This window comes from Stenotrophomonas sp. ZAC14D1_NAIMI4_1 (assembly GCF_003086775.1).
Classification (GTDB): domain Bacteria; phylum Pseudomonadota; class Gammaproteobacteria; order Xanthomonadales; family Xanthomonadaceae; genus Stenotrophomonas.
In genome coordinates this window covers 4,353,593-4,411,263 of the sequence record NZ_CP026001.1, presented here as the reverse complement: position 1 = coordinate 4,411,263, position 57,671 = coordinate 4,353,593, and the positions used below count along the sequence as shown (strand labels likewise).

At 64.0% G+C, this 57,671-nt stretch carries 42 protein-coding genes (2 of these 42 running past the window's edge); 22 read left to right on the top strand and 20 right to left on the bottom strand.

The window, feature by feature from the left end:
* The 9 genes from C1927_RS19990 to C1927_RS19950 all read right to left on the bottom strand — a co-directional run.
* Nucleotides 1-1,103, bottom strand: the 5' portion of a protein-coding gene (locus tag C1927_RS19990; RefSeq protein ID WP_108747602.1) for a polysaccharide pyruvyl transferase family protein. It extends 34 nt beyond the left edge of the window; only the first 1,103 of its 1,137 coding nucleotides appear in the window; its start codon is at nt 1,101-1,103; its stop codon lies off the left edge, out of view.
* Nucleotides 1,100-2,038, bottom strand: coding sequence for a nitroreductase family protein (locus tag C1927_RS19985; protein ID WP_159095397.1), 939 nt, complete (start codon nt 2,036-2,038; stop codon nt 1,100-1,102). The genes C1927_RS19990 and C1927_RS19985 overlap by 4 nt, the downstream gene beginning before the upstream one ends.
* 49 nt (nt 2,039-2,087) lie before the next feature.
* A complete protein-coding gene (locus C1927_RS19980; protein WP_108747600.1) occupies nt 2,088-3,617 on the bottom strand; it encodes a hypothetical protein in 1,530 nt (509 codons plus the stop codon).
* Nucleotides 3,618-3,671: 54 nt separating this feature from the next.
* Nucleotides 3,672-4,847: an O-antigen ligase family protein gene (locus tag C1927_RS19975; RefSeq protein WP_159095396.1), complete on the bottom strand. Its 1,176-nt coding sequence runs from the start codon at nt 4,845-4,847 to the stop codon at nt 3,672-3,674.
* 326 nt (nt 4,848-5,173) lie between these two features.
* The gene (locus tag C1927_RS19970; RefSeq protein WP_159095395.1) at nt 5,174-7,333 is read right to left on the bottom strand and encodes an acyltransferase family protein; all 2,160 of its coding nucleotides are present in this window, start codon (nt 7,331-7,333) and stop codon (nt 5,174-5,176) included.
* Between the two features lie 26 nt (nt 7,334-7,359).
* Nucleotides 7,360-8,286, bottom strand: coding sequence for a glycosyltransferase (locus tag C1927_RS19965; protein ID WP_159095394.1), 927 nt, complete (start codon nt 8,284-8,286; stop codon nt 7,360-7,362).
* A complete protein-coding gene (locus tag C1927_RS19960; RefSeq protein WP_254051511.1) occupies nt 8,286-8,996 on the bottom strand; it encodes a WecB/TagA/CpsF family glycosyltransferase in 711 nt (236 codons plus the stop codon). Before C1927_RS19960 ends, C1927_RS19965 begins: the two co-directional genes overlap by 1 nt.
* 98 nt (nt 8,997-9,094) lie before the next feature.
* Nucleotides 9,095-10,147 carry a polysaccharide pyruvyl transferase family protein gene (locus tag C1927_RS19955; RefSeq protein ID WP_159095393.1) on the bottom strand — a complete coding sequence of 351 codons (1,053 nt, stop codon included), beginning with the start codon at nt 10,145-10,147 and terminating at the stop codon, nt 9,095-9,097.
* 44 nt (nt 10,148-10,191) lie between these two features.
* Nucleotides 10,192-11,358, bottom strand: a complete 1,167-nt coding sequence (locus C1927_RS19950) for a nucleotide sugar dehydrogenase (protein ID WP_108747594.1) — start codon at nt 11,356-11,358, stop codon at nt 10,192-10,194.
* Nucleotides 11,359-11,971: 613 nt separating this feature from the next.
* On the opposite strand from C1927_RS19950, the gene C1927_RS19945 reads away from it, so the two are divergent.
* From C1927_RS19945 to C1927_RS19935, 3 genes are all read left to right on the top strand, one after another.
* Complete coding sequence (locus tag C1927_RS19945; RefSeq protein ID WP_108747593.1) at nt 11,972-14,197, top strand: polysaccharide biosynthesis tyrosine autokinase; 2,226 nt, start codon at nt 11,972-11,974, stop codon at nt 14,195-14,197.
* A 107-nt stretch (nt 14,198-14,304) separates the two neighbouring features.
* Nucleotides 14,305-15,198, top strand: coding sequence for a 4-hydroxybenzoate octaprenyltransferase (gene ubiA, locus C1927_RS19940; RefSeq protein ID WP_079224031.1), 894 nt, complete (start codon nt 14,305-14,307; stop codon nt 15,196-15,198).
* A 657-nt stretch (nt 15,199-15,855) separates the two neighbouring features.
* Nucleotides 15,856-17,280 carry a TIGR00366 family protein gene (locus C1927_RS19935; RefSeq protein WP_174208707.1) on the top strand — a complete coding sequence of 475 codons (1,425 nt, stop codon included), beginning with the start codon at nt 15,856-15,858 and terminating at the stop codon, nt 17,278-17,280.
* Nucleotides 17,281-17,356: 76 nt separating this feature from the next.
* On the opposite strand, the gene C1927_RS19930 is transcribed toward C1927_RS19935, so the two are convergent.
* Nucleotides 17,357-19,021, bottom strand: a complete 1,665-nt coding sequence (locus C1927_RS19930) for an AMP-binding protein (RefSeq protein ID WP_108747592.1) — start codon at nt 19,019-19,021, stop codon at nt 17,357-17,359.
* Nucleotides 19,022-19,327: 306 nt separating this feature from the next.
* Here C1927_RS19930 and C1927_RS21555 point away from each other — a divergent pair, with 306 nt between their 5' ends.
* Entirely contained in the window at nt 19,328-19,477 is a 150-nt protein-coding gene (locus C1927_RS21555) for a hypothetical protein (protein WP_174208706.1), read from the top strand.
* Nucleotides 19,478-19,548: 71 nt separating this feature from the next.
* On the opposite strand, the gene C1927_RS19925 is transcribed toward C1927_RS21555, so the two are convergent.
* Nucleotides 19,549-20,172, bottom strand: coding sequence for a YiiX/YebB-like N1pC/P60 family cysteine hydrolase (locus C1927_RS19925; protein ID WP_108747591.1), 624 nt, complete (start codon nt 20,170-20,172; stop codon nt 19,549-19,551).
* A 147-nt stretch (nt 20,173-20,319) separates the two neighbouring features.
* On the opposite strand from C1927_RS19925, the gene C1927_RS19920 reads away from it, so the two are divergent.
* Both C1927_RS19920 and C1927_RS19915 read left to right on the top strand, forming a co-directional pair.
* Nucleotides 20,320-22,143, top strand: a complete 1,824-nt coding sequence (locus tag C1927_RS19920; protein WP_254051599.1) for a M3 family metallopeptidase — start codon at nt 20,320-20,322, stop codon at nt 22,141-22,143.
* A 47-nt stretch (nt 22,144-22,190) separates the two neighbouring features.
* Nucleotides 22,191-23,546, top strand: a complete 1,356-nt coding sequence (locus C1927_RS19915) for a TPM domain-containing protein (protein ID WP_108747589.1) — start codon at nt 22,191-22,193, stop codon at nt 23,544-23,546.
* A gap of 98 nt (nt 23,547-23,644) precedes the next feature.
* Here the strand turns inward: C1927_RS19915 and C1927_RS19910 are convergent, their stop codons facing one another.
* Nucleotides 23,645-24,313, bottom strand: coding sequence for a VOC family protein (locus tag C1927_RS19910; protein WP_108747588.1), 669 nt, complete (start codon nt 24,311-24,313; stop codon nt 23,645-23,647).
* A gap of 189 nt (nt 24,314-24,502) precedes the next feature.
* Here C1927_RS19910 and C1927_RS19905 point away from each other — a divergent pair, with 189 nt between their 5' ends.
* Together C1927_RS19905 and C1927_RS19900 are read left to right on the top strand one after the other, a co-directional pair.
* Nucleotides 24,503-26,911, top strand: coding sequence for a TonB-dependent receptor (locus tag C1927_RS19905; protein WP_108747587.1), 2,409 nt, complete (start codon nt 24,503-24,505; stop codon nt 26,909-26,911).
* Nucleotides 26,911-28,209 carry an aminotransferase class V-fold PLP-dependent enzyme gene (locus C1927_RS19900; RefSeq protein WP_108747586.1) on the top strand — a complete coding sequence of 433 codons (1,299 nt, stop codon included), beginning with the start codon at nt 26,911-26,913 and terminating at the stop codon, nt 28,207-28,209. Before C1927_RS19905 ends, C1927_RS19900 begins: the two co-directional genes overlap by 1 nt.
* Nucleotides 28,210-28,433: 224 nt before the next feature.
* Here C1927_RS19900 and C1927_RS19895 read toward each other — a convergent pair whose 3' ends face one another.
* Nucleotides 28,434-28,997, bottom strand: coding sequence for a DNA breaking-rejoining protein (locus C1927_RS19895; protein WP_108747585.1), 564 nt, complete (start codon nt 28,995-28,997; stop codon nt 28,434-28,436).
* Nucleotides 28,997-30,763 (bottom strand): S8 family serine peptidase, encoded by a 1,767-nt coding sequence (locus tag C1927_RS19890; protein WP_108747584.1) that lies wholly within the window; start codon nt 30,761-30,763, stop codon nt 28,997-28,999. Before C1927_RS19890 ends, C1927_RS19895 begins: the two co-directional genes overlap by 1 nt.
* A gap of 370 nt (nt 30,764-31,133) precedes the next feature.
* Here C1927_RS19890 and C1927_RS19885 point away from each other — a divergent pair, with 370 nt between their 5' ends.
* The 4 genes from C1927_RS19885 to C1927_RS19870 all read left to right on the top strand — a co-directional run bounded on the left by C1927_RS19885 (nt 31,134) and on the right by C1927_RS19870 (nt 33,879).
* Nucleotides 31,134-31,493 (top strand): hypothetical protein, encoded by a 360-nt coding sequence (locus tag C1927_RS19885; protein ID WP_108747583.1) that lies wholly within the window; start codon nt 31,134-31,136, stop codon nt 31,491-31,493.
* A 187-nt stretch (nt 31,494-31,680) separates the two neighbouring features.
* A complete protein-coding gene (locus C1927_RS19880; protein ID WP_079224014.1) occupies nt 31,681-32,121 on the top strand; it encodes a DUF2231 domain-containing protein in 441 nt (146 codons plus the stop codon).
* Nucleotides 32,114-33,424, top strand: coding sequence for a sorbosone dehydrogenase family protein (locus tag C1927_RS19875; RefSeq protein ID WP_079224012.1), 1,311 nt, complete (start codon nt 32,114-32,116; stop codon nt 33,422-33,424). Before C1927_RS19880 ends, C1927_RS19875 begins: the two co-directional genes overlap by 8 nt.
* 47 nt (nt 33,425-33,471) lie before the next feature.
* Nucleotides 33,472-33,879, top strand: coding sequence for a hypothetical protein (locus tag C1927_RS19870; protein WP_108747582.1), 408 nt, complete (start codon nt 33,472-33,474; stop codon nt 33,877-33,879).
* 63 nt (nt 33,880-33,942) lie between these two features.
* On the opposite strand, the gene C1927_RS19865 is transcribed toward C1927_RS19870, so the two are convergent.
* Nucleotides 33,943-34,605, bottom strand: a complete 663-nt coding sequence (locus C1927_RS19865) for an exopolysaccharide biosynthesis protein (RefSeq protein ID WP_108747581.1) — start codon at nt 34,603-34,605, stop codon at nt 33,943-33,945.
* A 169-nt stretch (nt 34,606-34,774) separates the two neighbouring features.
* Here C1927_RS19865 and yidA point away from each other — a divergent pair, with 169 nt between their 5' ends.
* Nucleotides 34,775-35,608 (top strand): sugar-phosphatase, encoded by an 834-nt coding sequence (gene yidA / locus C1927_RS19860; RefSeq protein WP_108747580.1) that lies wholly within the window; start codon nt 34,775-34,777, stop codon nt 35,606-35,608.
* A gap of 54 nt (nt 35,609-35,662) precedes the next feature.
* Here yidA and C1927_RS19855 read toward each other — a convergent pair whose 3' ends face one another.
* Both C1927_RS19855 and C1927_RS19850 read right to left on the bottom strand, forming a co-directional pair.
* The gene (locus C1927_RS19855) at nt 35,663-36,259 is read right to left on the bottom strand and encodes a hypothetical protein (protein WP_254051509.1); all 597 of its coding nucleotides are present in this window, start codon (nt 36,257-36,259) and stop codon (nt 35,663-35,665) included.
* A 137-nt stretch (nt 36,260-36,396) separates the two neighbouring features.
* Nucleotides 36,397-36,927, bottom strand: coding sequence for a hypothetical protein (locus C1927_RS19850; RefSeq protein WP_254051508.1), 531 nt, complete (start codon nt 36,925-36,927; stop codon nt 36,397-36,399).
* Between the two features lie 298 nt (nt 36,928-37,225).
* Between C1927_RS19850 and C1927_RS19845 the strand changes: the two genes are divergently transcribed.
* Nucleotides 37,226-39,532: a TonB-dependent receptor gene (locus tag C1927_RS19845; RefSeq protein ID WP_108747578.1), complete on the top strand. Its 2,307-nt coding sequence runs from the start codon at nt 37,226-37,228 to the stop codon at nt 39,530-39,532.
* Nucleotides 39,533-39,727: 195 nt separating this feature from the next.
* A complete protein-coding gene (locus C1927_RS19840) occupies nt 39,728-40,093 on the top strand; it encodes a hypothetical protein (protein WP_254051507.1) in 366 nt (121 codons plus the stop codon).
* Between the two features lie 25 nt (nt 40,094-40,118).
* On the opposite strand, the gene C1927_RS19835 is transcribed toward C1927_RS19840, so the two are convergent.
* Both C1927_RS19835 and C1927_RS19830 read right to left on the bottom strand, forming a co-directional pair.
* Nucleotides 40,119-41,045 (bottom strand): helix-turn-helix domain-containing GNAT family N-acetyltransferase, encoded by a 927-nt coding sequence (locus tag C1927_RS19835; RefSeq protein WP_108747577.1) that lies wholly within the window; start codon nt 41,043-41,045, stop codon nt 40,119-40,121.
* 119 nt (nt 41,046-41,164) lie between these two features.
* Nucleotides 41,165-41,512 carry a hypothetical protein gene (locus C1927_RS19830; RefSeq protein ID WP_108747576.1) on the bottom strand — a complete coding sequence of 116 codons (348 nt, stop codon included), beginning with the start codon at nt 41,510-41,512 and terminating at the stop codon, nt 41,165-41,167.
* A 2,437-nt stretch (nt 41,513-43,949) separates the two neighbouring features.
* Here C1927_RS19830 and C1927_RS19815 point away from each other — a divergent pair.
* The 3 genes from C1927_RS19815 to C1927_RS19805 all read left to right on the top strand — a co-directional run bounded on the left by C1927_RS19815 (nt 43,950) and on the right by C1927_RS19805 (nt 53,609).
* Nucleotides 43,950-44,474: a DUF6622 family protein gene (locus tag C1927_RS19815; protein WP_108747573.1), complete on the top strand. Its 525-nt coding sequence runs from the start codon at nt 43,950-43,952 to the stop codon at nt 44,472-44,474.
* A 517-nt stretch (nt 44,475-44,991) separates the two neighbouring features.
* Nucleotides 44,992-49,641 carry a hypothetical protein gene (locus C1927_RS19810; RefSeq protein WP_108747572.1) on the top strand — a complete coding sequence of 1,550 codons (4,650 nt, stop codon included), beginning with the start codon at nt 44,992-44,994 and terminating at the stop codon, nt 49,639-49,641.
* A gap of 161 nt (nt 49,642-49,802) precedes the next feature.
* Nucleotides 49,803-53,609, top strand: coding sequence for a CHAT domain-containing protein (locus C1927_RS19805; RefSeq protein ID WP_108747571.1), 3,807 nt, complete (start codon nt 49,803-49,805; stop codon nt 53,607-53,609).
* 223 nt (nt 53,610-53,832) lie between these two features.
* Here the strand turns inward: C1927_RS19805 and C1927_RS19800 are convergent, their stop codons facing one another.
* Complete coding sequence (locus tag C1927_RS19800; RefSeq protein WP_108747570.1) at nt 53,833-55,050, bottom strand: alpha/beta fold hydrolase; 1,218 nt, start codon at nt 55,048-55,050, stop codon at nt 53,833-53,835.
* 75 nt (nt 55,051-55,125) lie between these two features.
* Between C1927_RS19800 and C1927_RS19795 the strand changes: the two genes are divergently transcribed.
* The 4 genes from C1927_RS19795 to C1927_RS19780 form a co-directional block, all read left to right on the top strand.
* The gene (locus C1927_RS19795; protein WP_108747569.1) at nt 55,126-55,773 is read left to right on the top strand and encodes a TetR/AcrR family transcriptional regulator; all 648 of its coding nucleotides are present in this window, start codon (nt 55,126-55,128) and stop codon (nt 55,771-55,773) included.
* 178 nt (nt 55,774-55,951) lie between these two features.
* Nucleotides 55,952-56,869 (top strand): alpha/beta hydrolase, encoded by a 918-nt coding sequence (locus tag C1927_RS19790; RefSeq protein WP_108747568.1) that lies wholly within the window; start codon nt 55,952-55,954, stop codon nt 56,867-56,869.
* Entirely contained in the window at nt 56,866-57,333 is a 468-nt protein-coding gene (locus tag C1927_RS19785; RefSeq protein ID WP_216821159.1) for a cupin domain-containing protein, read from the top strand. The genes C1927_RS19790 and C1927_RS19785 overlap by 4 nt, the downstream gene beginning before the upstream one ends.
* A gap of 140 nt (nt 57,334-57,473) precedes the next feature.
* Nucleotides 57,474-57,671, top strand: the start of a protein-coding gene (locus C1927_RS19780; RefSeq protein ID WP_159095391.1) for a sensor histidine kinase. Its footprint extends 2,823 nt past the window's final position; only the first 198 of its 3,021 coding nucleotides appear in the window; it begins with the start codon at nt 57,474-57,476; its stop codon lies off the right edge, out of view.

The following is a 57,671-nucleotide window of genomic DNA, read 5'->3' as shown; positions in this document are numbered from 1 at the left end:
TTCGCTCTCTCGCTGTCCACCTTGCGGTTCACCTCATTCCATTCAATGGGGCGGTTTGCGAGGTCACCGAGTTCATCCGCTCCGGATACCAAGCGTTCAAGGAGCCCGAACATGCCAAGCAGGGAACTGAAGCGTGCCATGCCACGAGTGGCATTGCCGTATGCGATGAATGGCTTGTTGAACAGGATGGCAAACACCGTTCCGTGGAAGGAGTCGGTGATGACGAATGCAGCGTCCCGGAAACCGCGTAGCCAGTCTTCAACCGGGGGCGCAACGCGTCCATTGATGGATGCATCGTTCTTTTCAGGCCTTGCATTGACAAAGAACACTGGAAGGCCAAGTTGCAAGGCGACCTGATCCACAATCTTCTGCTTTTCGGCAGTCAAGTCCAGTATGTAAACCAAGATCCCCTCTGACCTGCGCTCCGGTTCGTTAATCAGCTGGGTGTAACGATCTGCCGTAAGCAGCATCGTAGGATCCACGACATGTTCCGCAGATACGCCGAATTTTTCACGGCATTGGTCGACACCCGTGTCTTCACGAACAGAGATGGCGTGAAAGCGCTTTGCCAGAGCGGCGCATCGCTGCGTCTCCTCGGGTGAATACTCCCATTCAGCCGTTCCGAAAGACGCTGCGTAAGATATGCGGCGCGTGCGAAGGTCTGACTCGGGGATGAATCCGCAGAAATAGTCGGTCAGGTTTGACTTGACGAATCTCTGGCGCCACACCTGATCGCTACCGACAATAACAGCGTCGAATCCAAGGCCAGGCATGTGCTGACTGAGAGCAGTGCTGCTCAAGTACTCATCTGTCTGTGGCTGGATCCGCTCAGCAATGAAGCGCCGCGAATGCTGCGCCACGATAGCGCGCTCCTTCTGGTCGAGCAGGCCATCGCGAATCTTGACTCTCCGCCCGAGCACATAACGCTTCAACAGCCGTTTGGTAAGCATGGGCGGGACCTTCCAGAAGGGGACCTTATGGCGTTCACGGTTGAGGAACCATGCGTCGTGGCCGAGGTCTTTCAGCGCCGTAAGCAGCGCGTAGGCTTGTAGATTCCCACCATAGTTGGCGTAGAGCGAAAGGGTAAGGACGGCAACTTTCATACGATCTTCATGACCTCAGACAGTTGGCGGCGGGCAGAGCGCGCCACATGGTAGTCACTTTTGAGCGCACCGATTGCGATGAGCATGATGATTGTCTCCGACGCAGGAAGGAACGAGAGGGCTTTTCGGATCTGCCGATCCTTTGCCACCGACGATGACCAGTTCAATGGGCATGCACCGTAGCCCTGGGCATGTAGACCCAGTAGGAAATTCTGCGCAAACATTCCACCATCAATCCAATGCTGGTAACGCTCCGTCGGCTCAAGCATCTCCGCTTGGTCGACAGTTACTACAGCGATGACGGATGCGGTGTGACCAAATCCCCGATTGCCATTCTGGTGCGCCAAAGCGGTTTTCCTTGCTGCCTCGTCTCTCAGCAAGTGGATTCGGCCGGACTGTCGATTGCAGACACAGGGTGCGTGCTGTGCCGCAAGAACTGCCTGTTCAAGCACTGCATCAGGAACGTACGCGTCCGAGAAGTCACGTACGGACGTCCTCCCTACAATCATATCCAGACCAGGATTGCCTGTAGGAAGTGACGGATGAGTCGCAGCCGGCCTGACCGGCGTTCCTGTGACGGCTATGCCGGAATCGACTGCAAGCTTGATAGTTGCATCGAGCCACGGGAAAGGCGCAATTCCATGACTGAGATTGAAGTCCCGATAGCCGACCAAAGCGTCGACTGCGAGCGTAATCTCGGGCCTGCATGTCTTCTTCCGCAGTCCTTCCTGTATGAGCATGCACAATTCATGTATTCCACTTTCCCCAAATCCGGCGCGCGGCTGGGGAAGTGCGAGCCCCTTCTCGATGCGGTGGTACTGCTTCGTGATGAGGGCGGCCATTGATGGAGGGTGCTTCGACTTGCGCAGCAGGCCGGAATGGCGAACAAAACGTTGCGCATCGTAGGTTATGACTTTGGCCAGATCCGCCCACATGCGGAGGCGCTTGCGGAGTGGGCGCACGATGGACTCCCTGGACGATGGACTATTTGCCATTTTTATTCTTCCGACTCTTGATTTTATTTACGATGTAAATCCGCTCATCTTTGCCAAGCCCGACGAACACAGAGGCAGCTGCCATAGGCAGGGCCAGCAGCATTCCATGCAATGCGACATCGAAGAAGGTGAGGGGAGGGCCAAGCCAGGCATCTGCTGCCAGGAGCAGTCCACCGGCAATGCCAAGCAGCAGCAACAACGGGAGAGCTACCGTCTTGATGTAGGCGACGGCATCAAAATCCATCATTCGCTTCAGGAACCATATGCGCAAGCAGAACGTAACGACCTGGAGCACCAGCGCTATGCAGAGAAAGCTCTCAGGTCTGGAATGCAGTGCGAAGGCCAGCCAGGTCAAGGGAAGGTTGAGCAGGATGACGCCGCCCACAACGAGTTGGTAGTTTCGTATGCGCCCTGTTGCCGACGCCGCAGTCATAAGGGGTTGTGAGACCGTCTCGAGCAGGATATTGACCAGCATCCACTTAATGAATGTTGCCGAGTGCGGTGGCGGAGTCTTCAACCAGATGAAAAGCAGGTAGTCGATACAGTGGATCGCGGGTAGGAACAAGATCCCCAGAAGAATGAAGTTCAGCTTGGAGCCCATGGTCACAAGGGATTGCAGGCGCTTACGTTCGCCCTGCGCATAGCTCTGATAGATCTCAGGACTGAGCGCCAAGTGGAAGCTGCTCGCAAACTGCGTCGCTGCACTCTGTGCCTGGGTCATTACACCATGCGCGGCGTTCAAAGCCGGGCCAAAGAACACGTTAAGCAGAGTGTTGGAGCCCTGGGTCCGGAAAACGTTCGATAAGCTGCCGATGAAACTCCAGCTGATGAAGGATGCCAATGCGGCATAGATCTTCCACTCTCGATGCGGCGCAAACCGTGATTCGGAGAAGTGCATCTGGCAGAAAAGCAAATAGCAGCCGAGCATCAACCAGGATACGCAGCATACCAGCGCAGCATACAGAACAAGCCGGTCGAGGCCTGTGTGCGAAATCATGAAGGCGATCGCGAGCTTCATCAACGCCTCTATGACGCTAGTGGCTGAAAAGAACCACATTTTCTGTCTTGAAATGATTAGAGCATTGAACGGCGTGCGGAGGATCAATGCAACGGATGCCGCTACAGATAGGTGGAGCACCATAACGGCAGCGGCCAGTCGGCCCTGTGGAATGTCCAATGCGCTTCGCAGAAGCCACATGCCGAGCGTTTCACCGAGAACAACGACGCCAGCAGCGATAGCCACGTGTGCAACGAAGGTTGCATTGAACGTCTTTCCAAGGGCCACTTGGTCGCCCTTGCCGATATCGATGCCCATAAAGCGCTGCGCAGCTGCGGACATGGTGTTATTGAGGAATGAGAAGATGGCGACAATCCCACCAGCCACGCTATAGATGCCGAAATCATCGACCCCCAGTGCCTGCAAGACCACGCGCACGGTATACAGACTTGTGGCAAGGACCAGCAGCATCCTCAAGTAGAGGTAGGCTGAGTTCTTGGCGATCTTTAGAGAACGGGACATCGGGACCTGGAGGCGGCGGGCCGGAGGGATGAAACGGAGAAGCTGGTCATGGCGTCAGGACGAGCGCCATGCTCGGCTTGGTGCAGCAAAAGCAGATGCAAGCGCGAGCAGCGTCCAGAGACCAACTGGGAGCCCATGATTGGTGAAGACCGGTGCGGTGAACGCAGATATCAGCATCAGAACAAAGAGCAGAATGGTAGGCCGGGCAATCCACTGATTCCCTGCCTTGGATGCTCTTCGAAGCGTCGTCCACATAAGAAAGAATACCGCGAGAAACCCGATGAAACCGATGACGCCGAAGGTCATCAGTAGGTTGAACCACTGTGATTCCGGCGAGCTCCAGGCCATCTGGTAGGGGTAGGTTCGCTTGGTATCCGGGCTCGAGATTGCCGCTTCGTAGACGCTGGTGCCCCAGCCAGTCAGCGGTCGATCCTTGATCATTGGGATGGTCTCAGTTACCCAGATGTTGTAGCGATAAGCCAGAGTCGAAGGAACCCAGGTACTGGCGCCGTCGCTACTTGCCTCACGGCTAGTGGCGAACTGCTGTTCAAAGCGTTCGGCGAACAGGGAGCCAAGCGACGCGGCTGCTACGACAGCGACAAGCAAAACCATGGGAGCAGCCCGGCCTACCGCGCGTGCAGTCTTCAACCCCCCGACAAAGATGAAGAAAGCCGTGACGATGGGAGCCAAAGTCAAGGTGGTCAGCACGCCGATGCCTGAAATGGCGAGCAAGCCCCAAGCTATCCATTCCTTCCCGAGCTTGTAGATGCGTGACAACGTGAGCAGTGCCATTGATGCCGCCACGACCGTGCAAAGGTACGATCCGAACGATGTCCAGTGCTGGACCAATGCCGTAGCGCGGATCAGCCTTCCGTCCTCCAGCCGTGCAATAAAGCCGCCGCTGTCAGGGGACAGCCGAACGATCAGCTGCTGGACTGCATCAACGCCCAGAATCTGGGCAAAACCCAATGCGACGGATGGAACCGCTGGCAGTGCGAACCAGAACAGCAGGCGCCTTGCATCTTCCAATGAGCTGACGGAAAGTCGTGCAGCCCAGTAGATCATCAACCAGATCATGGGGCGTGCTACAAACATGTAGTCCGGTGCGTAGTTCAGGTAAACGGCATTGGAAGCTTCGATGATCGCCGTAATGATCGTCAGGAGCAGAACGACTATGTCCAGCTTGGGGACAGAAGCATTCGAAGTTCGCAGTGAGCCAGCTCGGCTCAATAGGGCCAAACCAAACGCGGCAAGGATGAATGCGTGCCAAGGACGGAGAGGCAGACCCGCAATCGGGGAGACCAATCCAGGTGTTGCCGCTGCGAGCCCGAGTAGTAGACCTACTACTCGGGCAGGTCGCTTGGATGGATGCGTCAGGCAGGGCGCAGCATCAGTATGGGTTGAATCGGGCACGTTCTGGGGCTCGGAAATGGACGGCCCGGCTGGTTGCCGGACCATGGCCCCCGGACTGGGGGCGCGTTGAAAGTGGCGTGAAGGGACTGGGCCGCAGATAGCTTGCCGACATTGGGCCCACCAACGCAATCATCGCCCGTGACCTATCTGTCGTCGGGAGTTGCTTCCACCCATGACTTGACCAGCGGCGCCAGGAACTCCCCATACTCATAGGTGAGGTGCCGCTCATCCCGGCGCACGATGTAGTCTCCAATCACAGCAGGGCAGTATCCATTGCGGTTGCAGTACCAGAGTCCTGTGTCGATATAGGTCCTGCCTGCAGAAGCTGCCGCATCACGACTTGCGGCATTGATGTGCAGCCATCTACCGGAAACGGACCCTGAGCAGTCAGAAGGCCGGTTGAAAGGCCTAGAGCAGAACACGAGGTCCTGCCCCGCTGGCGGTGGCGCAACTATCAGAATCCGGGGGACTGCAGACAGCTGACTCAGCGAATCCTCCACGCCGTGTCTCCACATGTCTTCCAGTTGCGCCTCTGACGAGCTCGATGTGCGACTCGGAATCGCAGAGGTCGTCCACACGATATCCGGCTTGTCCTCCCTGATCTTGGCGAGCGCCCATTTCCTGAATGCAGTGCATTCGTGGTAAGGCGAGCCGTCGGGCGCGGGCTGATCTATGTTGGCAAACGCACAGCCAAGCTTTGCGTACACGATCATCTTCCATTCGGGATTCTGGCGCACGAACGCGTTTACGGAGAACGCGGCATTCATGGCAATTGAATCTCCCAGTACCACGATCGTATGGGGCGCCTGAGGGTTTCCACGCACACAACTGCGCGGTTCGTCACGCTGCCCCGTCCAGCACTCCTTGGTCAGCTCTGTGCCATATGCGCTGATGTCCGAAATCGCCGGTTTCAGACCGCTCCAGTCGCTCTTTACGTCCGAAGTGGCAATGAGGCCTTGAATCTCTTCGACGTACTTCAACGCGGATATCGGCTGCGGTTGCAACTGAAGGGTGCCGGCCGGCGTGCTTGCCACTCGCGATGAGGACATCCTGCGCACAGCAGCGTCGCCGGCAGCTATGGTGGCTCCAACCAGGACAATCGCTGAAATCATGACACCCGCATTGCGCAAGAACGTGTCGCGGCCTTGAGGCTGCCGGTGGAAAGCGCCCTCCGCCGGCTGCGTCCGCACAGCGGGGAGGAGCCATTTTGAGCGCAGGACACCTTGCTCTACGAACCGGTAAGAGATGATGGAAAGCACGCCGGTAAGCGCAAGCGCGGCAGGCACCACAACTATGTCGCGCGGTATCAGGGCACTCAGGAAAACAATTACCGGCCAGTGCCACAGATACAGTGAGTACGAAATGTCACCAAGGTAGGTCATCGGCCGCGTGCGAAGAGGCCAAAATGCGATCTGACGGGTGGTTCCTGTTCCTGCTGCTATGAATAGTCCAGCCCCCAATGCAGGCAGCAATCCCATAGGACCTGGGAAACCGGTTGAGGGGTCCACCAACCATACGGAGGCGATGATCATCGCCAAGCCAAATCCACTGAGCCACGGACGCAGAGAGTGGCCCAGGCTCGCAAGTCGCGGGGTGGTCAAAGCGACTATCGCACCGATGGCAAACTGGAACCCCCTCGATAAGGTGGAGAAATAGGCGCTGGCAGGGGACGATCTCGTTTCCAGGCAAGCCCAGATTAACGACGCACAGCCCACAAAAAGTGCGATCCAGAACAGTCTTCGCTGCAGCACTTTGCCGCGTGTACCACCCAAGGCAGCGGCCGCTATGAGCACCGGCCAAACGAGATAGAACTGCTCTTCAACTGATAACGACCAGTAGTGCTGGAACACTGAAACGTGATCCGCCGCGAAGTAATCAACGCCGCGAAGTGCAAATGCAATGTTCGAAACAAAAAGAGCAGCCCAGAGCCCATCCAGCGCAGACGATGCGGTCTGCCACGGCCAGAAGACCAGCCAGGACGCAACGAGCGTTGTTGCAATCACCAGCAATGCCATCGGCAGGATTCTGCGCAATCGTCGGCGATAGAAGTCGCGAAACGAGACGCTCCCGGTGGAAGCCACTTCCTTGGCTAGATGCTGCGTAATCAGGAATCCGGATATGACGAAAAAGACATCAACTCCAATAAACCCACCCAAAGGATGGCCTGGCAGCTTCTGGATAAGGACCAGATGATCGAGGATCACCAACAGGACAGCGATTGCCCGCAATGCCTGAATGTCGATGCGCAGAATGGATTTGGGCGGCGCCGGTCGGCTGCCTGCCACTGTGCTCGATAGCGTCATGCTCGGGGCTCTATGTACTTGGTTCGTCAGCGTGAGGAAGAAAGCGTCAAGTCGGCGACCTTCCTGTACAGGCGGGTCGGTAGGAAGATCTGCAGCGCAATCCGAACAGCCAGCTTCGCGTTGTAGCATCCTCCGACAACCGCGCGCAGATACAGGGACGCTGCCCGAATACGGTGGCCACGCTTGAACATTGCCTTTGCAACGTACCACCCCTGGTCGCCCTTCTTGGCCCTGGCGGTCATCTGCTCGCTGCGCCTCGCAAGCCAGTCCAGGCGGGGGAAGGGGTCGAGCGCGTTTGAAACCCGCCCTGGAGCTGAATGATCGGTCCAGATTGCTTGCGGCTCGACCAGCATCTCGAACCTCGCTCCGGCGGCGGCGAGCCGGATTGCGAAGTCAGTGTCCTGCCCAAACCGAAGTGAAGTGTCGTACCGCGTGCGCTGGGCGAGAGCCTTGGAAAGGACCACGGTTGATGTCTGCACGAAACCTTGATCGCAAAGCAGGTACTCCGACATGGGTTCGTCTGGACGGATGGCTCTGGGGGGCTTCAGGAACGTCTTGTTCTGCCCTCTATCGACCAAGATCCGTCCATACACCGCTGCTGGCTCGGGCATTTCGCTAAGGCGATGAAGGGACTGGGACAGGTGGCCTGGAAGGAACATGTCGTCGGAGTCGAGGAACGCTACGTATTCACCGCGCGCGGCATCAATTCCCGCATTCCGCGCCGAACAAGCACCGGCATTCTGTTGCTGGATAATGCGGAGGCGGGGGTCAGTAATTTCGCGACGGATCAACGCAATCGAATCATCGGTAGACCCGTCGTCAACAACGATGAGTTCGAGTTCCACACCATCCTGGGACAGAACAGAGTTGATGGCTCTGATGATCGAATCCCCACGATTGAAAAGGGGGATGATCACCGAGACAAGGGCGCGGTGAATCTGGCCATTGCTCATCATGGAGTCGCACCGCTCTTGAGGCGCAGTACTCTGCTCCACTCGGTATATCGGATCAGCCGGTAGAACGCATAAGGATTGGTCGCGAGGTATCGGAGGCCCAACCTGCTCGGCTCATTCAGGGCCCTGTACAGCCACTCAAGTCCGAGCGCTTGCATCCACTGCGGTGCTCTAGGCGCGTCCCCGGCGAGAAACGCGTAAAGGCCTCCGCATGTCTTGATCCAGCCCACGCCTTTCAGCTTATGGCGATTGCGGATGGACCAGTACTCCTGCTTCGGCTTGCCTAGGGCAACCCACAGGACGTCCGCTCCGCTTGCGCGGATTTCTGCACAGACGGCCTCATCTTCCACCTCGTCGAAGTATCCATTCCTTCTGCCTGCGATCTTCAGCTGCGGATACAGGCGTTGGATCTGAACGACAGCTTGCTCATTCTGACTTTCACTCGCACCCAAGATGAAGAATGAGAGGCCATTCTCGGATGCTGTCTTTGCTGCGTCGTGGAAGAAATCGGTAGTGGCGATTCGCTCGGGCAGTGGATGCCGTGTCAAGCGACTGGCAAACACCACAGGCATGCCGTCAGCATGAATGATGTCTGCTCTCTCCATGGCGCGCATGAAGGTTGGGTCGGAGCCGGCAAGTGCGACACCTTGGCCATTTGAAGACAGCACGACCTTCGGCAACCAATCATGCCGGTTCAGGCGGGCTTTCATGCAGTCCTCCAGCATCTTCCGGGCAAGTCCGGACCTGGAGATCGATGCGGTGGCCAGACCACCCACGCGCACGTTTCGAATTTCACTACTCATCGGAATCAGGGAGTACTCAATTGGCGATCAAAGTAGCGCTGCAGCTCTCTGTACGGCGCGTGCATGCTTTCAATATCGAACGGGACGGGGGCGCCGAACTCTTGCGTGGGCTCGTCCACGCACAGAACCCGCTCGCTGATGCCCAGATCCTGGAATATGCCATCGATCTTCGGCTGGGCGCCTCGCGAGACCAGAGCATACGGGGACGCTCCAGCATGGGCCGCGAGAAGCAGAGCGTGCAGGCGGTTGGAATAGATGGCAATGCAACTCGAGTAAAGCAGGGTCAGGTCATCAATGCTGCTGTCGCAGATGACGAGGCGCATGCTCGCCTGATGGCCATCGAGTGCCTTGATCAACCTCCGCGTTCCTGGTTCATCGCGAGCCACCTGTACGACGAATAGATACTCGTTGGAGGAGCCGAGTGCCTCCATTATTCGTCTTACAGTCTGCTGCACTTCCTTTTCGTCAGCCTTGCCATCGAATCGAAAGCTGAAGGCAACAGCACGGCGCAGGGCAACGGAGGGCGCAGGGTTCTGATATAGGTTGAATGACAGGTCCGGTACGACTTCGTCGACGGGCACGCCAATCGAATGCAGATAGCTCTCGCTGATGCGATCGCGCACCGCGAACGAGTAAAGAAGGCGTCTCCGCCATCCGGCTACGATTCTCTCAGGCCAATCCATGGCATCAAATGACATGCCGACATGACAGATACGGACGCCTGCGAGATAAAGTGCGGAGAGGATTACGTTATATAGAGATGCGGCCAGAAGGCTCTTTCGTGACTTCTTTCTTCCGCCTAGACCGCCCGGGTTCAAAAAAAATACGCACCTATCACCCTGCAGTCGGTGTCGGACCATCAGTTGTAACAGCTGCGCGAAGCCGCGCTTGCGAAGGCTGACGACGTTCTGCTGGCCATCAACCCGCATCGAGGATTCAAAGCTCTGCGGAGCTCTGGAAAAATCGACATAGGTAAGGGTCCTTCTGGCGGCGAGCCGGCAGAGTTCGCGGTTGATAAGCGCGTCGCCCAGATTGTCAAACTGGGTCTTGATGCTCATGAATGAGACTGTTTTGGTGGAATGCATGTTCATCCGGTGCTTGATCAATCAGCACCGAAGAGGTCGCGCGTATAGACCTTATCCTCGACATCTGCAATTTCCGCAGAAATGCGATTGGCGAGAATAACATCTGCTTGTTCTTTGAACGCCGCGAGGTCGTTGACGACGCGTGATCTGTAGAAGTCGCTGGTAGTGAGTACCGGCTCGTAAACGATGACTTCGATACCCTTGGCCTTGATCCGCTTCATTACGCCTTGGATCGCGGATGCGCGGAAGTTGTCGGAGCCGGATTTCATTACAAGGCGATAGATGCCAACGACTTTTGGGCAGCGACGAATGACTTCATCGGCAATGAAGTCCTTTCGCGTTCGATTTGCTTCGACAACGGCATGGATCAGGTTTTGGGGGACGTTGCTGTAATTGGCAAGGAGCTGCTTTGTATCCTTGGGCAGGCAGTAGCCCCCGTAGCCAAACGAAGGATTGTTGTAGTGTGCGCCGATACGGGGATCCAGGCTGACGCCCTCGATGATCTGGCGGGTATCCAGCCCATGAGCAGCTGCATACGTATCAAGTTCGTTGAAATACGCCACGCGCATCGCCAAGTACGTATTGGCAAACAGCTTGATGGCCTCAGCCTCGGTCGCATCGGTGAAGAGCGTTGGTACATCCTTGCGGATTGCACCTTGTTTCAGCAGATTGGCAAAAGCAGTCGCGCGATCGGACATCTCACCGACGATGATGCGGCTCGGATGCAGGTTGTCGTAGAGAGCTTTGCCCTCCCTGAGGAACTCTGGCGAAAAAATGATGTTGTCGGTGCCGAAGCGCCTGCGCAGCTCCTCCGTGCACCCTACTGGCACGGTCGACTTGATCACCATCACTGCCTGGCGATTTACTTCCAGTACGTCCTGAATGACGGACTCTACCGACTTCGTATTGAAGTAGTTTGTCTGGGGATCGTAATCGGTTGGTGTTGCGATAATAACGAAGGCAGCGCCTTCGTATGCTTCTCGACAATCTAGCGTTGCAGTAAGGTCGAGAGGCTTGTTGGCAAGGAAGTCTGCAATCTCGACATCCTCGATCGGAGCCTTTCGAGAATTGATGAGATCCACCCGATCAGGGTTGATATCCAGCGCAACGACTTGGTGATGCTGCGCAAGCAATACTGCGTTGGACAGGCCGACGTATCCAGTGCCGGCCACGGCAATCTTCATTTCAAGTTCCTTTTGCATGCAGCACTTCAGGCTGGCGGGGCGGGGCAACAGGAAGTGCCGTCGCGCTCCCCCAAGCACAGGCCGCAATCCATGACGTGTGGGGTCGCGATCGCGGCCCAATTCCCAAGCCCATCATGTGAAGACGGCCCTGCGGAACTTCAGGGATCGTACTACAAGCGTCAAATTCATGGCAGTATTCGGCGGCCCTGTTCACGGTCCGTCCGGGTGGTGACGTCATATCTGGGCGACCTCTCGACCCATTCTGAACAGCGGTGCGCGCGACATGGCTGCCTGTGGTCGCGCGAGCGACTTCAACCGTCAGGCCAAGCTGGCTGAGGCAATGAGCTCACCCAGATGCGCCCGGGCACGGCGATTGTCCATCTCAGATCGCCCGTCTCAGAGTCGGGCGCGACCCCGCGCGCCTCTTCCAACATAGGGTAAACTACTGAGCTGGGTGCAACTTTCCTGGCGCAGACGCGACGTGGCAGATGGTCCGAGCCCTGCTCAGCCTTTCGCAAAGGGCTGACCGGGTCGCTTCCGTCAGGCACTATTTGTGAAACGGCTTGCCGGCGGGGGCTGGCTCCGTTTCTGATTCTGAAATCATGTGGAAGCGATGACAAAACAAACGGAATCACGAGTGACCAAGGATGATGAGCTCGACCTGCGCGAGCTGGCTGGCATCTTCATCGACCGCAAGTGGTGGATCATCTGCACGACGGCTGTGTTCGCCGTTGTTGGCGTGCTGTATGCGATTCTTTCGACGCCGGTCTACCAGGCGCAGGCCATGGTGCAGGTAGAGTCAAAGGTACCTTCGATCCCTGGCCTGTCCGACCTGAATTCGTTGACCGGTGGCGGTAGCACCGCGGCAACGACTGAGGTGGCCCTGCTCACCTCGCGGACCGTCGTTGGCAGTGCCGTCGACGATTTGCAGTTGGACATCCAAGTCGCGCCGTCTCGCTTCCCCCTGATCGGTGAATTCCTGGCCCGGCGCTTCCAGCCAGAGTCCGTGGGTCAGGTAGCGGCGCCTCGGTTTGGCATGAGTCGTTATGGCTGGGGTGGTGAGGATCTTGCTGTCCACCGGCTTGACGTACCTCCCTTCCTCGTTTCAGTGCCATTGACCTTGGAAGCTGGCGAGAAGGCCGGCACGTTCAGCGTTTCCGATTCAGATGGCAACCTTCTTCTGAAGGGGCAGGTGGGGCAACCGGCGGTTGGGCGTGGCGTGACACTTGAAGTGGCAGCGCTTCACGCTAACCCAGGTACTCGTTTCCTGGTTACAAAACTGCGTCGACTTGATGTGATATCTGCGCTGCAGGATGGCGTTCGTGCCTCAGAGCTCGGGAAGGAGTCCGGGATTCTGCAGGTTCGATTCGAGGACTCGAATCCGGATCGTGCGCAGGCTGTGGTGCAGCGGGTCATCGAATCGTATGTGCGGCAGAACGTCGACCGGAGTTCCGCTGAGGCAGCGTCGCAGCTTCAGTTCGTCAAAGAACAGTTGCCGACCATCCGCCGTCAAGTGGAGCAGGCGCAGGCGGAGATGAGCGCATACCAGTCGCGTTCAAACTCCGTCGACATCACCATGCAGACAAAGGGACTGCTGGAACAGGAAGTTGCCGTAGAGGCCAGCATCCAGCAGCTGCGGCTGAGACAGGCGGAGATGGATCGCAGTTTCACCCGCGAGCATCCTGCCTACCGGGCATTGCTGAAGCAAATTAGCGACTTGGAAGGGCGAAAAGCCGGTTTTCAGCGGCAGGTTGGACAGTTGCCTGATACCCAGCAGGAGTTGCTTCGTCTGACCCGCGATCTGCAGGTCAGCAATGAGCTTTACACCGCACTATTGAATCAGGCGCAGCAGTTGGATGTTGCCCGCGCCGGCGCCGTCGGCAACGTTCGAATCGTGGATCCAGCGGTGGTTGACATCGTCAACCCGGTCAAGCCGCAGAAGAAGATCATTGTCATCATTGCAACGCTTCTTGGCATGCTCCTGTCTGCGGGTGCCGTCTTCCTCCAGCGCATGCTCAACCCGGGCATCGAAGACCCGGCGGACATCGAAGCCCTGGGCCTGCCGGTCTACGCCGCGATCCCGCTCAGCGTGTCCAACACCCTGCCCAAGCTGCGCAAGGGCAAGCACGGTACGCGCGTGGTGGCCGACGGTCGCCAGCACCTGCTGGCGGTGACCGCCCCGGCGGACCCGACCGTGGAAGCGCTGCGCAGCCTGCGTACCAGCCTGCACTTCGCCATGCTGGAAGCGAAGAACAACATCCTGACCATCTCGGGCCCGCGCCCGGGCGTGGGCAAGACCTTCGTGTCCACCAACTTGGCCGCGGTCATCGCGCAGGCGGGCCAGCGCGTGCTGGTTATCGACGCCGACATGCGCAAGGGCACCCTGCACAAGATCCTGGGTGTGTCGCACCAGAAGGGCCTGTCGGACGTGCTGGGTGGCAAGCTCAGCGTCGACGACGTGATCCATCCGGTAGCCGGCCTGGACAACATGCACTACATGGTGCGTGGTGACATTCCGCCGAACCCGGCCGAGCTGCTGATGCACCCGCGCTTCGCGCAGCTGCTGCAGGACATGTCCGGCAAGTACGACTTGGTGATCGTCGATACGCCGCCGATCCTGGCCGTGACCGATCCGGCGCTGGTCGCCACCCACGCTGGCTCGAGCCTGCTGGTCACCCGTTTCGGCGTGAACCAGGCCAAGGAAATCGAGCTGACGCTGCAGCGCTTCGAGCAGAACGGCGTGCAGATCAAGGGTGCGATCTTCAACGCGGTCGAGAAGCGTGCCACGGGCTATTACAGCTACGGCTACTACGAGTACAAGTCCGACGAAAAGGCCTGATCCTTTCGCAGGGCAGGACACCGGGGCCCGGTGCGCGCAGGCGCATCGGGCTCTGTCTTTTCCAGGCCCCCGCCGCCGTCCCTTCAGCGCAGGAGTATCCTATCGCCATGGCTGACACCCCTCTTTCCGCGCCGCATCCGGCGCCGACGCCGCGCTGGCGTCACTACTGGTCCCTGATGCGCGCCGATCGCCCGATCGGCACCCTGCTGCTGCTGTGGCCCACCTGGTGGGCGCTGTGGCTGGCCGCTGGCGGCCTGCCGCCGCTGTGGACCCTGTTCGTGTTCACCGCAGGCGTCTGGCTCACCCGTTCTGCCGGCTGCGTCATCAACGATTACGCCGACCGCTGGCTGGACCCGCACGTGGAGCGCACCAAGGCGCGCCCGCTGGCCACCGGGGCGATCAGCGGCCGTGCGGCGCTGGCGCTGTTCGCCGTGCTGATGCTGGTGGCCTTCGGCCTGGTGCTCACCCTGAACGGGCTGACGATCGGCCTGAGCTTCATCGGCGTGTTCCTGGCCGCCAGCTACCCCTACCTGAAGCGCTACACGCACCTGCCGCAGGTCTACCTGGGCATGTCCTTCGGCTGGGGCATCCCGATGGCCTTCGCCGCCGTGCAGGGTGAAGTGCCGATGCTGGGCTGGCTGCTGTACGCCGGCAACATCCTGTGGTCCACCGCGTATGACACCTGGTACGCCATGGTCGACCGCGAAGACGACCTGAAGATGGGCTCGCACTCCACCGCCATCCTGTTTGGTGAGCTGGACCTGGTCATCCAGGGCGTGCTGTACGCCCTGTTCCTGGCCACGATGGCCTTGGTGGGCGTGCGTGGCGGGCTGGGTGGCTACTACCTCGCTGGCGTGGCGGTGGCCACGGTGCTGGTGGTGTACGAATTCTGGATCTGCCGCAACCGCGAGCGCGGGCCGTGCTTCAAGGCGTTCCTGCACAACAACTGGGTAGGCGCGGCGCTGTTCGCCGGCATCGCCGTGGACCTGGCGCTGCGCTGACCCCCGGGTCTGGTAGAGCCGGCCGCTGGCCGGCTGCGCACGTGCGCGATCGCGGGGTTGCCGGCGAGCGGCCGGCACTACCTCCTTCCGCGACGTGCGACCCATAGATGGTAGAGCCGGCCGCTGGCCGGCTGCGCGCGTGCGCGATCGCGGGGTTGCCGGCCAGCGGCCGGCACTACCCCCTTCCGCGACGTGCGACCCATGGATGGTAGAGCCGGCCGCTGGCCGGCTGCGCGCGTGCGCGATCGCGGGGTTGCCGGCCAGCGGCCGGCACTACCTCCTTCCGCGTCGTGCGACCCATGGATGGTAGAGCCGGCCGCTGGCCGGCTGCGCGCGTGCGCGATCGCGGGGTTGCCGGCCAGCGGCCGGCACTACCTCCTTCCGCGACGTGTGACCCATGGATGGTAGAGCCGGCCGCTGGCCGGCTGCGCGCGTGCGCGATCGCGCGATTGCCGGCCAGCGGCCGGCACTACCTCCTTCCGCGACGTGCGACCCATGGATGGTAGAGCCGGCCGCTGGCCGGCTGCGCGCGTGCGCGATCGCGCGATTGCCGGCCAGCGGCCGGCACTACCCCCTCTGCCACCTACGACCAATAGGTGGCTGACAGCCCGCACCTCACCGCCCAGAATCGGCCCATCGAACCTGGGAGGGTAGGCGATGGCCTCGACGGCAGCAGTACAGGATGGCTGGATGGCGCGCGCGGCGCTGCGTTCGGCCGCCTGGGCGGAAAAGTGGTTCCCCGATGCGTACGTGTTCGCGGTGCTGGGCGTGGTCATCGTCGCGGTGGCGGCGATGGGCTTCGGCTCGACCCCGCAGGCCACGGCCAGCGCCTTCGGCGACGGCTTCTGGAGCCTGATCCCCTTCACCATGCAGATGGCCTTCGTGGTCATCGGCGGCTATGCGCTGGCCACGGCGCCGGTGGTGGCGCGCTTCATCGATTTCCTCGCGCGGGTGCCGCGCACCGGTCGCGGTGCCGTGGTCTACGTGGGCTTGGTCAGCATGTTGGCCTCCCTGCTCAGCTGGGGCTTCTCGCTGGTGTTCGGCGGCCTGCTGGTGCGCGCACTCGCACGCCGCACCGAGCTGCGCATGGATTACCGCGCCGCCGGTGCCTCGGCCTACCTGGGGCTGGGCGCGGTGTGGGCGATGGGCCTGAGTTCGTCGGCCGCGCAGCTGCAGGCCAACCCGGCCAGCATGCCGCCCGGCCTGGTGGAGATCACCGGCGTGCTGCCTTTCACCGAGACCATCTTCCTGTGGCAGTCGATCGCGCTGACCGCGGTGCTGATCCTGGTCTCGCTGCTGATTGCCTGGCTGACCGCGCCGGCCGCTGGCAGTGCACGTACCGCCGAGGATTTCCCCGGTGCCGCGCAGGCCGAGCCGGAGCCGCTGCAGCAGCGCACGCGCCCGGGTGAATGGCTGGAGTACAGCCCGCTGCTGACCGTGCTGCTCTCGCTGCTGGCCTTCGGCTGGCTGTTCAACGAGTTCGCCAACAAGCCGGTGGTCACCGCCATCGCCAACCTCAACACCTACAATTTCCTGTTCATTTCGCTCGGCCTGCTGCTGCACTGGCGCCCGCGCAGCTTCCTCAACGCAGTGGCCAAGGCGGTGCCCAGCACCACCGGCGTGCTCATCCAGTTCCCGCTGTACGGCGGCATCGCGATGATCCTCACCCACGCGGCCGGCGGCGACGGGCAGACCCTGGCGCATCGCCTGTCCAGCCTGTTCGTGCACGTGGCCAGCACCGATACCTTCGCCCTGGTGATGGGCGTCTACTCGGCGGTGCTGGGCTTCTTCGTGCCCTCTGGCGGTGGCAAGTGGATCATCGAAGCGCCGTACGTGATGCAGGCGGCCAACGAACTGAAGGCGCACCTGGGCTGGGCGGTGCAGGTCTACAACGCGGCCGAGGCCCTGCCGAACCTGATCAACCCGTTCTGGATGCTGCCGCTGCTGGGCGTGCTGGGACTGAAGGCCCGCGACATCGTCGGCTTCACCTTCATCCAGCTGCTGGTGCACATTCCGCTGGTGCTGGGCCTGCTGTGGCTGCTGGGCATGACCCTGACCTATGTGCCGCCGGTGATGCCTTAATCCAGTAGAGCCGAGCCCACGCTCGGCTGCCTGCAACGGCCAGCCGAGCATAGGCTCGGCTCTACAGGAACCAACATCAGCCGGCTGCGGCCTGCTTCTCGATCTCCGCCTTGCGCAGCAGGAACCGCTGCACCTTGCCGCTGGGCGTCTTCGGCACCTGCACCACGAACTCCACCTGGCGCGGGTAGGCATGCGCGGACAGGCGATGGCGCACATGCTGCTGCAGCTCGTGCGCCAGCGCGTCGCTGCCTTCGAACCCGTCGCGCAGGATCACGAACGCTTTGACGATCTCGGTCCGCTCCGGGTCGGGCACGCCGATCACCGCCACTTCGGCCACGGACGGATGCTCCATCAGCGCGCTCTCCACGTCGAATGGCCCGATGCGGTAACCGGACGAGGTGATCAGATCATCGGAGCGACCGATGAAACTGATCGAACCGTCGTCCTCGCATTCCACCGAGTCGCCGGTGCGGTAGTAGTCATCGGCGATGGCCGGGGTCTCCGCCCGGTAGTAGCCGGTAAACCACATGATCGGTGACTGCTTCAGGTCCACCGCGAGAATGCCGGGCGTGCGCGGTGGCAGTTCATGGCCCTGTTCATCCAGCACGGCCACGCGGTAACCCGGCATCGCAAAGCCCGATGACCCCGGGCGCACGCGGTGGGCCAGCGCATGGTGGTTGTTCACCACCATGCCGGTCTCGGTCTGCCCGTAGTGGTCCAGCACGGTGGTCTGCAGGTGCTCGGCAAACCAGCGGGCAATCTCCGGATTCAGCGGTTCGCCGGCACTGCTGACCACGCGCAGCTGGCCCTTGATGCCGGCACTGGCCTGGGGGCCGGCGGCGATGATCTGCCGGTACGCGGTGGGCGAGCCGGCCAGGTTGGTCACTCCCAGCTGGCCGATGATGGTGTTCAGGCCATGCACGCTGAAGCCGGCTTCGCTGAAGGTAGTGGCGTGGCCCAGCAGCAGCGGGCCGATCACCGCGTAGTACAGGCCATAGGCCCAGCCAGGGTCGGCGATGTTCCAGAACACGTCGTCCGCGCGCAGGTCGACGGCCAGTTCCATGTAGCTGGCAAACGCCATCATCGCGCGCAGCGGCACGGGCACGCCCTTGGGGCTGCCGGTGGTGCCGGAGGTCGACAGCAGGGCCATCAGCGCATCGCCGGGCAGCAGCACCGGCTCCAGCAGTGGCGCGGCCGCCGTCGTGGCGGCACGCCAGTCGATGTCACCGTCGCGCAGTGCGTGGCCGGGGGCGAGCACCGTGGCCACCGGCGGGCAGGCATCGAGTTCGTCCAGCCTGCTGCGGTGTGCGCTGTCGGTCACCAGCAGGCGGGTGCTGCCGGTCTTCAGTCGGCTTTCAATGGCTTTGGGGCCGAACGCGGTGAACAGCGGCTGGTATACCGCGCCCAGGCGCCAGGTGCCGAGGATGGTGGCCAGCAGGTCCGGCGTGCGCGGCAACAGGCCGGCCACCACATCGCCCGGGCCGACGCCGGCGGCACGCAGCACCTGTGCGGCGCGGGCGGCGGCATCGCGCAGGTCGTCGAAGGTGTACAGATGCAGGGCGCCCTGCGCATCGATCCAGCGCAGGGCCAGCCGATCGCTTCCGCAGTATCGATCGCAGCATTCCACGCAGGCGTTGATGCCCTGGTCCAGGCGCCCCTGGAAGCGGTCCTGCCACTGCGCGATATCGAAGCCGTCGCGGGCTTGCTCGTAGGAAAGGCGTACTGCGGTCTGCGGGGCCATGCGCGTCTCCGGCGGGTGTCCGCCTGACCATAGCGGTGCCGCGCGCGGCTGCAAATGGGACCATGGGTGTAGGCCGTCATGCGCGCGTCACACGGGCCAAGGCCGCTGAATACGGCTGGTGCCGGGCCGGCATGAGCACATGCACACGTCGCATGAATCCTTCAGGGGCTTGTGCCGCAAGGGGCGCGCGGTCTTTTGTGGGGCGCCTGCACGCCAGCCTAGCTGCGTTGCAACGCATGGTTAACCTTCGGCTGCAGAGGATGGCCCCGTCCACCGCATTCCGCGCGTGGCTTCGGAGACACGGACATGGCACAGCAGAACCAGCAGAACCAGAAGGGTCAGCAGAACCAGCAGGATCAGCAGCAGGGTCGCGGTCGTGACCAGCAGCAGCAACAGCAGCAGGACCAGCAGCAGAAGCGCAACCAGCAGCAGGGCAGCCAAGACGAAGAAGAATGACCCTGGCCCCCGCCAGGTCTGAATACTGAAGCCCCGCCACGTGCGGGGCTTCGCTTTTCAAAGCACGCCGATCAGAGCGCGCCGACCCGTTCCAGCACCGCGCTGGCGGCCATGTCGTTGGGGTTGGTGCCCGGCAGGCCCTGCGGCACGTCCATGCCCATGCCGCGGTACAGGTCCACCCAATGCTGGGCGATCTCCCCGGTCTGCGGGTTGCGGAAATTCATCGGCTGCAGTGCGAACACATGGTGCGCGCGGAAGGCACGCTCGATGAAATCCGAACAGTAGTAGCTGTCCTCGTTCAGCACGTAGGCCGTGTTGTACGGCTTGCCCAGCATCGTGCGCGCTTTGGCGACTGCATCGGTGATCGCACCGGCCGGCGCCGCACGCAGCCGGTACACAACGATCTGCCGCTGCTTGCTGCGGGCGTCGCGCTGGAAGTCGAGCAGGGCCTGCTGCCGCGAGCCCTTCTCATCGGCATGCAGCACCTGCCAGCCGTGCGCGCCGGCAGCCACCAGGGCCACGTGGTCGAAGCTGGTCGCGCCCTGCGTGGCGGTGGCATCGTCGATGGCCGCACTCAGTCCGCTGTGCCCGGCGGTGACGAACAACAGGTCGCCCTCGCGCACCTGTACGCCTGCGGCCAGCGCGGTCGAAAGCGGGGCGAGCAGCAGGCCGATGACCAGCAGGAAAGTGCGCATGTGAAGGCCAGACAGGCGGGGAACGGGCTAGTCTACCCCCGCTGCGGTCTGCCCATGGCGTAGAGTCGAGCTTGCTCGACTGCTTCTGCCAGGCGCAGTCGAGCATGGCTCGACTCTACAAAGGACGTTGTCATGAACATCCGCAGGATGCGATGCATCACCGCCGCCACCGTGCTGCTGCTTGCCGCCGGCACCGCCAGCGCGCAGGCGCTGCACGCCGACGACCGCAGCTGGTTCGCCGATGCGGCGGCCGAACAGGACGCACGCGCGAAACTTGCCACTGCCATCGCGACGCTGCGCGATGCCGGACCCGAGGATCCGGCCGCGCGCGTGCAGCAGGCTGACCGGCTGTTCGGCCAATGCCTGCGCCACCATGGCTATCTGCACCTGCAGGCCGCACGCAATGCGCGTGATGCGCGCCTGGCGCAGGCACAGGAAGGCATCGCGGACCTGTGTGGCGACGCCGCGCGCATCGCACGCAAGGCGCTGGCCAGTGCGCCGGCCGATGCGGGCTGGGTGGCCCCCTATGCCTGGCTGCGCACGCGTGCGCTGGGCACCACCGGCGGCTCCACGGCGCCGCGCGCCGCAGGCCTGGACGATGCCGTGGACGAAGTGGCCAGCCCGGCGCTGGATGCATTCGCACGCCTGCAACGGCAGCTGCTGCAGCACGCCAGCTACCCGCGCTTCGAGCGCGATGGGCGCACGCTGGACAGCAGGAAGGACAGTACGGCCCTGGCCCAGCACCCGGATCGCGCGCTGCGCGAGGCCGGCTGGAAGGGCTACTGGCAGGGCGTGGCCTCACAGCGCGAAGCCATGGCCAGCACGCTGCTGGCGCTGGTGCAGGTCAACGATCGTGCCTCGCAGCTGCAGGGCGATGGCAGCGCGCCCGAGCGCAGCTACCGGCACATGGGCCTGGACACGCCCGCGGTGCTGGCCACGCTGGCCGCTGTACAGCGCCATGCGCCGCAGCGCCGCGCCTACCAGCAGGTGCTGCTGCAGCATGCCGAACGCATGGGCCTGGCCGACCCGCAGATCTGGGACATCAGCCTGCCCGACGCAGGCTTCGTGCCGCCGGTCCTCAGCCTCGAACAGGTGCGCGACACCGCCACCGGGGCGATGCAGGGGCTGGGTCCCGACTACGCCGCTGAAGTGCGCGCGCTGCTCGACCCCGCGCAGCAGCGCATGGACCTGGCGCAGGCGCTGGGCCCGCGCACGGCCGATGCCTTTGCAGTGACAGCGCCGGGCGCGCCCGCGCTGCTGTTCGTCGGCGAGCGCCGGGGCACCCTGGAAAGCGACGTGGAAGCGGTGCACGAAGCCGGGCACGCGGCACACGGCCAATGGATGCAGCGCGGGCACGTCTCGGCGTTCTACCGCAACGGCACCTCGTGGTTGAACGAGGCCTACGCGATCTTCAACGAACTGGAGTTCCGCGACCAGCTGTACCAGCAGGCGCAGGACCCGCGCGCCAAAGCTTACTACCTGAAGTCGCTGCTGGATGACATCGTGCTGCAGCTGTTCATCGCTTCGGAGGAAGCGCAGCTGGAGCAGTCGATCTACCAGGGCGTGGCCGCCGGCACGCTGGGTACGGCCGATGACCTCGATGCGCTGACACTGAAGGTGCTGTCCGGCTACGGGATGATGGCCGAGCGCTACCCGGCACTGGGTGCCACCTGGGAAACCAAGCGGCTGATGTACGAAGACCCGCTGTACCTGGCCAACTACCTGTTCGCCGGCCTGGTGGCGGTGCAGCTGTACGTGCAGGAACAACAGGATCCGCAGGGCTTCCGCCAGCGCTACCTGGCCGTGCTGTCCGAAGGGTTCGACCGCGCCCCGCAGGAACAGGTGGCGCAGTTGCTGGGCCACGCACCGGACTGGGCGGAACTGGTCGACGCCGACCTGCAGGTGTTCGATGAACAGGTGGCGCGCCTGCAGGCGCTGCATGCGCAGATCGAGCAGGGCGAGGGCGCATGAGCAGGCCGCGGAGGGCAACGCGGAGCCGGGCCCCGGCATGGCTGTTGATGCTGTTGTGCCTGCTGCCGATGGTGGTGATGGCTGCTGCTGCGGTACCTGCACTGGATGATCCGGTGGTGGATGCTGCGGGTGCCTTGTCGGCGGATACCCGCGCCACCCTGCGCGCACAGGCACTGCAGTTGCAGGCACGTACCGGCGCGCAACTGCAGGTACTGGTGGTCGACCATGTTGGCGATGAGGGCATCGAGGCCTACGCCCAGCGGGTGTTCGATCAGTGGCAGCTGGGCCGCGAAGGCGTCGATGATGGTGTGCTGCTGCTGGTGGCCGTGCAGGACCGCCGCGTGCGCATCCAGACCGGCTATGGCCTGGAGGGTGCAATTCCGGATGCGTATGCTGCGCGCATCATCGACAAGGCGATCGTGCCACGCTTCCGCGATGGCGACCTCGACCAGGGGTTGCTGGATGGAACGAAGATCATGGTTGCGCTGATCGACGGCGAAGATCTGCCGGCCTGGGAAGACCCGACGGCACGCAGCGTGCTGCCGCCGGACTGGCGCAGTGCGGATTCAGTGGTCGCCCTGGCGCTGCTGGCCGGCTTCCTCGCCGGCGTGTGGCGCTCGCCACCAGCGTCCAGCGCGGCGAAGACACCGGACGACTTCGCACGCAGGCATCGCGAGCGCCAGCGCGGACAGTCGCGTGCGGGTGCCAAGCAACGGGCGCGACCGAAGCGATTGCCGGCCTGGGGCCGCCCGATGCTGGTGACGGCCGTCGTGGCTGGCGGGATGCTGGCGGCGGTCGTGTGGGCACCGCGCTCTGCACTGGCGGCGCTCTGCATCGTGTTGGCGTTGTGCGTACCCGTGGCGAGCCTGCTCGGCTGGTGCTGGCGCCGCAGCCGGGGCCTGCGCATCGTGTTGCTGGGCATGCTCGGGGTCAGTGCGGGCTTCTTCGTGGTGATGCTGCTGCGTGGCCAGTTGCCGCCCAGCCTGGCCCTGCACACGCTGCTGGATCTGGCCGTGGGCATTGCCGCGATGCTGGTGTTCTTCCTCATACAGGCCTGCCGTGCACGCTGGCATAAGGACCGCAGCAGTTTCGGGGTGCGGTTCGCAGTGCTGGTGCTGCTGACCGCTGGCTACGCGATCTTTGCCCTGCTGGCCATTGATCGGGTCGACCCGGCAGCGCGCCTTGCGGCGACGATCGGGTGGAGTGCCGGTACGCTCGTGCTGTACTTCGCCTGGATCTTCACCATGCTGCCAGGTGAGAAAGCACGCGGCAGCGGCGGTTCATCCAGCGGCTATCGCAGCTCTTCCGGCACCTCGTCGTCAAGTTCATCCTCAAGCAGCTCCAGCAGCTGGTCCGGGGGCGGTGGCCGCAGCGGTGGTGGTGGCGCGTCGGGCAGCTGGTAGGTGTCAACCTTGGTTGACACATCTCTCCGCGCCGGGAAAGCGTCCGCCGGGCATGGCCCGGCGCTACCGTAGGCCATTCATCCACGCATGGCGTGGATCTACTGGATCACGCGCCACCCCTGCGCGGTATCGGCAATCTCGCCGCTGCCCTGCACATCGCCCACGCGCAGCAGCAGGCCCTGCGCGTTGGGGAGGTCCTTCTGCTCGGGGAACCACCGACGGTCGGCGGCGACCACGATCAACAGTCCTTCGTCATCGCCCATCGGCGCGAACTGCGGCGAGGGCGTGCTGAGCGGCTGCAGCCCGAAGCGCGCGCTGGCCTCGGCGCGTACCGCATCCACGTCCGCGCTGGGCAGGCCCACTTCGCTCAGGCAGGTCAGCTCGCTGCCGTGGAACGCGCCGCTGCGTGCGCTGGCCGGTAGGCGCTTGCGGCCGATCAGCTCCAGGATCAGGCCATCGGGCCCGGTGAAGTACACCGACTGCGACTGCCAGGTGCTCTCCAGCGCGAAGTAGTCAATGCCTTCGGGATTGCGTTGCAGCGGCACGCGCTCGCGCAGCCACGTAATGGCCTCGTTGAAGCGGTTGTCCGGCACGTTGAAGGCCAGGTGCACGCCGCCCAGCGGCTGGCCATCGGCCGGTTGCAGCTCGATGGTGCTCCAGCCGATGTGCACGTGGTGGCCGACCACGCGCAGCTGCAGCACGTCGTGGAACCAGGCGGCGACGGTACCCACATCGGACACCGGCAGGGTGAGGTGTAGCAGGCGCATGATGCGGTCTCCTTGCGTGCGCGATGCTTCGATTCTATTACGCGCGTGATGATGGCGCCGCCCTCCGCGACTTCCTCCTGTCGCGTTCACGTAACGCCCGCTTCACACATCGCGCCGAGACTGCGCGACTTGTCCAGGCCGCCTGTACAGGCGCGCCTGACCCTGTCGTGCAGTCCCGGAGTCCCCGTCGTGCAGAGCTCGTTGTTGTCGCGTTCCATCCTCCTCGCCCTTTCCATGGTCAGCGCAGGAGGCGCGATCGCAGCAGATGCCAGTACGGCAGACACCCCCGGTGGTGGCACCACCCACGCCGCGCCGACCCAGCTGGACGCCATGCTGGTCACCGGCACCCGCGCCTCCAACCGCACCCAGTTCGAAACGCTGGCGCCGGTGGATGTGTTCACCAAGGAAGACATCACGTCGGTCGATTCCACCGACCTGAAGGACGTGCTGGCACAGCTGGTGCCGTCGTTCGTGGTGCAGCGCCTGCCGATGGCCGATGGCCAGGTGTTCGTGCGGCCCGCCACCCTGCGTGGCCTGTCGCCGGACCAGACCCTGGTGCTGGTCAACGGCCGCCGCTTCCACCGCAGCGCGCTGCTGGGCAACCGTGGCGCACAGGCCGCCGACCTGGCGCAGATCCCGACCAGCGCCATCAAGCGCATCGAAGTGCTGCGCGACGGTGCCTCGGCGCAGTATGGTTCGGACGCCATCGCCGGCGTCATCAACATCATTCTTGAAGACAGCCCGGGCACCGAGATTACTGCGGGCTACTCGCAGTACGCGCAGGGCGATGGTGCCTCGCGTGATTTCAGCGCCCGCACCGGCTGGGCGCTGGGCGACTACGGCAGCCTGGCGCTGTTCGCCGAGTCGTCGAACTCCGATGCCACCTCGCGCACCCGCCAGCGCCCCGATGCCATTGCCTTCCAGGCCGCGCACCCCGATCTGGACGTGCCCAACCCCGTGCAGCGCTGGGGCCAGCCGGAACTGGAAAGCCGCCGCGTGGGCTTCAACCTGAAGGCCAATGCCAGCGATACGCTGGAGGTCTACGCCTTCGGCCTGTACAGCCACAGCGATGGCGTCAGCGATTTCAACTGGCGCAACCCGGACACCACCACCGGCGCCTACCGCACCACCAGCATCTTCCCCGGCTGGGATCTGCGTTCGCTCTATCCGGTGGGCTTCAGCCCGCAGTACGGCAACGTGCAGAACGACCTGCAGCTGGTGGGTGGCCTGCGTGGTGAGATCACGCCCAAGCTGCGCTGGGATGCCAGCGCGTCGTATGGCCGCAATGCCATCGACTACAGCCTGGACAATTCCATCAATGCCTCGCTTGGCCCGGACAGCCCGACCTCGTTCGACCTCGGCCGCCTGACCCAGACCGAGAAGAACGCCAACGTCGATTTCAACTACGAATGGGACGTGGCCGCGCTGGCCAAGCCGGTCAACGTTGCCTTCGGTGCCGAGTTCCGCCAGGAAACCTATGAAGTGCGCGCCGGCGACCCGGCCTCGTACGCGGTCGGCCCCGGCGCAGTAGCCGGCCTGGAAGCCAACTCCAACGGCGCGCCGGGCTTCTCGGCCAGCCAGGCGGGCAAGTGGGACCAGCGCAGCCATGCTGCCTATGTCGATATGGAAGTGCCGCTGGGCGAACGCTGGAGCATCGGTGCCGCCGGCCGCTATGAAGACTTCTCCAGCTTCGGCAATACCGTGGACGGCAAGCTGTCGGCGCGCTTTGCCATCACCCCGGACGTGGCCCTGCGCGGCACGTTCTCCACCGGCTTCCGCGCGCCCACCCCGGCGCAGTTGAACACCACCAGCACCAGCCAGGGCCTGGATACGCGCACCCTGCAGATCTTCACCAGCGGCCGCCTGTCGCCGAACGATCCGCTGGCACAGCTGCTCGGTGCCAAGCCGCTCACCCCGGAAGAATCGCGCACCGCCTCGCTCGGCCTGACCTGGCGCACCGACATGGGCCTGTCCGGTTCGGTGGATGTGTACCGCATCAAGCTCACCGACCGCTTCAGCCAGTCGGCCAGCTTCGCCATTCCCGCCGGCACGCCCAATCCGCTGGGCTACACCTCGGTCAACTATTTCACCAACGATTTCGACACCACCACCAGCGGCGTGGACGTGGTCGGCAACTACCTGCGCGACCTCGGCGCCGGCCGCATGACGCTGACCCTGGCCTACAACTTCAACCGCACCCGCGTGGACAACGGCAGCACTTCGGTGGCGACCAACGAAACCCAGCGCGTGCTGTTCGAAGATCGCCTGCCGGAGCACAAGGGCAGCTTCACCGGCAGTTGGGATGTCGGGGCGTGGTCGCTGATGGCGCGCGTGCGCTACTACGGCGCGTGGACCGATTCGACCGGCAACGCGGCCGGCGACATCTACCAGCGCTTCGGTGACATGACCTTCCTCGACCTGGCCGTGGGCTACCGCATCAACGAGCACCACAGCCTGCGCGTGGGCGTGGACAACGTGTTCGACCGCTACCCGGACGAGGCGACCTTCCAGGCCAGCCGCGGGCTGATCTACTCGCGCAACGCACCCTACGACACCGACGGTGCCAACGTGTATGCACAGTACCGGCTGACCTTCTGATGGACAGCCGCCGCCGTAACCTGCTGCGCGCCGGCACGCTGCTGCCGGCCGCCGCAGCGCTGTCTTCACTGCCTGCCATGGCCGCCGCGCGTTACGCTGCGCCCATGCAGATTCCCGCAACGACCGTGGCGCCGGACGTGCTGGCCCGCGATGAAGGCTACTGGGCCGCCGTGGCGAGCCACTTCGACATCACCGATGAAGTGAACCACCTGGAAAACGGCTACTGGGGCGCGATGGGGCGCGAGACCCTGGCCAGCTACCAGCGGCACACCGCCGAGGTGAACCGTGGCAATGCCTGGTACGGGCGGCACACCTTCCCCGCCGAGTACATGGCCGTGCACCGCCAGGTGGCCGACATGCTGGGCGTGGGGGCCGATGAGATCGCGCTGACCCGTGGCGCCACCGAGGCGATGCTGGCCCTGATCGGCGGCTACAACCGCCTCGCGCCCGGCGACCAGGTGCTGTACGCCGACGTGGACTACGACAGCATGATCGGCGCCATGCGCTGGCTGCAGCAGCGCCGTGGCGTGCAGGTGGAGCGCATCGCCCTGCCGGCCGTGCCCGACCACGCGCAGATCCTGCAGGCCTACGATGCCGCCTTCGCGCGGCTGCCCAAGCTGAAGCTGGTGCTGCTGACACAGGTCAGCCACCGCCATGGCCTGGTGCTGCCGGTGGCCGAGATCGCCGAACGTGCGCGTGCGCGCGGTATCGATGTGATCGTGGATGCCGCCCATGGTTTCGGCCAGATCGCCTACGCCGTGCCGGACCTGAAGGCCGATTTCGTGGGCATCAACCTGCACAAGTGGATCGGCGCACCGGTGGGCGTGGGTGCGATGTATGTCCGCAAGGGCCGCGTGGCCGACCTCGATCCGTACATGGGCGAGGCGGACGATGGCCGCGTCGGCAGCCGCGTGCACACCGGCACGGTGAACTTTGCGGCGTACCTGGCGCTGCCCGAAGCCATTGCCCTGCACCAGCGCATCGGTGCGGCCAACAAGCAGGCGCGCCTGCGCTACCTGCGCGAGCGCTGGACGGTGCCCGCCCGGCAGATGGCGCATCTGGAAGTGCTGTCCTCGCCTGACCCGGCACTGGCCAGCGCGCTGGCCAGCTTCCGCCTGCGCGGGCGCACCAGCGTGGCCGACAACATGGCGCTGCAGAAGCGCCTGCTGGATGAGCACCGGGTGTTCACCACGCATCGTGATGGCCTGGAATCCGGCGCCTGCGTGCGGGTCACGCCTTCAGTGTTCACCCGGCCGCAGCAGATGGATGCGTTGGTGGAAGCGCTGGCCGGCATGTAGTTCTGGTAGGTGCCGACCGTTGGTCGGCATGTAGTTCCGGTAGGTGCCGACCGTTGGTCGGCATGTGTTTCCGGTGGGTGCCGACCGTTGGTCGGCATGTGTTTCTGGTGGGTGCCGACCGTTGGTCGGCATGTGGTTCTGGTGGGTGCCGACCGTTGGTCGGCACAAAAACCCCGGCCGGTCGGGAGAGGCACACCGGCCGGGGCACCACACAACGCCCTAGATCACTTCTTCTCTTCCCACTGCACCAGGTCCGCCTCGGCCGCGCGGATACCCGCGGTCGACAGCAGCTTGGTCGTGGCATCCAGCGCCGCGTTCACCGACGGGTATTCCACAATCGCCCGCCCCGAAGCCTTCGACACCTTCACCACCGTGCCGCCGGTGGCCGCTGCCGCCTTCTGTGCCGCTGCCGCATCGGTGAAGAACACCTTGACCCGCGATGTCGCCACCACCGGCGCGCCATCACTGGACACCGCAGCCGCAAACTTGCGGGTGCCCGCATCAGCAGCACCCAGCGAACGCTTGCTGCGCGAGCCGCTGGTCGCCGCCGCCGATGGAGTGATCTGGAACTGGCCGCTGGCCGCCTGCTGCACGGCCACCGTGGGCGCCAGCTGGAAGCGGTTGCCGCCCACATCGAACGCGCGGCCGGTCGCCTCCGCCTTCAGCGCCTGCACATCCACGGTGGACAGCGTGCGCGCCGCCGGCGTGGCGCCCGTGCTCTGTGCCCAGGCCGGGCCGGTCATCGCCGCGAAGGCGAGGGTGCTCAACAGAATGGTTGTCTTCATCATCAGTGCCCCAGAACGCGGATCTTGAAGAATTCGAGGCTGCCGCGCGATGCAGCGCCGGCGGCTTGCCCCATGTCGGTCACTTCCAGCGTCCACATGCCCGTGGCGCTTTCATCCAGGAACGCGTTGCTGGACAGCAGATCCCAGTTGGTGAAGTTGCGCTGCACGCCGCCCGTGCCGGAACCGATGGCGGTGAACGCCGGTTGCACCACGCTGCGCGTGCCGCTGGGCGACACCAGCACGAACTGCAGTTGCCGCGTGTTGCTGTGGTTGACCCGGAAGCCGAGCTGCACGCTTTCGACGTTGCGCGCCCCATTGGCCACCTGGAAGGTCAGCCGGCCGGCCGTGGCCGACGTGCTGCCGATCGCCACGCTGCGGGTGGTGGTGCGCCAGCCGGTGTCCAGCAGCGGCCCGAGCGACTGGAACGTATCGGCCACCTGCACCGCGCGTGCGGCATTCACCACGCCGAAGCCATACCAGTTGCTGAAGGCGCGGCCAGCGGCGTTCACCGTCCAGCCCGGCACCAGCGTGCGCCCATCGGCCAGCGTCACCGCCGGCTGGTTGGGATGGGTGCGGGTGGCGGTGGTGGCCAGGATGTACTTCACGTCGCGGTAGCTCAGGCGCGGGTTGGCTTCCAGCACCAGCGCGGCCACGCCGGACACCATCGGCGCCGAGGCGGACGTGCCGTTCATCTTGGCCGTGTAGTTGCAGGTGCTGTCGATGGCCGACAGGTTGCTGTCCAGGCTGTTCTCGCGCGCGCTGTTTTTGTTGCTGCCCACCGCGCAGCCGCCAACGTCGGTGGTGATGATGGCCGGGTCGTAGGCGCGCGCCACCAGGCCTGGTGCGTACTGCGCCTGCAACCCGTATTCGCCACCGAAGGCCGACACCCACAGTGCCGAACCGGTGGACGAGTATGACGAGCGCACGCCATCGGCGCGCACCGCACCCACGGTGATCACGTTGAACAGGTTGTTGCGCGGGTCGCGGCCGGCCGGCACGCAGCCGGTGTTGCGGTTCTTGGTATCGGTGGTGCAGACATCCTGCGTCTGGCTGACCGAGGCGTTGTTGAAGTTATTGCCAGCCGACTTCACGTAGATGCCACCGCGGCCGCCACGCGTGCCCGACAGCGCCTGCTCATAGGACGCCACATCGTTCTGGCTGAAGGCCAGTGGCAGGTTCGGGTTGCCCGGCCCGGCGCCCCAGCTGTTGTTGAACACCTGCACGTCGGCCGATTCGGCGCCATCCCACCACGAGTACTCGATGTTGCTCAGCTGGTTGCCCTGCGCGTTGGAGGCCAGCACGTTGAAGCCCTTCAGCGTGGCCGCCGGGGCCACGCCGCGCACGCCCACGCCGTTGGCACCCACTGCGCCGGCGATGCCGCCGACCATGGTGCCGTGGTGGTCGGCATCGGGGTTGGAGGGGGAGGGGTTGGTGGAACCGTTGGCGAAGTTCTTGCCGGGCACCGTCGCCACGTTGGCGGCCAGATCGGGGTGGGCGATCTGCAGGCCATCATCGACGATGCCGATCACCACGCCCTGGCCGCGGATGCCATTGCGGTACAGGCCATCGACGTTGAGATCGTTGCCTGCCACCGGCAGGGTGTCGGCCGGTACCGCCTGCCCGGTGTTGAGCAGGTGCCACTGCAGGTTGGCCAGGGGATCGGCCTGCTGCGCCTGGGCGCTGGCAGCCAGGCTGCCCAGTACCAGCGCAGTGGCCAGGGCCAGCCGCGCGGAACGCGGTGGCACGGTGCGGAGCGTGTTTCGCTTCATACACGAGTCCTTCTGTTGTGAATCGGCATGGCAGAACGGCGGGGCGGAACTGCCCCATCGCAATGAGCCAAACGCGACACAACGAAGAACCCCCTACCTCTCGTGCGGGCGGAGATGCGGTTGTGCAAAGCGCGTCACAAACACTTATTCCGGCCGGGAATAACGACCCTCGTGCCGGCGCTCATCCACGCATGGCGTGGATCTACCGCTCTGGTGGGTGCCGACGCTCTGGTGGGTGCCGACCGTTGGTCGGCCTCATTTGCCCTGGTGGGTGCCGACCGTTGGTCGGCACATCCCTCCGGGCGCGGCCATCCCACCCATGCCATCATGTTTGAACCGCGGATCGCCGCCCGCTTTCCCAGGAAGACACATGGTCAGGAAAGACCCGGACATCGAAGCCGCCGTGGACGAGGCGTTCCGCCCCACCCTGACCTGGATGGTCAACGAGATCGCCTCAGGCCGCGCGCCCGACGCAGCGGACGTTCGCCTGCGCACGGCCGATACGTGGGAGACCATCACCGACATCATCCAGGACTACGGGGAAACCCTCGTGCCACTTCCCGAGGCCACCTGGGAAACCTCGGTCAGCCAGTGGGATGGCGAGCGCTGGAGGGTCCTGGTCGACCTGCACACGGCCGCAGAAGGGCGAAGTGACCTGGTGATGGATGTGTCCATCACCGAAACCGAAACCGGCTTCGCCTACAGCCTGCATCTGGTCTACGTTCCCTGAGAGGCAGCGCCGATCTCCACCCCCCATGGCGTGGATCTACTGCCCTGGTGGGTGCCGACCGTTGGTCGGCACATCCCTCGTAGCACATCCATCCAAGCAGGGGCGGGGGCGACCGGCCATCATCGCGCGACCTCCCGGCCGGCTGTGCTACTACGGCCGTGCAACCTTTCCCCTTCGGAGCACGACCATGGTCAACCCCGTCGCCCAGGCCCATCGCGGCCCGGGCACCACGCTTTTCAGCCTGTTGAACCCGATACCGTTCGGCTTCTTCGTCGGCGCCCTCATCTTCGACATCCTCTACCTCAACACCGCCGAGGTGATGTGGGGCAAGGCCGCGGCCTGGCTGATCACCTTCGGCCTGCTCATCGCCATCATTCCGCGGCTGATCAACCTGTTTGCGGTATGGCGCCGCAACGGCACCGCCACCGGCGTGGACCGCGTGGATTTCCTGCTCAACCTGGTGGCCATCGTGCTGGCCATCTGGAATGCCTTCGTGCACAGCCGCGACGCCTACGCGGTGGCCGTGCCGGGCACCATCCTCTCCGCCCTGACCGTGGGCCTGATCGCCATCGGTTTCATCCTGCTGTCGCTGCAGCTGCCGGTGCTGCACGGAGGTCGTCATGGCTGATCGCATCCTGCCCACGCTGGGCATCCTTTCCCTGGCGGTGATGCTGGCCGCCTGCGCCGGCAAGGCCGAGTACCACCCGGCCGACCAGTCCGGCGCGCAGCCGCCGCTGCCCAAGCCGGCCAACTTCCTCATGCCGCCCATGCAGGTGCCCAAGGGCGTGGGCTGGGCCGACGGCCAGTCGCCCACCGTGGCCGACGGCCTGAAGATCGAACGCATCGCCGCCAACCTGCAGCACCCGCGCCGCCTGCTCACTCTGCCCAACGGCGACGTGCTGGTGGTGGAAGGCAATGGCCCCGGCGAAGAGCCGGTCACCACGCCCAAGCAGTGGATCGCCGGCAAGGTGAAGGCGCGCTCGGGCAAGGCCGGCAAGGGCGGCAACCGGGTCACCCTGCTGCGCCGCACGCCGGGTACCGATGCCTGGACCCAGCACGTCTACATCGAAGGCCTGCATTCGCCGTTCGGCATCCAGCTCATCGGTGACACGCTGTACGTGGCCAACACCGGCAACATCATGCAGTACCACTACGTGCCCGGCGAAACCCGCATGTCCGACAAGGGCCGCGAGTTCACCGACCTGCCCAGCACCATCAACCACCACTGGACCAAGGAACTGCTGGCCAGCCCCGATGGCAGCAAGCTGTACGTGGGCGTGGGTTCCAACAGCAACATCACCGAAAACGGCCTGGCCGTCGAATACCGCCGCGCGGTCGTGCTGGAAGTGGACGTGGCCACGCGTGGCAGCCGCATCTTCGCCTCGGGCATCCGCAACCCCACCGGCCTGGACTGGGAGCCGAGCACCGGCAAGCTGTGGGCCGTGGCCAACGAGCGCGATGAGATCGGTGCCGACCTGGTGCCCGACTACCTGACCTCGGTGAAGGAAGACGGCTTCTATGGCTGGCCCTACAGCTACTACGGCCAGCACGTGGACGAGCGCGTGCAGCCGCAGCGGCCGGACCTGGTGGCCAAGGCGATCGTGCCCGACTACGCCATCGGCTCGCACGTGGCGCCGCTGGGCCTGCTGTTCTACACCGGCCAGTCGCTGCCGGCGAAGTACCACGGTGGTGCCTTCATCGGCGAACACGGCAGCTGGGACCGTTCGCCGCTCAGCGGCTACGAAGTGGTCTACGTGGCCTTCAAGGACGGCAAGCCGACCGGCCGCCCGGAAGCCGTGGTCAGCGGCTTCACCTCCAAGGATGAAAAGACCCTGATGGGCGCGCCGGTGGGCATGGCGATGGACGCCGACGGCGCACTGCTGGTGGCCGACGACGTCGGCGATGTGGTGTGGCGGGTCTCGGCGAAGTAGAGTCCGCCCATCACCAACACCACGCCATAGGCTGAGGAGTGACAGGGATGTCCAGGGCACTGATATGGGCCACGCTGCTGTGCACGGGCCTTGCCGCTGCCAACCCGGTGTCCGCATCGGGTTGGCAGGGCAGCTATTCCAACGTCTGCGTGCATCCGCAATCGGGTGACCTGCTGGGCGCGGAGTTGTCCTTCATCACCTACGGCGGCGGTACGGCCGTGCTCTGGCAGCCGTTCGAGGGCGAGGGGCTGCCACCGCAGGTGCTGGTGCTGCGCGAGGAGCGCGGCATCACGGTAGCCGCCGAGGATGCGAGCGCGCCCGCGCTGTTTTCGATCACGCGCGAGCGCACGCGGATGCGTGTGCGCTACCTGCAGGGGCAGGCCGGGGAAACCATCGTGCTGCGGCCCGGTGCCTCGCAATGGATGGGCGCCCGCCCGCCGGTGTGCAGGGCCTGAATGTGTAGAGCCGAGCCCATGCTCGGCTGCTGTTGGTAGAACCAGCCGAGCATGGGCTCGGCTCTACACGGACGACGTACCACCACGCAGCCCACTGAACACCGATTCCGCTGCAAACCCCACGCCACCCAGCAGCACGCCGAAGTACACCACCGTGGCCACTACGAACGCATAACCGGCCGCCACCGCCGCGCCATCGCGCTGGATGAACCCGATCGCGAACGACATCAGCGCCAGCGCAGGCAAAGTATTGCTGAAGGGAATCGGCCCGGCCGGTGCCATCAGCAGCAGCGTGGCAAATACCAGCGCCAGGTTGTTCAGCCGCATCATCTTCTTCGAACGCACCATCACCGCCAGCCGCATCGGCTGCGACAGCCGCTCCATGCGGTGTACCCACTTCAGGGCGCGGCCCAGGCTGGCCTTCAGCTTTTCGGTGGCCACCTCACGCTCGGCCAGGCGGCGCGGTACCCACAGCGGGCGGTCGCGCACGCGGCTCAGGCCGATCAGCAGGATGGACGCACCGAACACCGTGCTCAGCCCGGGAATCGACACCGGAATCAGGAAGATCGCCGAGAGCAGGATCACGATCAGCATCAGCCCCTCGTCGCCCAGCGCCTGCAGCAGCGTGCCCACGCGGATCTGCTCGCCGGGCAGGCCGTGGATCAGGTCTTCGATCTGCTCGGCCAGCGGTGCGGTGTCGGTAGCCTCGGGGGCGCGGTAGGTCATGCGTCTGGATCTCCAGGGTAGGGCGGTCATGGGGGCCGTCCTGCGGTGGGGGGCGCACAGGCCTGCTGAGTATCCCTGCAGCCACGCCCGGCGGTATGAACCGCGCATGAGGCGGGCAGGTGGGCGACTGCCTTAAAATAGCGGTCCCCACATGCAAGGTTGGACGTTGATGGACATGGGCCGCAGGCAATCGACCATCGCACTGGTCGCCATCGATATGGATGGCACCCTGCTGGACCCCGCCCACAAGCTCACCGAGCGGGCCAAGGCGGCCATCGCCCAGGCGCGCGCGCTGGGCGTGCATGTCGTGCTGACCAGCGGCCGCCCCGTGTCCGGCCTGGCGCCGTTCCTGCAGGAACTGGGCATCAACGGTGACGACGACTACTGCATCGCCTGCAATGGCGGCCTGGTGCGGCGCCTGGGCACCGGCGAGAACGTGGCCGAATTCCCGCTCAGCTTCGAGGATTTCCGTTACTGCGAACAGGTCGCGCGCGATATCGGCGTGCACTTCCAGGCCCTCGACGGCCAGCGCCTGTACACGCCCAACCAGGACATCAGCCGCTACACCGTCATCGACTCGCACCTCTCGCACGTGCCGCTGTCGTACCGCCGCGTGGACGACATGGATCCGTCGATGTCCTTCATCAAGCTGATGATGATCGACGAGCCCGACGTGCTGGACGCGGCCATCGCACACCTGCCGGCCGAACTGACCGAGCGCTTTGCCGTGCTGAAGAGCGCACCGTTCTTCCTGGAAGTGTACGACCACCGCGCCGGCAAGGGGCCCAGCCTGCAGAAGCTGGCCGAGCACCTGGGCATCGACCGCGCCAACGTCATGGCCATCGGCGACCAGGAAAACGACCTGACCATGCTGCAGTTTGCCGGCACCAGCGTGGCGATGGGCAATGCCATCGATGCAGTGAAGGCGGTGGCGCGTTTTGAAACCACCACCAATTCCGAAGATGGCGTGGCGCGGGCGATCGAGCGGTTCGTACTGCAGTAAGCCGAGCACCGTTGGAAACGCCGCCGCGTCTGGCGGCGGCGTTCTACGAACGGTTTACTGACAGATGTATTCGCGCCCGGAATCCACGGCTTCCATATCGAGCTCGTGGTTCTGGATCTCGATGGTTTCCAGCCGGGTCGAAACGACCACCGCGCGGGCACCGACGCTACAGGTAGCCGGCAAGCCACCTTCGGCCGCGTACCCGTTGATTGCATGCGCCAGGCCATAGCAGGCCGAGCCGAGTTTCTGCGAATCGAAATGGCAGGCGTTGAGCTGCCCATAGGCCAATGACCTGGCGGCGTTGTAGTTCGTGGTCCAGCCGCTGAACGCATCGTTGGCGCAGGTGCCCGGGAAATCCTGGATCGGCGCGCCGCCGGTCGTGCAGGTGTGTTCCCATGCGCTGTTGACGGGGCTCTGCTTGAAGTATGCCGTGCGGCCGCTGTCGACCCATTGTGCGGCGGAGGCAGTTTCAGCGAAGGCGGACAGGCCGAGCAGGCACAGTGCAGATACAGCGAGCGGTTTCAATCCATTCAACATGACGTTCGTCCTTTGAAGTGTCGAGTTATCGCGTCGGAGCCTTGCATGGCAGCGCGTGCGGAAGGCTTCGCAAAGGTCCGCGCGGCCGCCGCGGCCATAGTCAGCCAGCGACATGGCAGCTGCAAGCCGATTGGGCAGGCAAAAGTGGAAACACTGACGTAGCGCACATACACCCATCTGTAACGTCGGGGTGGTAGGCGGGGCTATCGACGCAAACGCGGCGTCGCGTTTCCGGCAGCGTTGCTCAGTGGTCAGCGCGTCAGGCCCAGCACGCAATGCGGGGCATCGCGCTGGCTGCGGATGGCACTGGAGATGACGCCTGCCTTCAACGAATGGTGCTGGTCGTTCTCTGGCGCTCTGGGCAGTGGCCCATGCCCAGGCGGGTAAATCAACGGTTGCAGGCTGTAGCGCGCACCCAACCGTTCCAGCGGGAAGCAGGGCGAACCTGAGAACGTTACGAACAACGCGCGGATGTCGTCCGCATTCTCGTGCAGCACGCGGTATTCCACGTTCTCGACGGTGTAGCCATCGGCGGTCAGCATCGGCCGGGATCGGTAGATGCGCAGCCCCGCATCCTTCTCAAGCGCAAACGGCGCGACGAGGCCCAGCGCATGCAGCTGGCCAGGGCTGATCGGCCATGGCGTGGTGGCCAGCGCATCCATCAGCGCGTCCAGGCGTTGCGGCGAACGTGCTTCACCACTGTCCTGCGCCTGCGCAGCGCCCATGCACAGCAGCATCAGGCACGCGATGGCGAATGCTCTCCCTGCGGTCCAGCGGATCATCGGCGCTCCTGCCAACGGGTGTCGGGCAACTGAAGATACCGGACAGCACGATACCTGCGTATAGCCGCGCTGTACCACGGTGCAATGGTGCGCGCGGCACGGCAGTGCAACACTTCCGCCCGTCGAAATCACCCCATCGCATCGCCCGGCAGTTGACCGTCTTGCTCTGCCCCTGACCGGCGCGCAACGCGTCGCTCCTCCTTCAACGCAATCGCATTCCAGCTACAGCATCGCCGCCGGTGCTGCCACGCGCTGGGGGTGCGCCTGCGTCTTCATTCCCCTGCACCTGGATCCGGCCATGAACACCCCACCCACGACCCTGCTCGCCCTGGCCCTCAGCGCCGCCCTCGCCGCACCCGCTTACGCTGCCGAAACCAGCGACGCGCCCACCACCCTCAATGCCCTGCAGGTCATCGCCACGCCACGCGGCGCGGCGGTTGCACCCACGCAGGTGGTCGGCCCGAACCGCTACATCATCAACGCCGCCGACCTTGATGCCATGGCCACCGGCAACAACGCCTTGGCCATGCTCAAAGCCGTGCCTGGCGCCAGCTACACCGCCACCGATGGCCTGGGCCTGGATATATCCGCCACCAGCCTGTTCGTGCGCGGCTTCCGCATGAATGAAATGGGCATCACCTTTGAAGGCGTGCCGCTGAACGACAGCGGCTTCCTCTCGCTCACCGGCACCAGCGTGGTCAACGTGGGCGTGCCCGACGGCATCGGTGCGATCACCGTCAGCCCGGGCGGCGCACCGGTCAGTGTGTTTTCCAGCAGCACCAACGGCGGCAGCCTGGAATATCGCCTGCGCGACCTGCAGGACACGCCCAGCCTGCGCATCAAGCAGGGCGTGGGCAGCAACCGCACCCTGGTCACCACCGTGTCCGCGCAGAGTGGCCAACTGGGCGAACATGGCCCGAAGCTGCTGGTGGACCTGCAGCGCGTCTCAGCGGACAAGTACCAGGGCGCGGGCACGCAGGATTTCCTGCGCGGCAACCTGAAGGCGCAGCAGGAGGTGGACTGGGGTGATTTCACCGTCTTCGCCTCCGACAGCAAGGCCAAGGTCTGGGGCTACAACAACATCTCCTTCGACATGATCCGCAAGCTGGGCTGGAAGGCCGACAGCTTCTATCCCGATTACGCCTGGGCGTACTACGTGGCCTCGCCGGAGAATGCCGATAAATCCTGTGGTGCCTATACCTGCGGCGAGCTGTCCGAACTGATTCCCTACCAGACCGGCCAGGTCACCCGTGATCGCGTGGCGTCCATCAACCACCGTTTCCAGATCACGCCCGCACTCAGTGGCAACGTGCAGCTGTACAACGCCAACAGCCACACGCAGGCCACGCTGACCGACCCCACCGTGCCGTCGCCCAACGGCGCGCCGTTCTCCGAACAGGTGCAGACGCCGCGCGTGAACCGCCTCGGTGGCATGGCCAACCTGCAGTTCGAGGTTGGCGCGCACATCATCAGCGCGGGCTTCTGGCAGGAGAAGAGCAAGGCCGCTGCCCGTACCGACTGGTACCAGCAACCGCTGCTGGGCCAAGGCAAGCCACTGAAGGCCACCGGCCCGTTCGATGCGCATGGTCCGGCCTTCCTCACTGACAACGCCTCGCGATGGGTCACCCGCTCGCATCAGTTCTACCTGCACGATGACATCGCGTTGAGCGACACGCTGAAGCTGGGCGTGGGCTTCAAGGCCGTGGATTTCCGCACCGAAGGCGGCGGCCTCGGCGATGCCGTGGACCGACCGGTATACGGCGCGCTGCGCGCCAAGGATAACTTCCTGCCGCACGTCTCGCTGTTCTGGAGCCCGAGCGACGCCACCGATGCCTTCATCGACGTGGCCAACACCATGAACGGCTATCGCGTGGCCCAGCGCGGCAACATCGGCTATACCGCATCGGCGTGGACCATCAGCGACCAGGAAGAGTTCGACCGCGTGGCCGGCACGCTGCGGCCGGAGAAGAACTGGAACTTCACCGTGGGCGCAACGCATCGCTTCGAGCGTCTGACGCTGACCGGCGATGTGTTCTACAGCGATATCCGCAACCGGTTGCTGTCAGCGGCCATCGGCACACAGTTCGCGCAGATCAACACCGTGCGGCTGATGCCGAAGATGCACGTGATTGGCGCCGACCTGGGCATTACCGCGGACATCAGTGATCACGTGCAGTTCTACCAGGGCGTGGCCGTGGCCCGTTCGTACTACGGCAGTGATTTCGTGGTGGGCGATACCGTGTACCCGATCAAGGGCAACGCCCAGCCGGGGTATCCGCAGGTTTCGCTGGTGAGCGATCTGTCCGCGCATCTTGGCAACTGGCGCTTGGGTGCCACCAGCACCTCGTACCTGCGCCAGCCCTTTACGTACGAGAACGACATCCGCGTGCCCACGTTCTGGCAGGTGAACACCTACGCCGCATACACGCTGGGCGAGGGCAGTGTGCTGCCCGGGTTGGAACTGCGGCTGGATGTGAGCAACCTGTTCAACCGCAACAACATCGGCACCGCCACGATTGCCGGTTCCTCGTTCTCGGGCGATTACCAGACGCTGCAGCGCAGCGCCCCACGGCAGGTGATGTTCAGTACCGCGATGACCTTCTAAGTAGATCCGCGCCATGCGTGGATGCTCTCCGCGCAATCCGGTAGCGCCGGGCCATGCCCGGCGGGATGTCTCCGGCACCGAAAAACGTGCCAACCAAGGTTGGCATCTACCAAAGCGGGCTCCAACCACCGCACTTTGCACAACCTGCACTGATATTCCGGCACCAGCGCAAGGTTCCCACAATGTTGCTGGGGCATGCTGTCCAGCATGGCCCAGCCCGATCCCGTCTACCTGCCCACCCGCCCGCGTGCCCACGGACGCCCGCGTCCGGTGCCCTACGCGGCGCCGACGGTCGACCTGCAGGCCGAATACCAGTTCTGGCAGGCCTACGAGCGTCTCGTGCGCCCGCTGCCCGGCGGTGGCCTCCGCCTGGCCTGGCTGGTCTTCCAGAACGTCTACCGCGCCCGCGAACGCTTCCCCGATGACACCCACGAAGCGGCACTCGCACGCGTCCTCTTCGGCAGCAACATGACGCCTGAGCGCGCGGTCGAACTGCAGGACCTCTACGGCCTCGTCAGCCGCCGCCTGGCGACTGTCGCCAAGCGGGGGCCCTGTCCGTAGCGTCGAGCTCGCTGGACTGCGCCCCTTATAGATCGCGCGCCCACACCTGGCTGACCTGGTCCTTGCCGAAGCTGTGGTGCTGTTCTTCCTCCACCAGCGCGAAACCGGCCTTCTCGTACAGCCGCACGGCATCGTGCAGTACCGCGTTGGTCCACAGCACCATGCGTGAGTACCCCGCCGAGCGCGCGAACGCGATGGCTTCCTCCACCAGCGTGCGGCCAACGCCCAAGCCGCGTGCACTCGCATCCACATACAACATGCGCAGCTTCGCGGTGTTGGCATCGTGGCGCACCACGAACACCGAGCCGATGATGTCGCCGTGCTGTTCGGCAATCCAGCAACGGTCCGAGGCAGGGTCATGGTCGCGCAGATACTTCGACACGATCTCGGCCAGCAATGCCTCGAACTCGCTGTTCCAGCCGTACTCGGTGGCATAGAGCTGCGCCTGCTTGTGCACGACCCAGCCCATGTCGCCGGGCTGGGGGCCGCGCAGCAGGTAATCCCGGTTGCGCTCGCCCAGCAATGTACTGATGCGCGTCATCGCCTCCACCACGCCCCGCCGCTGTGCTTCGGTAAGCGGTTCAAGCAGGGTCATCGCTTCCTGCCGCGACGCCGCGTCGTAGGGCTGGAACGTGTCCTGCCCGTGCGCGGTCAGGCTCAGCAGGTGTGAGCGGGCATCTTCCGGATTGGGGGACTTCTGTAGCAGCCCCCTGGCTTCCAGCGATGCGATCACCCGGCTCAGGTACCCGGCGTTGAGTCCAAGGTCGCTGCGCAGATCCGAAGCGCGGGCCGCACCCCTACTGGAGAGTTCGTACAGCACCCGCAGCTCCGTCAGCGAGAAGTCGCTGCCCAGCATGCGGTCCTGCAGCACCCCGATCCGGCGGGTGTAAAAGCGGTTGAAGCTGCGGACCTGTTCGGCCCGATCGGTCAAGGCAGGGGAAATGGCGGGCATGGTTGATAGAGGTGGTTGCTTTAGGCAACCATTATTGGTTGCCCGAGGCAATTAATCAACCTTGGTCCAAGTAGATCCACGCCACGCGTGGATGCACGTCGCGGCCCGCGCGCACGACCTCACCCCTCCGGCCGTACGCGCTCATGGATGAACGCCGTAAGCGCCAGCGCGGCCATCGCCAGCCCCTCCATCACACGGTCGCCTACGTATTCGTCAGGGTCGCCGTTCTGCTGGGCGCGAATGGCGGCCAGCAGGATTTCCTGCACGATTCGCTGGCCCGCCAACGCGCAGTCGGCATCGGCCAGGGCGATCTGCCGGCCACGCACCTGGTGGCGCTCGGGCCAAGGCTGGCCATCGGAGGCTGCGCCGGCACCAATGCTCTGCAGGATGGCGATGAGGCTGTTGAAATCGAAGGAAGAGGGGGCGTCCTGGTTGGGGCGCGGGGAGGGGGAATGCGGCTTGGTCATGGCTGGCTCCGTGCAAACAGGCAGAAGCCGCCACCGATAAAGGTGGCGGACGATGCGTGGCTCGAAAACCGGGCTACTAGGAAACCGGCGGGCACAAGGCCCCCACGCACCGCCCGCCATAGCCGGCAGACGGATCACCAGCCGGCACCACGCGAGGTGGTGCCGACTGGTGAGCGCAAACTTCATCACAACAACGGGTTTTCGAGTCCCGGCCACCCGTTTTCGGTGGCGGTGCCAGAGTTGCCGGATGTAGTTGGGAATGGCAAGGGATGGGGGCAAATCCGCCAAAACCCATGACGCTTTTGGCATTGTCGCACAGGGGGCGGTAGGTGCGAGAGGTCTGGCATACATGGCTCACGGCACTTCTGAGGCGGAACTGAAAAGCTCGCTGTTCCACGTCCCTAGGTGTGGCAATTGCGACAGTGCCCGCGATGTGCAAGTCTCACGAGCAAGCAACGCCTTAGCTCACTCGGCTCTTCAGGTCACTTACTGTTGAGCTAAGGTCGCTTCAACTGACTTCAGAATTCGATAGTCCATTCTCGGTCAATTTGGCGGAAATATTCCGCAGTTCAAGTGAGCGTGTTTCTAACAAGAAGCCGGTTTAAGTTGCATCGGTTGACGTCGATGCTAGATCACAGGAGTTGTATTGAGAGAATGAGTCGATCGATGATGGTCAGATCGGTGACCCATTATTATGATACTGATTGCAATAGTTGAAGTTTGGATGTCTGTGTAATCAACTTCGGAGGAAGCCGTAAATCTAGGAGGCTAGCTTAGTAGTCCAGAGAATCGTTAATTCATCCATGTGCCTGAGTGGCCTTGATGCGAATTCTGTCTCTGTAAGCATCGTTAGATGAACCGGGGCTCCATATAGCCTCATCGCATGCTCCAGTGCGGTCCTAATCTCGTAAAAAACCTCGAGTGCTACTTTCGGTTCATCCTTAGCTACCGCTAAAATATCAATGTCGCGAAAGCGCTCCCCACGAAAAGCTGATCCGAAACCATATAGAGCTTTAAGTCTGGTATCTGCTGCTGAGGTGAGAGATTGGATTGCCATCCTTGTCGCGTTGGCAATAGGACCAATACTCAGTGGACCATAGCGCTCCTGGCATTTCATTGGTGACATACAGGCCGATTCGCTCCATGAGACAGAAATTCTTTGCTTGTTCTGTGTACCCACACCATCCGCCTCCTATGTAGATGATGGAAGGCTTGCCGAATTCATGGATCACACGCTGCACAGCAGTGAGGCCCATCGTGTATTCGTTCAAGCAGACGACAGTTAAACGGTCGTTCTGCTGCTTTCTAATGAATTCAAAAACGAGGTCGTCGCGTCGATCAAGGCTCACGCAGTTCCCGTGATTGATCAATAGTCGTTCAAGCCAAGAGATGTGGGAGAATCTTACGCCCCAGCTATTGTTGCCGTTGTCTCTCATGAGAGCATTGCTTTCTGGAATTCTGAGGGGAACATTGGGTAGGTGTCCAGGCGTGTGTACTGATGCCGCTCAAAGGCCTGTGCGTGAACCTTGAAGAGGAAGAATGACGAGATTTCACGAGAGTCTAATAATTCAATATTTGATTCAATCGCATTTACTATCTTCGTGTTATTGGGTATAATCGTGTCTAGTTTTCGAAGCGCCCATGTGTCACACATGTTGGAACCCGGGTCGGCTTGAGCGACCGTGGACATGGGCCCAAGGCTAGACCAGAAGGCCTCATTCTCATGTAGCAGGCGAGCGACATGGGCCTTGAGTTTCTTTACGCTCTTAAACGTCAATGCAGTTCCGTTAGAGCGGACGCCACGTTCATGATCCTTCTTCCACTGATGCAGCATCGCCGCGGGGTAAACCCCTTCAGGTGCCTTGTCCACCTTGCGATGACAAGTTGGGCAGAGTAAGACCAAGTTTTCATACTCATCGCTCCCACCGGAACTAATGCCCCGGGGTCCAGTAGGGCTGGAGGCTATCACGTGTGCCATCTCACCGACATTAAACCCCCTCCCGTTATCCAAGAGGACTGTGAGATCGGCGCGGCAAGCCGGATTAGAGCAGATGCCCGCCGCGCGTCCCCATAAAAGTTTGGTCGTGCTGTCGCTAATCGCCACTTGTGATTGTCAAGGCCAGATCGATTCTAAAAAGTGTAATGCTTCGCTGCATGATGAGCGAGAGAGTGGGGCGTGTGCGGCAAGCGGTGCACCCACCTGGGCCAGAGCAACGGGATTTGATTCAGTCGCGACGGGCTCTTCTTTGCTCATGCAACGGTCCGTATGGTCCGATGAGCCTTGGATGGTGGTCGATCTGACAAGCGCGCAGGGATGAGGTGGGCCCAGGTAGTTGAACCGGTCGCTGACACCTGTCACTTGTTCGGCAGGTCCGGTCCATCAATAGTGAGCGCCACCAACCGCCCTCCGTGCGGGCATTCACTGAAAGGACGTCCCGTGAACCTGCTGCTGCCCATCCTCTCGCACACCCCGATCTGGGTCTGGGTGATCCTGGCGTACCTCATCACCCGCGGCGTTGCGGCCATGCGGCCAGGACAGACCTCGCTGCGGAGGCTGGCGATCGTGCCGGCCCTGTTCACGGTGTGGGGCATCTGGTCGATCAGCCATCGCTACGGCGGTTCGCTGGTGGCGTGGAGCGAGTGGCTCGCCGGCATCTGCGCGGGTGCAATGATTGGCTGGTTGCTGCTGCGCCGCGCGACGCTGACCGTGAATGAGGCGACGGGCCGGTTGTGGCGCAGCGCGGACTACAGCCTGCTGCCGCTGCTGCTGGTTACGTTCCTGGTGAAGTACGGGTTCGAGGTGGCGCTTGCGGTGTCGCCTGCGCTGAGTGCCAATGGCAGCTTCAGTGCTGCTTATCTGCTGTTGTCCGGTGGGTTCACCGGGATCTTTGTTGGCAAGTACTTCCGGTATCTGTCAGTGCTGCGCAAGGGCATGCCCGGTAATCTGGGCCCGGTGCATTGAGGTGGGGAGGGGGCTGGGGGTGCATGGTCCTTCAGATCTGCCGTGAAGGTGTCCGCTTCTGGCCGGGAGCACGCACCGGAGGCGGGGAACTGAAGATGTTTATCGGAAGTGGGGAGACGCAACTGTCGACCCGAAGCGGAAATTGCGGCTTGAGGCACATTACAGACCATTGAGGTGGCATCGCCCTGTACATCCACCTTATGAGGCGCCGGCGGCGCATTCGGGGTGATTACATGATGGTGCCTAACGCGGCGAGCGCTTATCGAGATCTTCTTGGGCATCACGCACAACAGCCCGCACGGTATCCTCAAGCAGGCCGATTAAGATGCATCGGACTGCCGCGAGGCGTAGGATGCACCATCGTCGACCCCATCGGAGCCCTCTCGGCACTGTCGGGCCCTCGAATCTTGTTAGGTAAGACTCCGGTGCCGCGTACTTGAGGCTCGCGGTCGTGCAAAGACCCCACTAGGTGGCGGCACGGTGCCGGCGAGGAGCGCCGTCTTTTGAGAGGAAGGGAATGGCAGCAGCGCTTACCGCAGACCTCGAACAGCTCAAGGCGCTGGTGCAGGCCATCGATCCGCCAACGCGACTGGAGCACCTGACCGCCGCGCTGATTGGCGAGCTGATCGGGGTCTCGGTCGCGGTGGCCAAGTCGGGCTTCCAGCACGGGGCGGACGCCGGCACCGCCGGACGCCAGGAGCGATTCCTGCGCATCGAATGCAAGCGCTATCGGGACGACACGTCGCTCAATGACCGGCTCCTGCTGGGCGAGATCGATCAGGCGATCTTCGCAGATCCGGCTCTGGAGGCGTGGATCTTGGCCGCGACGCGCGAGGCCGACGAGCAGCTTGAGCGCCAGCTGTTCAAGCACGGAAACGGCTACGGCATCGCTGTCCTGATCGTCGACTGGAAATCCCACGACGAGCCCGCCTTGGCCGCGCTGCTGGCCTCGAATGCCGCGCTCGTGTCCAAGCTACTCGATCCGGTCGCCGGTGCCTTGGCCGCCCGTCTGGCGGTCCCATTGGGGGCGGCGATCGAGCGCATGCGCCGCGACCTGGCCGCGTGGCACATCGGCACCGCCGTCGTCCGACGCCAGTCGTTCGCGCGCCTGCGCTCGATCTGGACCGATCCGCGTCAATCGCAATCTCATTTCGGCCAAGTCGTGTCTGGTGGCGCCAAGCGGCACATACACCGCGTGCAGGTGTTGCGACAGCTGGACGAGTGGTGGAGTGCGCACGCCGACACCGCCTCGCCTGCGTGCGTGACCGGCCTATTCGGCGTGGGTAAGACATGGGCGGTTACCAATTGGCTGATCGAGCGGGTCAATGACTTGCCGGCTACCTTGCTCATCCCAGCCTCTGCGGTAGGCGGGCGGGACCTAGGGTCGGTGTACGAAGTCAAGTCCTTCCTGGCCGAGCGCTTGCTTGAGGTGATGCAGGTGCGCGATGCGCCGTATTGGCGCGCCCGACTGGAGCGCATGCTGCTGCGTCCGCCTGCGGAGGGGCCGGTCCTGCTGTTGATCCTCGACGGCATGAGCCAGCAGCCGCAGGCCAACTGGGAAGGCCTGCTTAAGATCCTGCAAGGCGCGGAGTTCGTCGGGCGGGTGCGTACGATCACGACCACCCGCACACTGCATTTCGAGGTCAAGTTGCGGCGGCTCGCGTCGCTGGTGGATCGTGCCGTGTCCTTCGAGGTCGAGGGCTACGACCTCGAGCCCAGCGGCGAGTTCGACCAGATGCTCACGTTGATCGGCTTGCGCCGCGCGGACTTGCACCCGGACCTGTACACGACCGCGCGCATCCCCCGGCTGTTCGACTTGGTGATCCGCTTCCGCGAGCGGCTCGTCGAAGCCGGCGCGGTGACCTTGCATCGGCTCTTGTGGGAGTACGGCAGCGATACCGCAGGTGCGTCGGCAAACAAAGCGTTCTCCGCGCCGGAATGGGCCGAGTGGCTGTGCGCGGCCGCCGCCGGGTTTCAGGATGGAATCCGTTCCTATTCGCTCAAGGCGCTCAGTGATTCCGCCGCGCGCTCGGACTTGGCGCCGGGGGAGATCTACCAGCGTCTGAGTGAGCTGGCCGATTCCGCGTTCTTCACCCGGCTTTCGGACGGCACGCTGAAGCTGACGCCCTCACTGGTGAACCACGCCCTCGGCGCCACCGCCGTGCAGTTGCTGTCCGCCGACCCGCACGCCACGCGCGAGTCGCTGGAGTCCGCGCTCGAGCAGTGGCTCGATCCCATTAGCGGTTTGGACCAGCGTCCGGAAATCCTGCGCGCCGCCGTATCAATCGCCCTCGAATCGGGACCGCCCCGTCCTTTGCTCGGGGTCCTCGCAGCCGCGTGGCTGCAAACGCAAAATTTGGCAGAGAATCACCAGGTCGAAGTGCAAGCGCTCGCGGCGGAAATGCCTGACGCGTTGCTCGACGCCATCGAGTTGTCACATCGCTACAACCACGCGGCCAGCCGGCACACCGCCGTCGAGGCACTGCGCGGCATCCACCGCAGCAACACGACGGTCCGCGCGCGCATCTTCGCCCGGGCCGCGCAGTGGTTGCGCCGCATCTCGCGAGAGGTGGAGGCACGAAGCATCTCGGCGCCAGAGGCAGAAGCGGAGGCGCACCGGCAGAATCGGTGGATCGAGCGCATCGGTATCGATGCCTCGGGTCCGCGCAAGCTACTGGGTGAAGAGATGGTGCTGGTCGATCGCGACGAGGGTCAATGGACGGACCATCTGCCTGCGTTGGTCGAGGGCTATCCCCTCGTCGAAGCGGTGCCAGCATTGCGCTTGGCCGCAGTTGCCGCGGCCGTCGGCTCCAACCATCGGGCGTGGGATCAGCTGCGCTGGGTGTATCTGTTCAATCCGGTCGATCCTAATCCCGTCGCCGCGAGCGTGCGGGCGGCCGCGGCGGACATGGCCGCTCGCACCCCTGAAACCGGCGTGCATCCGCAACTGGCGCGGCGCGTGGCCGAGCTGATGCTGCTCGTATCGGGCCTCGAGGAGGACAGTGAGGCCGCGGCGGAATTGAACGTGGTCATGGGCCGGCCATTTACCTACGAAGAGCACTACCTGGCCGATCCCGGCCGAAGCCTGTTTTTCCGTCTGGAGCGCCGGCACGTTTTGGCAGTGCTCGTCGATGAAACCCTGCCGCTGCACGTGCGACTGAAAAAATGCGATGACTTGTGGTTCGACCCGGGTTTCGAGCCGCCAGTCGCCTTTTGCCAAGCCGTCGCCGACGCGGCCCGCGAGTTCCCGCTGGATAAGATGCACACAGGCGGCTACTCCACGCGCGAGGACCACAGCTTTGACGAGCTGCAGACGGTATTGGCGCGCTGCGCGCCGGAGGTGCTTGCGGACCTGCATCGAAGGCTGGCATCACGGGTGCCGACGACCGCCGGAGCGCGCGTTGCGCGCGCCTGGCATCAGACCGATGCGCTGCTCCTGCACGGCCCCGAGCAGGTCGCGGCGGCCCGTACTCTGAGGACGGTCGAGCGCGATGCCCGCGAAGGCGAGGAGGCCCATGCCGCGACGCGACTCCTGTTGACCGAGCTGACCGATCTCGACGCACTGGCGCAGGCCCTGCTGGTCGTGGAGGCGGACCTGCCGTTCATCCCGACCATGATCACCGATGACCTGCTCCCGATGAGCAGCGCTCAAGTCGATCAGTTAATCGGACGATGCCGATTCGGCTCGTCCAAGCAGCAGCAGGATGTTCTGGTACTGCTGATCACAGCGCCACCGACGCTGAGCGATGCGGCCTGGGATTGGTTGGTGAAGAAGGCGAATTCGACGGACGAGATCGATGTGCGTTTGGCGTTCATGGCGTTGGCTGCCGCTGATTCCCGTCGTCTTGGAGTGCATCTGGACCAAGCGGGCTGGCGCTTCACCCCCAACGTCGACACGCTCGCGGCACACGCCGCCTCCGGCGCGCTGATCGAGGCGACCCGTGGCCAGCCGTTCAAACAGATCGCCGGGCGCATGGCACCATGGCGCTTGCTAGAGGCGGTGCGGCTGCGCGGCAGCGACGCCTCGGAAGCTCGAGTTGCCTTGCAGCGTCTGGATGCCATCCTCGCCGGCGGTCCGAGAGAGCCGCCCGACCCCGGCGCGCAGGTCTTCGTAGAGCGCACGGACGCGTCGAACCGACGGCCTTGGTACTCCACTCGCCCGATGCCGCCCGAGGACCCGAACTCGGCCGAAGCCTTCGAGCACGAGTTCGATGAAAAAGCGCAGCAGGAAGCGCATGAGCGCGCGAGTGAGACAGCAAACGAGCGGATAGCCAAGGCGCGGAAGGAAGGCGCGAGCTTGTATCTTGAGTTTGTCACGCGCGAGGACGGGCAGGCCATCCTACAGCACGGTCCCGACCTGCTCGCGCGCTGGATCGACGGCCACGACTCCTTGAGTGCGGAGTTTGTGCGGCGCGTGCAGTTCGCCGAGGGACTGTTCCTGGCGATCGCCGAAGCGCTGCTCATCGAGCAGCCGTCTCGCGGCGTCAGCGTATGGCGCGCCCTGGGTCACGCCATGCGTACGCGCGTCATGGGCGCCGCGAAGCTGCCGGAGCTTTTGCACATGTTGTTCCGGGTCCCAGCCTCGTTCGAGGTCATCGCCGCGCGCGATGCGCTGCTCGAGCTGGGGCGAACAAACACCGATGCGCAGCTGTACGAGTTGGCGCTCGCGGCGCAGCTTAACGGCTGCACGTCCTGGCTGGAAGCGGTGATCGCGCGCGACCTGGTGTCACACGTGCCTTGGCGCCAGCAGCGGGCCGAGACTCTGCGCGGCTTCTTGACTGGGAACGTGCTGCCGGTGGCCGACGCGTGGCCCGAGGGCCCGTCACGCTCTAGGGTCCAAGAGATCCGACGTGGCGCCGCGCGTTTACGATACCTAGAAGCTTGTGCTCACCATTGGTGGCGCGAATACTGGCGTCGCGACGATCCGGAAGGAGCCTTCTCCGCTTGGGTCTTGTTCGAAAAATGCGCCGATCGGCGTGCTGTGTGCTGGATGCGGCAGGAAGCTGAAACGTCCACACTGGACGAGGCGCAGCGAGCACGCAAGCGCCGGCATTGGGCGCTGAACCGGCCACGCTGGAATTGCGGCGCCGACAAGTCCGGCCTGGCCCTGCAGCGGACTTTCCTGCGCCGGCACACGGACGGCATGGTGTGGCCGTGGCGCGAGTAGCGACTGCCTGCGCCCAAGCAACGCAGGTTGCGAGATCCAAGACCGGGTGGGGCAATGACGCCCACGCCGCCTGCCCGAGGCATGGCCCGTTTCTGGAGTGCGCCTCGTATCCCAGCTACCGAGCCACGGCAAATCTTCAATAACCACGCAAGGACGATCGCATGGCGACCCCGATGACGGGTAATGAATTCCCCTGGGCAGATCTGCTGGCAGGCGGCGAGCTGCAGAACCTCAATCTGGTCTTCGCCGGGCCAAATGACACGACCCGCCTGGCGCAGTTGCTATTGCTCGTCCTGGTCAGCGCCGTCAATGCCCAGGGTGGGCAACTGTTCCGGCAGGCTCTCGTGCTCTTGCCGCCGGACATGCCAGATACCGTCGCGGCCGACGTGGCCGCGCAGATGCTTCGTAAGCGCGGAACCGCCATGGACACGGAGGAACTGGACATTCTGTCGCGCCGATTGATCGTCCATCGCGCCGAGTCCTTCGATGCGAATGCTGTCGTCGACGCGGTGGCGAGCGCCCCGAAAGGGAGCTTCGTTGTGACCGTGGACACCGCGCGCTACCGGCCTGCGAACTGGGAAATCGTACGCGCGAAGAACATGCAGGTTCCCGAGGATCGCTGGATCTCGCCACTAACCGACCTCGCCCGAGAATGCATACCCCGCGTGCCCGAATCGGTGTGCGTGTTGTTAGATGTCGGGGAGTATCTGCCCACTCTCTCGCGCAACTGCGAAGTGTTCGAGGACATGGAGTGCACGGTCTGGGGTGCGGAGGATCCGCGGGCCGTGGATGAGAAGATGATCGGTCGATTCGACGAGTGGGTCGGGCGTGTGGAGCGCGGCGACATCGTCTCGGTACTTGACGAGATTGACTCCGAGGATCGGCTGGCCGCGTCGTCCAAGGAGTTCTGCAAAGTGCAGGTCTTGTACAAGGGCGGCCGTACGACACGAGCTCTGGAACTGCTTCGCCCACTCAACACTGACACCACGCCGACTGATCTGAAGTTGAAGCTGGCGACGGTAGCTATGAGCGCCGAGGATCTGGAGTTGGCCAAGTGCCTGCTCGAGTCCACTGCCGACGGCTTGCGCGACCTCGATACCAACGAACTGGCACTAGAGCTGAGCCAATCCCTCAACTCGCCGTCAATCGCGCGCCAGACCAGCGACTGGCTGGCCCGGCATTTCCCGGAGTCCGTGGTGCTTCGGGCCCAACAGGTGCGGCGAATGCTTCAGGCGGCACGTGATTCTGTGGCATTTCATTCCATGGGGTCGATAGCGATTCCGTTGGACGACTACGCGAAATTCGTCACCCAGCCGCTCGCCCAGCCTGAGGTTTCCGACTACGTAGAGCACACTGCCGCGGTGGACGTTCGGTGGCCGCAGCTGGCGAACGAGTCGCGGCTGGCGATGGCCCTCAACGCCCGGGCCCGACAACAGCCGCTGCACGCAATGTCGCTTGCGATACAGACCAATCCGACCTCGTCGTTCGCGCGCAATGCCGTCAACGTTGTGCTGTGGTCGATCGAACAGTTGTTGCTCGCCCACGGGGATGAAACCAAGGAGGCGCTGTCGGAGGCTGTCGTGTTCATGCTGCACTACTTGGCGATCACGCCGGAGGACACTGCTTCGCGCGAGCGCCTTGACGAAGTACTGTCGGTGGACATCTCTGGATCGGTGGGTGTGGCGCTGTTGGCGTACAGCCTGCTCAAGCTAGCGGGAGTACCGCAGCAAGCTGCTGAACCGCCGGACATCGACACGGCGGTGCCGGACGAAGCGCAGATGAATGCGTTCTTGTCCGGCGCTCTAGCATGGCTTTCGTCCAGGCGCACCGTCGATTTAGCGTCGACGGCGCTGCCCACGCAGCTGATGACCGTCTCGGCCGATGCGGCTTTGGGGCACCTGAAGCGAATCGTCCACTACATGATCGAGAAGGAGACTCTGGACGACACTCATACGTTGCGGATCTCGGTGATCGCTGCCTTCGCGATCGCACCACACGCCACCCGCAAGAACGACGACCTGGAAATCTTGCGCCTGGCCAACAGCCGGCTGATGCTGAACGGGGAGGCACAGTTGGCGCGCGATATGGCCGAAGCGGGGCTGGCCGCTAGCCACGGCCGACCCGAACGCTTGCGATTGGCGTGGTATGCCTACGGCGATGTTCACCACCGCAGTGGCAACCGGTACCGCGCCTTGATGTACTTTGGCTGCGCCCTCGCGACGCAGGCGCCCATTGAGCTCGAGCAGGCGTACTACGAGACAATGGGGATCGTCCGCGCGCTGCGCGACACGGGGCTGCTCGCCGAAGCCGAACATGTGCTGGTTAGTTGCGAGCAGCTTCTCAACCAGCTGGGCGTCCTTGAGACGAACGGGCATCGCATCGAGACCATGCGCGTCGGGCTGAGGCTCCACGGCCTAAACACGATTAGCTCTGGCGACTCGGAGGCGTGGTCAGAGTTGCTGCGGGTGGCTGATCGCAACCTCCAGGCTGTGCAGAGAGCCAATGACGAACTCGGCCCCATCCTCGTCATGGCGGCTCAGATCCTGGGTCACCTGGACTCGATGGAAGCGCCGGTCGATGCTTCCATCCGGGCGCGCATCGAAGCTGCCGGCGGCGGGGCGGGCGAGATGACCAGCGGTCTGGTGCGGTTGGCGATTAACGCGGCACCGGGGCCCGATCAGCTGCTGGCGCTGACACACGCGGTTCAACGCACGCGCTACGCGGACGACGTGGGTTTCGATGTGAAGTTGCTCGTCCGCGCTGCGCGTGCCCAACTTTCAGACGCAGGCACGCTGGAGAATCCGGTGCTGGCCAGTTTTTCCGCGGAGTTGACGACCGATCATGCCCTGCCGCTGCCCGAGGAAACACGAGGCGGGTGGCTACCTGCCCGCGTGCAGGACTCCGCGGAAACCATGCTGGCAATCTCGCGTCGGGGAATTCGGGTCGAATTGCTCGCCGCAGATGCCGACCAACGCCTGATCCGCGTCAGCGCCGAGGCAGGCGAATTGACCGTCGCCCGCGAAGCGGACACATTTTCTATGCAGCGCCTGCATCACTGGGCAAACCGTTTTCCCTACGACTACGGCTTGGACGAGGAGCAACTGCGGGAGGCCGGCCGCGATTGGGACCCGAATGTGTTCTACAACAGCATGCAGGGGCTGGGCTTGTCGACAAGCGTGGGCGACCGCGTGTTGTTCGTTCTCGACACCCAGCTCCAACGATTGCCACCGCAACTGCTGTTGGTGGCCGACGAGCCGATTGGGCGAAACGCACACGTCGCGGTGGTCCCTTCGCTGACCTGGCTCAATGCTGCGATCAACGCGCAGGGCAAGACCTACGGACCGCCAACGGCCTGGATTTCCACGACGGCCGAGAATGTCGCCAATGCCACCCTGGCGACGGTGGCCGATCGCGTAGGCGAGGACCTTGAGCATCATGGCGTGTCCCTATCGACAGCCGCGCAGGTGCCCGACGCGCTTCGCAACGCAAGTCTGGCCATCGTGGCAGCCCACGGTAGCTTGGCCGACGAGAATCGCTTTTTTCAACGCGTTTCGGATGAGGCGAAGTTTCGTGTCAGCGGGCTAACGCTTGCCAAAGCACTGGAGCGGTCCGGCGTTGTGGTGTTGTTCATCTGCAGCGGCGGGAGGCAGGACGAGCATCCCGTTTCCAGTACCACCGTGGGCTTACCCAAGCTGCTCCTGCAGGGGGGCAGTCTGGCGGTCATCGCGTCCCCATGGCCGTTGGACTCCCGCGTGCCGTCGCACTGGTTGCCTGGGTTTCTGGCAGCTTGGGAGGCGGGCGAAACGCTCCTCGATGCCAATGCCGCCGGCAATCGACGCGTGGTGTCGCAAATGGGGGACGACCCCAAGAACGGAATGGCCATGACCTTGTACGGTAACCCGCTGCTTCGTCGGCAGGACCTTTCCCGCGCGACGCTTGCTGGCACCTCAAGTTCAGGTGGAGCCTAGCCTTGTGTTCCTGCACCTCTTGCAGTTCTTGTTCGGCCGCTTTTCGCCACCGCCCAGTACTTGACGGCGCGCGATGGCGAGCGTTGGATCTGAGTGGCTTCGGCGTGCCGGAAGGCGACCGAAGTTCTGGGGCCAGGCCGAAGTCGGGCCGGTGATGCGACGGCTCGAGCAGTGCATTGCCAAGAGCGCGGGTGCCACGGGACCGGTTGCATCGGCCCATGACTCAGCTCCGACCTGCTGCAGCAAAGATCTCGTCCATCCAACCGCTGGCTTCCTGCACCAGGCGGATGCGTGCATTGACCTGGCAGTGGCCGTCTGCGCCGGTGCTGGCATCGAGGTAGACGAGGTCTTTGCGCTCCGAACGCAGGCGTGCATGCCAGTCGCGTGCCTGCGAGGTAAACACGGGCGAGTCGCCGCCTCCCAGGATGGAGAGGAAGGGAACGGTCGTCTGCTCCGGATCAGCCTTGGCTTCGGCCCAGCGCGCCAGGAACGCCTCGGGTGTCGGCGTGCCCGACTTCCACATCGAGGTCTGCCAGCTGCGCAGCGCGGCCGTGCTGGGCGTGCCGCCGCCACTCTGCATCGCACTGCGGACGCTGGCCTCGAACAGACGGCCCGGTTCTGGAAACGGCGTGCTGGCTACCACCGTGGCCAGGCGCTGTTCGTACTGCGCCGCGCGCGTGGCGAAGTAGCCACCCAGGCTCAGGCCGATCAGTGCCAGGCGGTCCGGCGTGGCGCCGAACTGCGCAACCAGCGTTTCGATCACCGCGCCGATCGGACGCTCGGGTTCGACTTCCCAGTGCAGCCCATCCAGCGCCGTGATGCCTTGGCCGGGCAGGTCTGCAATCGCGACGGAGTAGCCGCGCTGCCACAGGGCGCGACCGTAGGACAGGAACAGGTCCTCCATGCTGGTGTCGGCGCCTCCGATCACGAGCACGATCGGGGCATCGGCACGCGCATTGCGCAGGAACAGGCCGGGCAGGCATGCGCCTTCGTAGGGGACAGAGAAGAAGGTCATCGGAAGGTCCAGTTCGTCCATTGCCTGGGCAAAGGCACGCTGATGGCGGCGATACAGGGACACGAACGCCTCACCGCCGGGGGCAGCGAACTGCCAGGCGGAACGGTAGCTGGCGAACGCCTTCAGGCGGGCCTCGCCTGCGGCCTGTTGCCAGCCACGCTGCGCCCAGGTATCGGCCTGTGCCTGCTGCAGTTCGCCGTACGCCCCGAATGCCTGCACCCAGCTGTCGGCATCGCCCTCGACGATCCGGGAGGCGACGTAGAACGCCTGACCGATGTCGAGCCCGCCAGCGGGGCCCATGCTCAGGGCCGACATGAAGAACAGGTCCATGTTGGGGTCGTCGAAGCGGTAGCGGACCGACAGGCGCTGATCGGGCCGGATGGCGGCGTCAGGGGAAGAGGCGGCGGAAAGCGTCGAAGAGGTCATGGCTGTGCTCCGGAAGGTGCGACCAGAATATGAGTCATACTCACATTCCGAAACTCGCGTTCCTGGGGCGCTGTCATGGTCGATAAAAACAAGGAAATTCAAAAAGATACGCGCAGGTCGCCGCGCCAGGCCCGGTCGCTCTACAAGGTCGAGCTCATGTTGGAGGCGGCCCTGCAGCTGCTGGAGCAGGCCGAAATCGGCGCGCTGACAACCAATGCGGTTGCCGCGAAGGCCGGGGTGAGCATCGGCACCCTTTACCAGTACTTCGGCGACAAGCAGGCGCTGCTGGATGCCTTGGTCGCCCGCGAGCTGGGCGACATGTCCAAGGGCGTCATCGATGCGATCCAGGCCGTGCCCGCCGCACCCGGTGACCGCATACGCGGCGTCTTCAAGGCGGTGGTGGGCGCATATGGCGGGCGCGGCGCAGTGCATCGCAGACTGATCGAGCACGCGCTGACCCACCACACGGGAGGGCGGCTCTCCCCGCTCTACGAAAGCCTGCAGCATGCATTCACCAGCGCCGGTGTGCCCGGACAGGGGGACGACAGGATCAGGTTGAGCGAAGCTCAAGCCTTCGTGCTGACGCATGCCATCGCTGGCGTACTGCGGACACTCGCCGCGACGACGAATCCGCCAGCGCTGCAGGACGTCGAAGACGCCCTTGTCATGCTGGCGATCAACTACGTCGCTGCGATATACAAGGCAGCAATGGCGGCCGGCTGATCGTGCTGGGCATCGCATTGCAGGAGTGATGGAGGTGCGCTCCCTGAAGCGCCCTCGATCCACCAACCCCCTACCCATTCGGGTATCCCTCCGCACTCAGCTTGGGATTGGGGCCCGCCCGGGCCAGCACCACACTGATCGCCTCTGTCGCAGAGCCTTTCGGCTCGAAGGAGGCCTCATGTTCAGATCCATCCTGTTGCTCGCGGCGCTCTGCCTGTCAGCCCCCGCGCTTGCCGACGTACCCCCGTTCCCCGACACCTTCCATGCCAGGGACGTGGCGGCGAACGGCGTGAACCTGCACGTACGCGTAGGCGGAAAGGGGCCGGCCATCCTGCTGCTGCATGGCTACGGCGAGACGGGCGATATGTGGGCGCCTCTCGCTGCCGCACTGGAAAACACGCACACGGTCATCGTGCCCGACCTGCGGGGGATGGGGCTTTCCTCCCACCCGGCCGGCGGCTACGACAAGATGAACCAAGGGCGCGACATGCAGGCGCTGCTCGCCTCGCTGGGCGTTGAGCGCTACGACATCGTCGCGCACGACATCGGCAACATGGTGGCCTTTGCGCTGGCCACGCAGCAGCCGGAGCGGGTCGGCAGGCTGGTGCTGATCGATGCGCCGGTGCCTGGCGTGGGCCCCTGGGACGAGATCCTGAAGACGCCGCTGCTGTGGCACTTCCGGTTTGGCGGCCCGGACATGGAGCGGCTTGTGGCTGGCCGCGAGCGGATCTACCTGGACCGCTTCTGGAACGAATTCTCCGCGCATCCCGATCGCTTCGATGAACGCTCGCGCCAGCATTACGCGGCCCTCTACGCGCGCCCCGGCGCCATGCGTTCGGGGTTCGCCCAGTTCGCCGCGTTCGATCAGGATGCGGCCGACAACCGCGAGTGGCTGGCGGCCGGCAATCGGCTGTCCATGCCCGTCTTGGCGCTGGGCGGCGAGAAGTCGTTCGGCCTGACCATGGCCGTGGTGATGCGTGCTGCGGCATCGGACGTAACCGAAGGCACCATCGCGGACTCCGGGCACTGGATCATGGAAGAGAACCCTGCGGCCACGGTGAGCCGTGTCGTCGCGTTCCTGGGGGAAAAACAGTGAACGCGCGTGCCATCGCCGCTGTGCTGTGCGGCATTGCCTTCGCATTGGCAGCGCATGCGGATGCTGGCAGCGGACAGGCCCGGCTGACACCGGGCGAGATCGCCAGCCTGGGCAAGGGCGGCGCAGGGCCCGGCACCTCCGGCATCGACGGCATCCGTACCACCGTGCTGATGGGCGACCCCAGCAAGCCCGGCCCGTATGCCATCGAAATCCGTGTGCCGCCCCATACCCGGATCGCGGCGCACACGCACCGCGATGCGCGAAGCGCGGTGGTGGTGAGCGGTACCTGGTATTTCGGATACGGGGCCGCGTTGACCGAGGACCGCCTGAAACAGCTGCCGGCCGGCAGCTTCTACACCGAGCCGGCCGATGACGCCCATTTCGCGCTGACCCGGGATGCGCCGGCCGTTGTCTACATCACCGGTGTCGGCCCGACAGATACGCACTTCACTCCGCATCCCTGAACTCGCCCGGGGAGGGCGGGCGGACCGATTGTCGAAACCTTGGTTATCTCCAATACTGGCCAGACTGACAGACCCGCTGTCTCTGCCGGCAAGGCGAAATGGGTGACAGTGCAATGACCCGGTCCCGAACCGCTCCGACGGTGCTGTCGCTGCTGCTGGCCATCAGCGCGCTGTTCTTCGCCTCGGCCTGCCTTGCCCAGCACTCGCCGTCCGGCTTCGCGCCGTTCAAGCATGTGCGGGTGGCCGCCGATGATGGCGCGCCGGATGGCGTGCTGCACATCGCGCAGACGGCCGATGGCTATCTGTGGTTCGCAGGTGACACGTTGTACCGGTTCGAC

Bases quoted from the DNA above. Each gene is read 5' to 3' on its own strand.
- C1927_RS19865 (WP_108747581.1), bottom strand. From the start codon at position 34,605: ATGACCTACCGCGCCCCCGAGGCTACCGACACCGCACCGCTGGCCGAG.
- C1927_RS19970 (WP_159095395.1), bottom strand. From the start codon at position 7,333: ATGACGCTATCGAGCACAGTGGCAGGCAGCCGACCGGCGCCGCCCAAA.
- C1927_RS19945 (WP_108747593.1), top strand. From the start codon at position 11,972: ATGACAAAACAAACGGAATCACGAGTGACCAAGGATGATGAGCTCGAC.
- C1927_RS19830 (WP_108747576.1), bottom strand. From the start codon at position 41,512: ATGACCAAGCCGCATTCCCCCTCCCCGCGCCCCAACCAGGACGCCCCC.
- C1927_RS19845 (WP_108747578.1), top strand. From the start codon at position 37,226: ATGAACACCCCACCCACGACCCTGCTCGCCCTGGCCCTCAGCGCCGCC.
- C1927_RS19910 (WP_108747588.1), bottom strand. From the start codon at position 24,313: ATGCGCCTGCTACACCTCACCCTGCCGGTGTCCGATGTGGGTACCGTC.
- C1927_RS19875 (WP_079224012.1), top strand. From the start codon at position 32,114: ATGGCTGATCGCATCCTGCCCACGCTGGGCATCCTTTCCCTGGCGGTG.
- C1927_RS19955 (WP_159095393.1), bottom strand. From the start codon at position 10,147: ATGAGCATCAAGACCCAGTTTGACAATCTGGGCGACGCGCTTATCAAC.
- C1927_RS19965 (WP_159095394.1), bottom strand. From the start codon at position 8,286: ATGAGCAATGGCCAGATTCACCGCGCCCTTGTCTCGGTGATCATCCCC.
- C1927_RS19805 (WP_108747571.1), top strand. From the start codon at position 49,803: ATGGCGACCCCGATGACGGGTAATGAATTCCCCTGGGCAGATCTGCTG.
- C1927_RS19895 (WP_108747585.1), bottom strand. From the start codon at position 28,997: ATGATGAAGACAACCATTCTGTTGAGCACCCTCGCCTTCGCGGCGATG.
- ubiA (WP_079224031.1), top strand. From the start codon at position 14,305: ATGGCTGACACCCCTCTTTCCGCGCCGCATCCGGCGCCGACGCCGCGC.
- C1927_RS19810 (WP_108747572.1), top strand. From the start codon at position 44,992: ATGGCAGCAGCGCTTACCGCAGACCTCGAACAGCTCAAGGCGCTGGTG.
- C1927_RS21555 (WP_174208706.1), top strand. From the start codon at position 19,328: ATGGCACAGCAGAACCAGCAGAACCAGAAGGGTCAGCAGAACCAGCAG.
- C1927_RS19855 (WP_254051509.1), bottom strand. From the start codon at position 36,259: ATGTCGCTGGCTGACTATGGCCGCGGCGGCCGCGCGGACCTTTGCGAA.
- C1927_RS19985 (WP_159095397.1), bottom strand. From the start codon at position 2,038: ATGTGGGCGGATCTGGCCAAAGTCATAACCTACGATGCGCAACGTTTT.
- C1927_RS19980 (WP_108747600.1), bottom strand. From the start codon at position 3,617: ATGTCCCGTTCTCTAAAGATCGCCAAGAACTCAGCCTACCTCTACTTG.
- C1927_RS19890 (WP_108747584.1), bottom strand. From the start codon at position 30,763: ATGAAGCGAAACACGCTCCGCACCGTGCCACCGCGTTCCGCGCGGCTG.
- C1927_RS19900 (WP_108747586.1), top strand. From the start codon at position 26,911: ATGGACAGCCGCCGCCGTAACCTGCTGCGCGCCGGCACGCTGCTGCCG.
- C1927_RS19885 (WP_108747583.1), top strand. From the start codon at position 31,134: ATGGTCAGGAAAGACCCGGACATCGAAGCCGCCGTGGACGAGGCGTTC.
- C1927_RS19950 (WP_108747594.1), bottom strand. From the start codon at position 11,358: ATGAAGATTGCCGTGGCCGGCACTGGATACGTCGGCCTGTCCAACGCA.
- C1927_RS19835 (WP_108747577.1), bottom strand. From the start codon at position 41,045: ATGCCCGCCATTTCCCCTGCCTTGACCGATCGGGCCGAACAGGTCCGC.
- yidA (WP_108747580.1), top strand. From the start codon at position 34,775: ATGGACATGGGCCGCAGGCAATCGACCATCGCACTGGTCGCCATCGAT.
- C1927_RS19800 (WP_108747570.1), bottom strand. From the start codon at position 55,050: ATGACCTCTTCGACGCTTTCCGCCGCCTCTTCCCCTGACGCCGCCATC.
- C1927_RS19870 (WP_108747582.1), top strand. From the start codon at position 33,472: ATGTCCAGGGCACTGATATGGGCCACGCTGCTGTGCACGGGCCTTGCC.
- C1927_RS19880 (WP_079224014.1), top strand. From the start codon at position 31,681: ATGGTCAACCCCGTCGCCCAGGCCCATCGCGGCCCGGGCACCACGCTT.
- C1927_RS19930 (WP_108747592.1), bottom strand. From the start codon at position 19,021: ATGGCCCCGCAGACCGCAGTACGCCTTTCCTACGAGCAAGCCCGCGAC.
- C1927_RS19840 (WP_254051507.1), top strand. From the start codon at position 39,728: ATGCTGTCCAGCATGGCCCAGCCCGATCCCGTCTACCTGCCCACCCGC.
- C1927_RS19915 (WP_108747589.1), top strand. From the start codon at position 22,191: ATGCTGTTGTGCCTGCTGCCGATGGTGGTGATGGCTGCTGCTGCGGTA.
- C1927_RS19960 (WP_254051511.1), bottom strand. From the start codon at position 8,996: ATGAAAGCCCGCCTGAACCGGCATGATTGGTTGCCGAAGGTCGTGCTG.
- C1927_RS19920 (WP_254051599.1), top strand. From the start codon at position 20,320: ATGCGATGCATCACCGCCGCCACCGTGCTGCTGCTTGCCGCCGGCACC.
- C1927_RS19795 (WP_108747569.1), top strand. From the start codon at position 55,126: ATGGTCGATAAAAACAAGGAAATTCAAAAAGATACGCGCAGGTCGCCG.
- C1927_RS19850 (WP_254051508.1), bottom strand. From the start codon at position 36,927: ATGATCCGCTGGACCGCAGGGAGAGCATTCGCCATCGCGTGCCTGATG.
- C1927_RS19790 (WP_108747568.1), top strand. From the start codon at position 55,952: ATGTTCAGATCCATCCTGTTGCTCGCGGCGCTCTGCCTGTCAGCCCCC.
- C1927_RS19935 (WP_174208707.1), top strand. From the start codon at position 15,856: ATGGCCTCGACGGCAGCAGTACAGGATGGCTGGATGGCGCGCGCGGCG.
- C1927_RS19925 (WP_108747591.1), bottom strand. From the start codon at position 20,172: ATGCGCACTTTCCTGCTGGTCATCGGCCTGCTGCTCGCCCCGCTTTCG.